At 68.8% G+C, this 57221-nt stretch carries 53 protein-coding genes and 1 tRNA gene (1 of these 54 running past the window's edge); 30 read left to right on the forward strand and 24 right to left on the reverse strand.

The window, feature by feature from the left end; translation table 11 throughout:
* Window positions 1–114: 114 nt before the first annotated feature.
* On the forward strand, window positions 115–1470 hold the full coding sequence (gene iscB / locus ACIN94_RS23725) for an RNA-guided endonuclease IscB (protein WP_400709745.1): 1356 nt from the start codon (window positions 115–117) through the stop codon (window positions 1468–1470).
* Window positions 1470–2069, forward strand: a complete 600-nt coding sequence (locus ACIN94_RS23730) for a DUF1349 domain-containing protein (protein ID WP_400709748.1) — start codon at window positions 1470–1472, stop codon at window positions 2067–2069. Before iscB ends, ACIN94_RS23730 begins: the two co-directional genes overlap by 1 nt.
* A gap of 284 nt (window positions 2070–2353) precedes the next feature.
* Here ACIN94_RS23730 and ACIN94_RS23735 read toward each other — a convergent pair whose 3' ends face one another.
* From ACIN94_RS23735 to ACIN94_RS23745, 3 genes are all read right to left on the reverse strand, one after another.
* Window positions 2354–2803, reverse strand: a complete 450-nt coding sequence (locus ACIN94_RS23735; RefSeq protein WP_400709751.1) for a type II toxin-antitoxin system VapC family toxin — start codon at window positions 2801–2803, stop codon at window positions 2354–2356.
* Window positions 2769–2972: a hypothetical protein gene (locus tag ACIN94_RS23740; protein ID WP_400709754.1), complete on the reverse strand. Its 204-nt coding sequence runs from the start codon at window positions 2970–2972 to the stop codon at window positions 2769–2771. Before ACIN94_RS23740 ends, ACIN94_RS23735 begins: the two co-directional genes overlap by 35 nt.
* A 983-nt stretch (window positions 2973–3955) precedes the next feature.
* Window positions 3956–4555, reverse strand: a complete 600-nt coding sequence (locus tag ACIN94_RS23745) for a hypothetical protein (RefSeq protein WP_400709757.1) — start codon at window positions 4553–4555, stop codon at window positions 3956–3958.
* Between the two features lie 388 nt (window positions 4556–4943).
* Between ACIN94_RS23745 and ACIN94_RS23750 the strand changes: the two genes are divergently transcribed.
* Window positions 4944–5861, forward strand: coding sequence for a DUF6461 domain-containing protein (locus ACIN94_RS23750; RefSeq protein WP_400709760.1), 918 nt, complete (start codon window positions 4944–4946; stop codon window positions 5859–5861).
* 25 nt (window positions 5862–5886) lie between these two features.
* On the opposite strand, the gene ACIN94_RS23755 is transcribed toward ACIN94_RS23750, so the two are convergent.
* The gene (locus tag ACIN94_RS23755; RefSeq protein WP_400709763.1) at window positions 5887–6114 is read right to left on the reverse strand and encodes a hypothetical protein; all 228 of its coding nucleotides are present in this window, start codon (window positions 6112–6114) and stop codon (window positions 5887–5889) included.
* 19 nt (window positions 6115–6133) lie between these two features.
* Here ACIN94_RS23755 and ACIN94_RS23760 point away from each other — a divergent pair, with 19 nt between their 5' ends.
* Complete coding sequence (locus tag ACIN94_RS23760; protein ID WP_400709766.1) at window positions 6134–6304, forward strand: hypothetical protein; 171 nt, start codon at window positions 6134–6136, stop codon at window positions 6302–6304.
* Between the two features lie 44 nt (window positions 6305–6348).
* Here the strand turns inward: ACIN94_RS23760 and ACIN94_RS23765 are convergent.
* The 6 genes from ACIN94_RS23765 to ACIN94_RS23790 all read right to left on the reverse strand — a co-directional run bounded on the left by ACIN94_RS23765 (window position 6349) and on the right by ACIN94_RS23790 (window position 9387).
* A tRNA-Val gene (locus tag ACIN94_RS23765) sits at window positions 6349–6423 on the reverse strand.
* A 31-nt stretch (window positions 6424–6454) separates the two neighbouring features.
* Window positions 6455–7402, reverse strand: a complete 948-nt coding sequence (locus tag ACIN94_RS23770) for an ROK family protein (protein ID WP_400709769.1) — start codon at window positions 7400–7402, stop codon at window positions 6455–6457.
* A 111-nt stretch (window positions 7403–7513) separates the two neighbouring features.
* Window positions 7514–7825, reverse strand: a complete 312-nt coding sequence (locus ACIN94_RS23775; RefSeq protein WP_400709772.1) for a hypothetical protein — start codon at window positions 7823–7825, stop codon at window positions 7514–7516.
* A gap of 60 nt (window positions 7826–7885) precedes the next feature.
* Window positions 7886–8344, reverse strand: coding sequence for a peroxiredoxin (locus ACIN94_RS23780; protein WP_400709775.1), 459 nt, complete (start codon window positions 8342–8344; stop codon window positions 7886–7888).
* A gap of 83 nt (window positions 8345–8427) precedes the next feature.
* A complete protein-coding gene (locus ACIN94_RS23785; protein WP_400709778.1) occupies window positions 8428–8856 on the reverse strand; it encodes a DUF3052 domain-containing protein in 429 nt (142 codons plus the stop codon).
* A 123-nt stretch (window positions 8857–8979) separates the two neighbouring features.
* Window positions 8980–9387, reverse strand: coding sequence for a secondary thiamine-phosphate synthase enzyme YjbQ (locus ACIN94_RS23790; RefSeq protein WP_400709781.1), 408 nt, complete (start codon window positions 9385–9387; stop codon window positions 8980–8982).
* Between the two features lie 493 nt (window positions 9388–9880).
* Between ACIN94_RS23790 and aceE the strand changes: the two genes are divergently transcribed.
* Both aceE and ACIN94_RS23800 read left to right on the forward strand, forming a co-directional pair.
* Window positions 9881–12628 (forward strand): pyruvate dehydrogenase (acetyl-transferring), homodimeric type, encoded by a 2748-nt coding sequence (aceE, locus tag ACIN94_RS23795; RefSeq protein ID WP_400709784.1) that lies wholly within the window; start codon window positions 9881–9883, stop codon window positions 12626–12628.
* An 89-nt stretch (window positions 12629–12717) separates the two neighbouring features.
* Window positions 12718–14277: an alpha/beta hydrolase gene (locus ACIN94_RS23800; RefSeq protein WP_400709787.1), complete on the forward strand. Its 1560-nt coding sequence runs from the start codon at window positions 12718–12720 to the stop codon at window positions 14275–14277.
* 89 nt (window positions 14278–14366) lie between these two features.
* Here the strand turns inward: ACIN94_RS23800 and ACIN94_RS23805 are convergent, their stop codons facing one another.
* Window positions 14367–15065, reverse strand: coding sequence for a helix-turn-helix transcriptional regulator (locus tag ACIN94_RS23805; RefSeq protein WP_400709790.1), 699 nt, complete (start codon window positions 15063–15065; stop codon window positions 14367–14369).
* Between the two features lie 115 nt (window positions 15066–15180).
* On the opposite strand from ACIN94_RS23805, the gene ACIN94_RS23810 reads away from it, so the two are divergent.
* The 9 genes from ACIN94_RS23810 to ACIN94_RS23850 all read left to right on the forward strand — a co-directional run bounded on the left by ACIN94_RS23810 (window position 15181) and on the right by ACIN94_RS23850 (window position 23730).
* Window positions 15181–15609, forward strand: coding sequence for a hypothetical protein (locus tag ACIN94_RS23810; protein ID WP_400709793.1), 429 nt, complete (start codon window positions 15181–15183; stop codon window positions 15607–15609).
* Window positions 15610–15619: 10 nt separating this feature from the next.
* Complete coding sequence (locus tag ACIN94_RS23815; protein WP_400709796.1) at window positions 15620–16780, forward strand: glutathionylspermidine synthase family protein; 1161 nt, start codon at window positions 15620–15622, stop codon at window positions 16778–16780.
* A 17-nt stretch (window positions 16781–16797) separates the two neighbouring features.
* Window positions 16798–17277: a DUF350 domain-containing protein gene (locus ACIN94_RS23820; protein ID WP_400709799.1), complete on the forward strand. Its 480-nt coding sequence runs from the start codon at window positions 16798–16800 to the stop codon at window positions 17275–17277.
* Window positions 17278–17548: 271 nt separating this feature from the next.
* Window positions 17549–18658, forward strand: a complete 1110-nt coding sequence (locus ACIN94_RS23825) for a PucR family transcriptional regulator (protein ID WP_400710147.1) — start codon at window positions 17549–17551, stop codon at window positions 18656–18658.
* Window positions 18659–18774: 116 nt separating this feature from the next.
* The gene (locus ACIN94_RS23830) at window positions 18775–19680 is read left to right on the forward strand and encodes an ACP S-malonyltransferase (protein WP_400709802.1); all 906 of its coding nucleotides are present in this window, start codon (window positions 18775–18777) and stop codon (window positions 19678–19680) included.
* 74 nt (window positions 19681–19754) lie between these two features.
* Window positions 19755–20711, forward strand: coding sequence for a beta-ketoacyl-ACP synthase III (locus tag ACIN94_RS23835; protein ID WP_400709805.1), 957 nt, complete (start codon window positions 19755–19757; stop codon window positions 20709–20711).
* A 59-nt stretch (window positions 20712–20770) separates the two neighbouring features.
* A complete protein-coding gene (locus tag ACIN94_RS23840) occupies window positions 20771–21010 on the forward strand; it encodes an acyl carrier protein (RefSeq protein WP_184752598.1) in 240 nt (79 codons plus the stop codon).
* A gap of 52 nt (window positions 21011–21062) precedes the next feature.
* Window positions 21063–22295, forward strand: a complete 1233-nt coding sequence (gene fabF, locus ACIN94_RS23845) for a beta-ketoacyl-ACP synthase II (protein ID WP_400709809.1) — start codon at window positions 21063–21065, stop codon at window positions 22293–22295.
* A 13-nt stretch (window positions 22296–22308) separates the two neighbouring features.
* The gene (locus tag ACIN94_RS23850; RefSeq protein WP_400709812.1) at window positions 22309–23730 is read left to right on the forward strand and encodes an acyl-CoA carboxylase subunit beta; all 1422 of its coding nucleotides are present in this window, start codon (window positions 22309–22311) and stop codon (window positions 23728–23730) included.
* 186 nt (window positions 23731–23916) lie between these two features.
* Here ACIN94_RS23850 and ACIN94_RS23855 read toward each other — a convergent pair whose 3' ends face one another.
* Window positions 23917–24411 carry a DUF3145 domain-containing protein gene (locus ACIN94_RS23855; RefSeq protein ID WP_400709815.1) on the reverse strand — a complete coding sequence of 165 codons (495 nt, stop codon included), beginning with the start codon at window positions 24409–24411 and terminating at the stop codon, window positions 23917–23919.
* A gap of 203 nt (window positions 24412–24614) precedes the next feature.
* Here ACIN94_RS23855 and ACIN94_RS23860 point away from each other — a divergent pair, with 203 nt between their 5' ends.
* The 4 genes from ACIN94_RS23860 (at window position 24615) to ACIN94_RS23875 (ending at window position 29192) form a co-directional block, all read left to right on the forward strand.
* Window positions 24615–25667, forward strand: a complete 1053-nt coding sequence (locus ACIN94_RS23860; protein ID WP_400709818.1) for a S8 family peptidase — start codon at window positions 24615–24617, stop codon at window positions 25665–25667.
* A gap of 61 nt (window positions 25668–25728) precedes the next feature.
* Window positions 25729–26298: an RNA polymerase sigma factor gene (locus ACIN94_RS23865; RefSeq protein ID WP_400709820.1), complete on the forward strand. Its 570-nt coding sequence runs from the start codon at window positions 25729–25731 to the stop codon at window positions 26296–26298.
* Window positions 26295–26759, forward strand: a complete 465-nt coding sequence (locus tag ACIN94_RS23870; RefSeq protein WP_400709822.1) for a hypothetical protein — start codon at window positions 26295–26297, stop codon at window positions 26757–26759. The genes ACIN94_RS23865 and ACIN94_RS23870 overlap by 4 nt, the downstream gene beginning before the upstream one ends.
* Window positions 26760–29192 carry a CHAT domain-containing protein gene (locus ACIN94_RS23875; protein ID WP_400709824.1) on the forward strand — a complete coding sequence of 811 codons (2433 nt, stop codon included), beginning with the start codon at window positions 26760–26762 and terminating at the stop codon, window positions 29190–29192.
* On the opposite strand, the gene ACIN94_RS23880 is transcribed toward ACIN94_RS23875, so the two are convergent.
* From ACIN94_RS23880 to ACIN94_RS23890, 3 genes are all read right to left on the reverse strand, one after another.
* Window positions 29132–29944 carry a sulfurtransferase gene (locus ACIN94_RS23880; protein WP_400709826.1) on the reverse strand — a complete coding sequence of 271 codons (813 nt, stop codon included), beginning with the start codon at window positions 29942–29944 and terminating at the stop codon, window positions 29132–29134. The genes ACIN94_RS23875 and ACIN94_RS23880 overlap by 61 nt on opposite strands.
* Window positions 29941–30531 (reverse strand): DUF5998 family protein, encoded by a 591-nt coding sequence (locus tag ACIN94_RS23885; protein WP_326824401.1) that lies wholly within the window; start codon window positions 30529–30531, stop codon window positions 29941–29943. The genes ACIN94_RS23880 and ACIN94_RS23885 overlap by 4 nt, the downstream gene beginning before the upstream one ends.
* Before the next feature lie 283 nt (window positions 30532–30814).
* Window positions 30815–33436 (reverse strand): GNAT family N-acetyltransferase, encoded by a 2622-nt coding sequence (locus tag ACIN94_RS23890; RefSeq protein ID WP_400709828.1) that lies wholly within the window; start codon window positions 33434–33436, stop codon window positions 30815–30817.
* Window positions 33437–33610: 174 nt separating this feature from the next.
* On the opposite strand from ACIN94_RS23890, the gene ACIN94_RS23895 reads away from it, so the two are divergent.
* Window positions 33611–34504: a carbohydrate kinase family protein gene (locus ACIN94_RS23895; protein WP_400709830.1), complete on the forward strand. Its 894-nt coding sequence runs from the start codon at window positions 33611–33613 to the stop codon at window positions 34502–34504.
* 79 nt (window positions 34505–34583) lie between these two features.
* Here ACIN94_RS23895 and ACIN94_RS23900 read toward each other — a convergent pair whose 3' ends face one another.
* A complete protein-coding gene (locus ACIN94_RS23900) occupies window positions 34584–36680 on the reverse strand; it encodes a RecQ family ATP-dependent DNA helicase (protein ID WP_400710150.1) in 2097 nt (698 codons plus the stop codon).
* A gap of 198 nt (window positions 36681–36878) precedes the next feature.
* On the opposite strand from ACIN94_RS23900, the gene ACIN94_RS23905 reads away from it, so the two are divergent.
* Window positions 36879–37484, forward strand: coding sequence for a GNAT family N-acetyltransferase (locus ACIN94_RS23905; protein ID WP_400709832.1), 606 nt, complete (start codon window positions 36879–36881; stop codon window positions 37482–37484).
* 317 nt (window positions 37485–37801) lie between these two features.
* Entirely contained in the window at window positions 37802–40282 is a 2481-nt protein-coding gene (locus tag ACIN94_RS23910; RefSeq protein ID WP_400709834.1) for a DNA topoisomerase (ATP-hydrolyzing) subunit A, read from the forward strand.
* Window positions 40283–40380: 98 nt separating this feature from the next.
* Here the strand turns inward: ACIN94_RS23910 and ACIN94_RS23915 are convergent, their stop codons facing one another.
* Together ACIN94_RS23915 and ACIN94_RS23920 are read right to left on the reverse strand one after the other, a co-directional pair.
* Window positions 40381–40746: a VOC family protein gene (locus ACIN94_RS23915; RefSeq protein WP_400709836.1), complete on the reverse strand. Its 366-nt coding sequence runs from the start codon at window positions 40744–40746 to the stop codon at window positions 40381–40383.
* Between the two features lie 163 nt (window positions 40747–40909).
* Complete coding sequence (locus ACIN94_RS23920; RefSeq protein ID WP_400709838.1) at window positions 40910–41227, reverse strand: hypothetical protein; 318 nt, start codon at window positions 41225–41227, stop codon at window positions 40910–40912.
* Between the two features lie 164 nt (window positions 41228–41391).
* Between ACIN94_RS23920 and ACIN94_RS23925 the strand changes: the two genes are divergently transcribed.
* Window positions 41392–41937, forward strand: coding sequence for a beta-class carbonic anhydrase (locus ACIN94_RS23925; RefSeq protein WP_400709840.1), 546 nt, complete (start codon window positions 41392–41394; stop codon window positions 41935–41937).
* A gap of 78 nt (window positions 41938–42015) precedes the next feature.
* Here ACIN94_RS23925 and ACIN94_RS23930 read toward each other — a convergent pair whose 3' ends face one another.
* The gene (locus ACIN94_RS23930) at window positions 42016–44088 is read right to left on the reverse strand and encodes a type IIA DNA topoisomerase subunit B (protein ID WP_400709843.1); all 2073 of its coding nucleotides are present in this window, start codon (window positions 44086–44088) and stop codon (window positions 42016–42018) included.
* 239 nt (window positions 44089–44327) lie between these two features.
* Here ACIN94_RS23930 and ACIN94_RS23935 point away from each other — a divergent pair, with 239 nt between their 5' ends.
* Complete coding sequence (locus ACIN94_RS23935) at window positions 44328–44558, forward strand: hypothetical protein (RefSeq protein ID WP_400709846.1); 231 nt, start codon at window positions 44328–44330, stop codon at window positions 44556–44558.
* On the opposite strand, the gene ACIN94_RS23940 is transcribed toward ACIN94_RS23935, so the two are convergent.
* On the reverse strand, window positions 44532–44783 hold the full coding sequence (locus tag ACIN94_RS23940) for a GNAT family N-acetyltransferase (RefSeq protein WP_400709849.1): 252 nt from the start codon (window positions 44781–44783) through the stop codon (window positions 44532–44534). The two genes, ACIN94_RS23935 and ACIN94_RS23940, sit on opposite strands and share 27 nt — an antisense overlap.
* A 52-nt stretch (window positions 44784–44835) precedes the next feature.
* On the opposite strand from ACIN94_RS23940, the gene ACIN94_RS23945 reads away from it, so the two are divergent.
* Window positions 44836–45576, forward strand: coding sequence for a YaaA family protein (locus ACIN94_RS23945; protein WP_400709851.1), 741 nt, complete (start codon window positions 44836–44838; stop codon window positions 45574–45576).
* Window positions 45577–45712: 136 nt separating this feature from the next.
* On the opposite strand, the gene ACIN94_RS23950 is transcribed toward ACIN94_RS23945, so the two are convergent.
* Both ACIN94_RS23950 and ACIN94_RS23955 read right to left on the reverse strand, forming a co-directional pair.
* Complete coding sequence (locus ACIN94_RS23950) at window positions 45713–47335, reverse strand: RNA polymerase sigma factor (RefSeq protein WP_400709854.1); 1623 nt, start codon at window positions 47333–47335, stop codon at window positions 45713–45715.
* A gap of 243 nt (window positions 47336–47578) precedes the next feature.
* Entirely contained in the window at window positions 47579–49672 is a 2094-nt protein-coding gene (locus tag ACIN94_RS23955; protein WP_400709857.1) for a SpoIIE family protein phosphatase, read from the reverse strand.
* A gap of 739 nt (window positions 49673–50411) precedes the next feature.
* On the opposite strand from ACIN94_RS23955, the gene ACIN94_RS23960 reads away from it, so the two are divergent.
* The 5 genes from ACIN94_RS23960 (at window position 50412) to ACIN94_RS23980 (ending at window position 54603) form a co-directional block, all read left to right on the forward strand.
* Entirely contained in the window at window positions 50412–50651 is a 240-nt protein-coding gene (locus ACIN94_RS23960) for a hypothetical protein (protein ID WP_400709860.1), read from the forward strand.
* Between the two features lie 197 nt (window positions 50652–50848).
* Window positions 50849–52360: a hypothetical protein gene (locus ACIN94_RS23965; protein WP_400710153.1), complete on the forward strand. Its 1512-nt coding sequence runs from the start codon at window positions 50849–50851 to the stop codon at window positions 52358–52360.
* A gap of 7 nt (window positions 52361–52367) precedes the next feature.
* A complete protein-coding gene (locus ACIN94_RS23970; RefSeq protein ID WP_400710156.1) occupies window positions 52368–53123 on the forward strand; it encodes a LamB/YcsF family protein in 756 nt (251 codons plus the stop codon).
* Window positions 53120–53743 (forward strand): allophanate hydrolase subunit 1, encoded by a 624-nt coding sequence (locus tag ACIN94_RS23975; protein ID WP_400709863.1) that lies wholly within the window; start codon window positions 53120–53122, stop codon window positions 53741–53743. The genes ACIN94_RS23970 and ACIN94_RS23975 overlap by 4 nt, the downstream gene beginning before the upstream one ends.
* Window positions 53740–54603, forward strand: coding sequence for a biotin-dependent carboxyltransferase family protein (locus tag ACIN94_RS23980; protein WP_400709866.1), 864 nt, complete (start codon window positions 53740–53742; stop codon window positions 54601–54603). The genes ACIN94_RS23975 and ACIN94_RS23980 overlap by 4 nt, the downstream gene beginning before the upstream one ends.
* A 70-nt stretch (window positions 54604–54673) precedes the next feature.
* On the opposite strand, the gene ACIN94_RS23985 is transcribed toward ACIN94_RS23980, so the two are convergent.
* Window positions 54674–56407: an ABC transporter family substrate-binding protein gene (locus ACIN94_RS23985; RefSeq protein WP_400709869.1), complete on the reverse strand. Its 1734-nt coding sequence runs from the start codon at window positions 56405–56407 to the stop codon at window positions 54674–54676.
* Window positions 56408–56420: 13 nt separating this feature from the next.
* Window positions 56421–57221, reverse strand: partial view of a dipeptide ABC transporter ATP-binding protein gene (locus tag ACIN94_RS23990; RefSeq protein ID WP_400709872.1) — the end only. The gene runs 1350 nt beyond the window's last position; 801 of the gene's 2151 nt are visible here — the last part of the coding sequence; the start codon falls outside the window, past its right edge; it ends in the stop codon at window positions 56421–56423.

Raw genomic sequence — 57221 nt, forward strand, 5'->3', positions numbered from 1 at the left:
CAAGAACGACGACACGAACGAGCAGAAGGACACGCCAGAACAGCCGACACAGAATTAGCCCAGCTCAACTGCCTTGATCAAATTGACAGGTTCCGCCTTACGGTTCACCCTGTCGTGTTCGTCCTGGACAAGCACGGCCACCCGCTCGACCCGTGCCATCCTGCTCGTGCCCGCCGCCTGCTGGCAGCCGGGCGGGCTGTGGTTCACCGCCATACCCCGTTCGTCATCCGGTTGCGTGACCGCGCCGCCGCCGACTCCACCGTCCAGGGTGTCGCGGTCGGTATCGACCCTGGCTCCAAGCACACTGGCCTCGCGGTGTTCACCGAACACAACGGGGGCCGGACCGGGAAGTATGCGATCCAGCTCGACCACCGTGGCGGAGCGATCCGCGACAAGCTCACCTCGCGGGCCGCGCTGCGCCGGGGGCGTCGTTCCCGGAACCTGCGCTACCGCGCGCCCCGGTTCAACAACCGGACCAAGCCGAAGGGGTGGCTGGCGCCGTCGCTACGGCACCGCGTCGACACCACCCTGTCGTGGATGTCACGGCTGACCCGTTGGGCACCCGTCACCGCCGTGCATGTGGAGCGGGTCGCGTTCGACACTCACGCCATGTCGGCTGGCAGGCCCCTCGTAGGAGTGGAGTACCAGCAGGGCACTCTCGCCGGGTACGAGGTCCGCGAATACCTACTCGCCAAGTGGGGGCGCACCTGCGCCTACTGCGGCGTCCAGGACGTGCCGCTGAACATTGATCACATTCACCCGCGTTCCCGGGGTGGCTCCGACCGGATCAGCAACCTCGCCCTGGCCTGCATCCCGTGCAACCAGGCGAAGAACGCCACCCCGGTGCAGAAGTTCCTGAAAGGCAAACCCGCCCTGCTGGCGAAGATCCTCAAGCAGGCAAAGACTCCGCTGCGGGACGCTGCCGCCGTCAACGCCACCCGGTGGGCGCTGTGGCGGGCACTGGAGGCGACCGGCCTGCCCGTTGCTACGGCGTCGGGCGGTCGTACGAAGTGGAACCGCTCCCGCACCCAAGCGCCGAAGTCGCACACCCTTGACGCGTTGCACGTCGGCCCCCTGGAGAACGTCACCGCCTGGCCGTCGACGGTCTTGGTGGTCAAGGCGACCGGGCGCGGTACCTACGCCCGTACCTGCACCGACCGCTACGGTTTTCCCCGGCTGCGGCTGCCCCGGACCAGGCAGGTCAAGGGGTTCGCCACCGGCGACCTGGTCCGCGCCGTCGTCCCGAGCGGCAAGAAGACCGGTGTCCACTGCGGCCGCGTCGCGGTCCGCAGCACCGGCAGTTTCAACATCACCACCCGGCACGGCACGGTGCAGGGCATCCACCACCGCCACGTCCGGCTGCTCCAACGAGCAGACGGCTACGGCTACACCACCCACCCAGAAGTGCGGCACCGTGCCGCGTTTCCTCCCCCGCCTGGGGGCGGGGGTCTCCACGCTGGAGGTACCTGATGAACGAGCCGATCGCTCTGGCAGCCTTTCCCGCACCTCTTCGCTGGCTGAATCGGCCCACGGGATGGAGCGTCGACGGAGACGACGCCCTCACCATCGCCGCGGGCCCCGGCACAGATCTGTTCACCGACCCGGGCGGCCCCGGCCGCTTCGCCAATGCTCCCGCCCTGATCGGCCGCCTCGACGGGGATTTCACGCTGAGCGCACGCATCAGACTCGATCTGCTGTCGACCTATGACGCCGGGGTCCTGCTGCTGTATGCCGACGAGCGCACCTGGGCGAAATTCTGCCTGGAGCTCTCCCCGCAGGGTAAGCCCACGGTCGTCTCGGTGGTGACCCGCGAGGTGTCCGACGACTGCAACTCCTTCACCGTCGAAGGCGACGACATCCGGCTGCGGATCTCACGGGTGGGCACCGCCTTCAGCTTCCACATCTCCAACGGTGAAGACTTCTGGCACCTCATCAGGTACTTCACACTCGACGGCAATCCGGAGATCGGCTTCCTGGCGCAGTCGCCCATGGGCGACGGTTGCACCGTCCGTTTCGAAGACGTGCGGTATTCAGCGAAAAGCCTGTCCGATCTGCGCAACGGCGAATGACTCATCGGCGCCCTCCCTCTGGACCCGGGTGGCCGCCAAGTGCTGAAGCAGGACGTGACACCGTGACCAGCCCCGTGACCCGTCTTAACAGGTCACGGGCTTGTGGTGGGCACTACTGGGTTCGAACCAGCGGCATCTTGCCTGTAAGGCGATCCGAGCGAGGACCCGACCAGGGCCGATACCGGCTCCGACCTGGGCGCACGGTCCACGGCCGTCCACCGTTGTCCGGCTCTGCCCATAGTCGTTGTCACCCAGATAGTCACTCAGGTGCAGCATGCCACCGCTCAATCCGGCAGCAACCTGAATGCCGATATGTGGCGAGGTCGGACCACTCTGAAGTGTCGATGATCCACCGTGGCGATCTCTTTCAGTCCAAGGCGTTCAGCGATGGTGATCACTGCCGAGTCGACGAGCCCCAACGGCAGATCAAGGTAGGTCTCGACGAGCTGCGCCATGCGCGGCAAGTCCTCGTCCTCCAGTTCGGCCACGTGAAAACCGTTACCGCCGAACGACTTGAGGAACGTCACCTCGGCCTGTGGACCTACGCGAGAGTCAAGGAGATAGCCGACCTCGCCCATCACCGGAGACGGCACGAGCAGTGGACCTTCAGCCTGCCGGAGGAGTTTCAGACACGCCCGGTGATGTTGGTCCTTCACGTTGCCTGCGGCGAGAAGGACACCCGTGTCACACAGGAGCACGTCAGCGGCCCCACTCCGAGCGGAGGATCTCTTCATGCCGCTCAGCAAGATCTGGGGCGGCCTCGAACGACGCGAAGAACGGAAGGTCGCGCTCGCCCGGCTCATCCTCACCCAAACGACCGCGGATGAGCTCCAAGGCCGGGCGCAACTCCGCCTCCGGCAGCTGATCCACCAGGTGATGCAGTTCCTCACGCATGACGCTCATACCAACGAGTGTAGGTCGCCTACTTTCGGTGAAGTGGGTCGATCTCTTGATCCCTGATTACGGGATGGCCGGATCCGGTCACAGGTGATCCGAACGCACGTCTCAGGCGTCACATACAAACCGCCATAAAACCGGAGACGTTGTGCATCACCCACCCCAAGGTCAACAACCATACGGCCAGCAGCCACAGCAGCAAGGCTACGATCATCCTCAGCAACCGGCACCGGGATACGGCTACGCAGCGCAGTCTTATCCACCACAATATGGTCAGCCCGGTTACGGCTACCCGCCCCCGTCTCCGCCGCCCCGGGGTAACGGCCCAGTGTTCTGGCTCCTCGTAGCCAGCGCTCCGCTCCTGTTGCTGTTCGGGTGTGTCGCTGTGGTCGGATCCGTCGCCAGAAACGAACCGGCCTCAGGACATACGACTCTTGTCCAGCCGTCCAAGCAGAACCCAGCCAAGGCACGCGCCGCAGAGAAACCGTCCGAGACGGAGAATCCGTCAGAGCCCGTCCCGGAGACGACAGCGCCAGCCGTACAGCGACTACTTGAGACGATTGAGGATGGCACATGGGTCGTTGGCGAGGACATCGCCGCCGGCAACTACAAGGTGACCGCGCCCGTGTCGAGCAGTTGCTATTGGAAGATTACAAAGTCCGGGACCAATGGGAACGACATCGTCGAGAACGATCTTCCTGGCGGAGGCCTGCCTCGTGTCACCCTATCCGAGGGGCAAGATTTCCAGTCGAGACGCTGCGGAACTTGGGCAATGCGATGACCTGCAGACTCCCACGCGATCTGACCCAGATGAAGCAGACTCCGTCAGGGGGGAGCCGAGCCCCGTTTGAGGTAACTCGCTGACCTGGCGATCCGCACAGCGAACCGACCAGGGCTGATATCGGCCCTGGCCTGGGCGTACGGTCCACAGCGATCCACCGTTGTCCGGCCCGTCCGGGGTCGTTGTCACCCAGTTGGTCACCCACGACTCAGAAGTTCTCGCTCCACAGGTACCAGGGGCCGTAGTAGTGCTCGACGTCGGATTTGTATTCCTCTTCTTTCGGCAGTGAAGGTTCCCCGTGCGGGCTCCAGATGAAGCCATGAGCGTGAATGCCATTTCCCCCGCCTGCCAATGCGAAGCGCACCGTGCCCTCATGCCGTTCGGCCCAGGAGATCTCGAACAGCCCGAGCGTCGCGGCATCCATCCTCCAGTCGGCGCTTCCCGCTACCGCTGACCGTGCGACCTTCTCGAAGCTCTCCTCGGACAGGGAGAATCTGAATCTTCCAGGCCCCACGGCAGTCAGCGCGAACACCAGAATTCCGACGATCGCCGGTGCTGCCCAGCGCAACAGGTTTCGTTTGACACCAGGCCGACCTTCCGAATTGAAAACCTCCACGGCGAGGCGCACGAACCAGATCACACCTAGTACGAAGAACGCCAGGAGAACAGGCAACACCCACAGAGGAGGGCCGCCACTGGGAAAGCTTGCCCCGTACAACAGCAGCAGTCCAATGACCACCAGTGAGCCGATCAACGGAAAACCCGGTGCGCCGATCGAACTCCTCGGGGTCCGCTCTTTCGAAATCACGGCAACTCCAACCAGGGTCGATCAAGGCATCTCATGATCCACGCGAATCCTATCCATGGATCCCGATAAGCACAGAGTGCCGGAAACCCGGAGTTCTGCTCAGGGTTCAGAAAGCGGAGAAAAGGCCCCGGAAATCGTTCTCATTCACGACCCCGCCGCCATGCGATCTACCGCTGCTCAGGGTGATTGCCGTCCGGCTCGTCACCTAGAATTCGCGCGCTCTCGCGGGTCATCCGCCCAGACATCCCGACCGGTGCTTCACAGCTCGGAGACGTGGTAGCCGAATCGGTCGACAGGCCGTCGTCCTCGTAGCGGCGCAAGTGCATCATCGGCGAGTCGTGGCCGACTCCGACTACATCGCTCTACTCGAACGGGAAGTGAGGGCATCATGACCGCACGACGCAGCCGGGGAAACGGTGGCCTGTACCGGGACGAGCAGCGAGAGTGCTGGATCGCCTCGGCGACGGTCGGCTACACCCCCGCCGGGAAGCACATCGTCGAGAAGGCCGGCAGCAGGACCAAGACCGAAGCCAAAGACAGGCTCAAGGAGATCATCCGCGGCTATGACGACGGCCCGGCCATCGCACCGACCCACTACACGGTGGCCGACGCCGTGAAGTACTGGTTGCAGCACGGCCTGGGCAGGCGATCCGCGACCACTTGGCATCATGCCACCTACCTGATCAAGGGAGTTGAAGTGACCGACCCTTACGCGGAGTTCCGCTGGCTCGACGAGGACTTGGGAGAGATCTACTGTGTGTCCTTCGTGCGGGGTATCCCCCCCTTTGAGGCGCTCACCCGGTTCGGGACCGTTTCGGGCACAATCGAGGAAGTGACCTTCGACGAGGTGTGCGGACGCGCGTTCGCAGAAGCGGAAGCCTCCACCCGGGCCCTGCCCGGTTACATAGGTGCCGTACAAATCGACGGCTGGTCCCTGATCGTTGAACCTTTGGGATGGTTGGCCGCTGATCCCGACGTACGGGCCAGACTGTCCCACGGAACAGAGATGGTCGTGATCACCCGGCACGAATACTCCACGGAAGAGTTCATCCACGAGATCGACGGAGAGACGGCCACATACTTCCATCTCATCGCCCCGCAGCATCGCTGGGGCAGCAACCCGGACCGCTGGTTGGACGCCATGCGCGAGGCGGGGCTGGACACCGACCATGACGAATCCGGGAACTCGCACCCGGATTTCACGTTCGCGAACGCGTTCGCCCTCGCCAGCAAGGTCACCGGAGTCCGCTTTTCAAAAGACGTCCTGAACCTACAGTTCCTTGGCGCGGAAACCCACGAGAGCTGACCCGGCAATCCACTGTTCAGAGAATTCAGGCGCGCATGGGATAGCGGGTCAGCAGTCCTCGCACCTGGGGTTCGTCGGCGCTGACCCAGTGCATGTACGCAGGTTCGTCGGCTCCGGCCATGCTCGCCAAGGCCGTGCTCGCCTGGCCCAGCGCTCTGAGGCGGGCTGGGCTTCTCCGGCGCGGGCGTGTGCCCAGGCGGTAGGTCTGGGTGGCCTGCTCGTGCTGTATCGAGAAGGCGGGACTCCGTGGCACCGACTGGACTCCTCGCGAGATGCGGCACAGCTCCGTCTCGCTGCTGTCGGACTCCGGCGTCCCCATCGAGGACATCTCACGGCTCGTCGGCCATCGGAACACGGTGGTCACGGAGACGGTCTACAGGAAGCAGATCCGGCCGGTGCTCATGCAGGGCGTGGAGGCGATGGGCGACATCTTCGGGAGTTAGTCACTCACGCCCCGTTCCGAAGATCAGGAACGGGGGGTTCTGGCTGGTGGGCACTACTGGGTTCGAACCAGTGACATCTCGCTTGTAAGGCGAGCGCTCTACCGCTGAGCTAAGCGCCCGGGAATCCCGTACGACAGACGGGACAACACTTTACGCCACCCGGCGGGACTTCAGCACATCCACCGGCCAGGTGGCGCCGGCGTCGGGGGCTCCGGCCGCCCGCCAGCCGAGAAGAGCCGCGCCGAGCATGCCCGCGTTGACGCCCAGGGCGGCCGTGCGGAGCGGAGGGGCGTCGCGGAAGGTGAGGCGCTCGCGGAGGCGGACGGCCAGCGGGTCGCACAGGACGGGGCCCGCTCCGGCCAGACCGCCGCCCAGGACGATCGCGGAGGGATCCAGGAGCAGCGTGTACGTGGCCAGAGCGAGGGAGAGGGCCTCCACGGCGTCGTCCCACACCTCCGTGGCCAGGGGGTCGCCGGAGAGGGTCAGCGCGGCGACCTGTTCGGCCGTGGCGGGCGAGGCGGCACGGGCGGAGTATCGGCGGCTCACAGCGGAGGCCGAGGCGTAGGTCTCCAGGCAGCCGAGCTGCCCGCAGGCACACGTCTCACCGTCGGGGAAGACCGGGGTGTGACCGATCTCACCACTCCATCCGGCGGTCCCGCCGTACGGCTCGCCACCGAGGATCACGGCACCCGCGATGCCCGTCCCGATGGGCAGGAAAAGGAAGTCGGATACCTCGCGGCCGGCACCGAGCACACTTTCGGCGAGGCCGCCGGTGCGTACGTCGTGGCCGAGCATGACGGGCACGTCGAGCGGGACGAAGTCACCTGCCGGGACGTCGCGCCAGCCGATGTTGGCCGAGTAGAGGGCCGCGTCGGCGGTGACCAGCCCCGGCACGGCCAGACCGACTCCTGCGGGGGTGCCGTCGCCTGCGGCGGCGAGGTCGGCGATGAAGGACCGAATCACCTCGACGACAGCGGCGGGCCCTTCACCGCGTGGGGTCTCGCGACGGTCGGTGAGAACGATCTCACCCGAACGGGTGACGAGACCGCCCTTCATGGACGTGCCGCCGACGTCAAGGGCCACAACGGAGGAGCTCATGCACGCATCCAGCGGGTCGAAGGGGCGAGATCGAGCCCGACCCTAGCGCATGGAAAGATCGGCGGGTCGCTCCACGTGCCCATATACGCACATAAAGCTAATTCACCAGCGTCAATGGACGCGGCCGAGGACTCGGTTCAGCGCCGCTTCGACCTCATCCGCCAGGCCGGGAGCGTAGGACACGGCCAGTTGCTCACCGGTCCGCGTCGGCCGTACCGATCCGCAGGACCGGCACTCCACCTCACCGAGTCGGCAGATGAGCGCGACGGAGCCGCAGGAGGAGCAGGTGTCGAGATCGAGATCGTGGGTGCGCTGGCAGTCCGGGCAGATGAGCACCTGAGCCTCCCGGCGCACTCCTCGCTTCCACGGGCTGGCACCACGGATCGGGTCGGTCTGCCTGGCCCCGCAGGAGAAGCAGGGCATGGTCGCCTCCGGAAAGTCCGAGACCGGCGGACGCTCCGTGAGCGTCCGCCGGATCACCGCTTAGGGAAGTTCGGCGAGCACCTTGCGGTACTCGGCGATGTCACGCGCCTCTGGAATCGGGTTCACGACGTTCCAGCGGACCACGCCCTCGCCGTCGATGATGAAAGTGCCCCGTGTTGCGAGGCCCTTCTCCTCATCGAACACACCGTACGCCTGGGCGACCTGTCCGTGTGGCCAAAAATCGGAGAGCAGAGGGAAGGTGTATCCCTCCTGGTCGGCCCAGGCACGGTGGGTGAACATCGAGTCGACCGAGACGGTCAGCACCTGGACGTCCTCGGGCACGGTGGCGATGAACTCGTCGCGGATGACGCAGAGCTCACCCTGACAGACGCCGCTGAACGCGAGAGGGTAGAAGATCAGGACGACCTTCCTGCCTCGGTAGTCCGAAAGCTTGATCGGAGTGCCGTGCTGATCCTTCAGCTCGAAGTCCGGAGCCGGAGATCCCACCTCGACTGCCATGTAAAGGTCCTTTCATCGGATGACCTGCAAAGTCATCATCATGCCGTACGGCTCGCGAGAGCCGTACGGCAAGGCGAGGACCCTTAGCGACGCGCCCGGGGCGTGGCCAGTCTCGTTCCTGACCAGTCAGGGGCGGCACTGATGCTGCTGGTCTGCGAAAGACCCGCCGTCGTGGCATCTTCCCCGATGTCGCTTGGCTCCACGTGCCCGTCCCGCCCCGCCTTGGGGGTCAGCAGCCAGATCTGGCCCCCCTCGCTCAGGTTGGTCAACACGCCGCTCAGGGCGTCGAACAGATCGCCGTCACCATCGCGCCACCACAGCAGCACGACGTCGACGACGTCCTCGAAGTCCTCATCGACAAGCTCGTTGCCGGTCAGTTCCTCGATGGAGTCGCGCAGATCGTCATCGGCGTCCTCATCCCATCCGATCTCCTGCACCACCTGACCCGGCTTGAGACCGAGTCGTTCGGCCAGGCCGCGTTCGCCCTGCGCCTGACCCGCGGTCGCGCTCACGTTTGTCCCTCCTGCTTGGATGGCCCCGCAATTACACGGTGCTCAAAGTGCTTCGGCACAGTCCACACGCTGTGACCCTCGGTCGTCAACGGTCGCCACGGCAACGACTGGGCTACGTATGAATTAGCCCGACAAAAATGACAAACGGACCTGGCGTTCCCGATTGTCGATGTTGAGATCCACAACGGCGATGGACTGCCAGGTGCCCAGCGCGAGCCGCCCGGACAGAACCGGGACGGTGGCGTACGGAGGTATGAGAGCAGGCATGACATGCGACCGGCCATGCCCTCTGGATCCGTGCGCATGCCTCCATCGCTCGTCGGCCGGAAGGAGATCCTTCAAGGCCGCGATCAGGTCGTCGTCGCTGCCCGAGCCGAGCTCGATCAGCGCGACCCCCGCGGTCGCGTGCGGCACGAAGACGTTCAGCAGACCGTCTCCCCCGCATGACCGGACGAAGCTCTCGCACTCGGAGGTAATATCGTGCACCCGCTCGCGGGAACCCGTAACCACCTCGACTGTCTGAGATCTCACATACCCGATCCTACGATCCATCCTGAGCTGGGACGACGACCGCGCGCTGTCTGGGCGACACGAGATGCGCACATCCGCCGCCGAACCGCACCGTATAAGGGGGAACGTACTTTATATCGCTCGGCTGAATGATCTTTCTTTACCGGCCCGGAGAGTCGGCCGGATCCTTCTCCACGGTCTTCAGGCGCCGGCCGCGGCGCCGTACGTCGCAGGTGCCACCACCGCCGCCACATGGGCCCCCGGCGTCTCCCCCGGAACGGACCGGCGCCGGGGAACCTCGGATTCGCACGCCCCGGGCCTCCAGAAAAGAGGACCGTCCATGTACGCTTTGGTGACAATTCGTCCTACCATCGGTGGTCTAGGCCACTTATATGCCCCTGCCAGCAGGGACTTCCTGGTTACCGGTCAGTAAAGATGCACTTTCCGGGGTAAGAGACCAGGATGGAAGACGACCTACACCAGACAAAAGTCCATCCTCGGAAGGCGAGACCCAGTGGCTTCCGGACGCCAGCGTTTCTCGGTCATCAGCGACGGCCTACCCAGCCAGCTCCCTGATGTCGACCCCAGTGAGACCCAGGAGTGGCTCGAGTCGCTCGACAACGTCATCAAGACGGAAGGTCGCACTCGGGCCCGTTATTTGATGCTCCGCCTGTTGGAGCGGGCCCGCGAACACCAGGTCGGTGTGCCCGGCCTGCGGAGCACCGACTACATCAATACCATTCCTCCGGAACGTGAGCCCTGGTTCCCCGGCGACGAATACGTCGAGCGCCGGATCCGCGCCTACATCCGGTGGAACGCGGCCGTCATGGTGACCCGGGCCAACGCCCGCACCAACGTCGGCGGCCACATCGCCACCTACGCCTCGGCCGCGTCACTCTACGAGGTGGGCTTCAACCACTTCTTCCGCGGTAAGGACCACGGCGAGTCCGGTGACCAGGTCTTCATCCAGGGCCACGCCGCACCGGGCATCTACGCCCGGGCGTTCCTGGAGGGCCGCCTCAACGAGGCCCAGCTGGACGCCTTCCGGCAGGAGCTGTCGCACGGCTTCAAGGGCCTGCCCTCCTACCCGCATCCGCGCCTGATGCCGGACTTCTGGGAGTTCCCCACGGTCTCCATGGGCCTCGGCCCGATCGGCGCGATCTACCAGGCCCGGTTCAACCGCTACCTGCTGAACCGGAAGATCAAGGACACCAGCCGCAGCCACGTCTGGTGCTACCTGGGCGACGGCGAGATGGACGAGCCGGAGTCGCTCGGCGCGATCGGCCTGGCCGCCCGCGAGGAGCTCGACAACCTCACCTTCGTCATCAACTGCAACCTGCAGCGTCTCGACGGCCCGGTGCGCGGCAACGGCAAGATCATCCAGGAGCTGGAGTCCTACTTCCGCGGCGCCGGCTGGAACGTCATCAAGGTCGTCTGGGGCCGCGACTGGGACCCGCTGCTGGCGGCCGACGTCGACGGCGTGCTGGTCAACAAGATGAACACCGTCCCCGACGGCCAGTTCCAGACCTACTCCGTCGAGAGCGGCGACTACATCCGCGAGGACTTCTTCGGCGGCGACCCCCGCCTCCGCAAGATGGTCGAGCACCTGTCGGACGAGGAAATCCGCAAGCTCTCGCGTGGCGGCCACGACTACCGCAAGGTCTACGCGGCCTACAAGGCGGCCCGTGAGCACGTCGGCCAGCCGACGGTCATCCTCGCCCAGACCATCAAGGGCTGGACGCTCGGCAAGGACTTCGAGGCGCGCAACGCGACGCACCAGATGAAGAAGATGTCCAAGGCCGATCTCAAGGAGTTCCGCGACCGGCTCTACCTGCCGATCCCCGACTCCGCGCTCGAGGGTGACCTGCCGCCCTACTTCCACCCGGGCGAGAACGATCCCGAGATCGAATACATGAAGGAGCGCCGCGCGGCCCTGGGCGGCTTCCTGCCCAAGCGCGTGGTCCGCGCCAAGCCGGTCAAGCTCCCCGGTGACGCTGCCTACGCGCAGCTCAAGAAGGGTTCCGGCAAGCAGAACGTCGCCACCACCATGGCGTTCGTCCGGCTGCTGAAGGACCTGATGCGCGACAAGGAGATCGGTCACCGGTTCGTGCCGATCATCCCCGACGAGGCGCGCACCTTCGGTCTTGACGCGATCTTCCCGACCGCCAAGATCTACTCGCCGCACGGCCAGACCTACGAAGCCGTGGACCGCGAGCTGCTGCTGTCCTACAAGGAGTCGACCGAGGGTCAGATCCTGCACGAGGGCATCAGCGAGTCGGGCTCGATGGCCTCGACGATCGCCGTGGGCTCGGCGTACGCCACGCACGGCGAGCACATGATCCCCATCTACATCTTCTACTCGATGTTCGGCTGGCAACGCACGGCCGACCAGATGTGGCAGCTCGCCGACCAGATGGGCCGGGGCTTCCTGCTCGGCGCCACCGCCGGCCGCACCACGCTGAACGGTGAGGGTCTGCAGCACGAGGACGGGCACACCCCGCTGATCGCCTCGACGAACCCGGCGGCGGTGTCCTACGACCCCTCGTGGGGCTTCGAGGTCGCCCACATCGTCAGGGACGGCCTGCGGAGGATGTACGGCGAGCAGCCGGAGAACGTCTTCTACTACCTGACCGTCTACAACGAGCCCTACCCCCAGCCGGCCGAGCCCGCCGACCTGGACGTGGAGGGCCTGCTCAAGGGCCTGTACCGGTTCGCCGCGGCTCCGGCCGCACCGGGCCCGAAGGCCAACATCCTGGTGTCCGGCGTGGCCGGCCCGTGGGCCATCGAGGCCCAGCGGATGCTGGCCGAGGAGTGGGGCGTGGCGGCCGAGGTCTGGTCGGCCACCTCCTGGGCCGAGCTGCGCCGCGAGGCGCTGGCGGCCGAGGAGCACAACCTGCTCAACCCCGACTCCGAGCAGCGCGTGCCGTACGTGACCCAGGCACTGTCGGCGGCCCAGGGTCCGTTCGTGGGCGTCAGCGACTACATGCGCGCGGTGCAGGACCAGATCGCCCAGTGGGTTCCGGGTGACTGGACCTCGCTCGGCACCGACGGCTTCGGCCTGTCGGACACCCGGTCGGCGCTGCGCCGCCACTTCCACGTGGACGCGGCGTCCATCACGCTCGCCGTGCTCACCCAGCTCGTCCGGCGCGGCGAACTCGACGCGACGGTGCTGAACGAGGCGATCGCCAAGTATCACCTGAAGAACGGCGTTACCGAGGCGGGCGGCGCGGAAAGCAACGACACTCAGTCCATGGGGCTGTGATCCTCGCCGGGCGGGTCCTTCTGTGGAAGGGCCCGCCCGGTTAGTGTTGAATCGCTTCCCCCGGCGAACGATTCGAGGGGGAGCATTCCGTGCGAACAATCCTGGCGGCCGCCGGCGTGACGGCGATCCTGTCCACCACGCTGGCCGCCTGCGGCAACGGCGACGCCGCAACCGACGGGTACGGCGCCGCAGGCGGTCCTTCCACGCCGGGTTCCGTCCAGAGCCCGGCCGAGCCGTCGAACCTGATCGCCTGGAGCACGTGCACCGACATCGAACGTCCGGACGGGCAGGCTCCCGCCAAGCCCGACCCCAGCCTGCAGTGCGGAAAGCTGCAGGTCCCACTCGACTACGCCAAACCCACCGGCGAGACCCTGGACATCGCGGTGATCAGGATCAGGGCCACCGGTCCCGGCCGGCGGCTCGGCTCCCTGGTCTTCAATTTCGGCGGCCCCGGCGCGTCCGGGGTCGACACCCTGGCCAGGGCCTACAAGGTCTTCGGCACCCTGCGCGCCCGCTACGACCTGGTCAGCTTCGACCCGCGCGGAGTGGAGCGCAGCTCCGGCGTCAGGTGCGGCGACAACCAGATCATGGACAGGTTCACCTCGATGGACAGCCTGGCCACCACACCGGCGCAGCAGGCCGAGATGGACAGGACCATCAAGGAGTTCGCCGACGCCTGTGAGCGGACCTCCGGTAAGGTCCTCCCCTACGTCGGCACGGTGAACGCCGCCCGGGACATGGACCGGCTCCGTGAGGCGGTGGGCGACAGGCGGCTCAACTACTTCGGTATCTCGTACGGCACGCAGCTCGGCGCGGTCTACGCGACCCAGTTCCCCAAGAACGTGGGCCGTTTCGTGCTGGACGCCCCACTCGACCCCAGCGTCGGCCTGGACAAGCGCACGCTGGTTCAGACCGCCGGGTTCCAGCACGCCTACGAGGCCTTCCTGAAGGACTGTGTCAAGGGACCGGGCCAGTGCGAGCTCGGCTCCGACGTGACCATCGCCAACAAGAACGTCGACAGCTTCCTCGCCGACCTGCAGAAGAATCCGCTGCCGGTCCGCGATCGCAAGCTCACCCAGGGACTGGCGAACACCGGTGTCGTCGCCGCGCTGTACTCCAAGCTGACGTGGCCGCTACTGGAGCACGCGCTGGGCCAGGGGCTCAAGGGCGACGGCCGGATCCTGCTGGCCCTGTCCGACAGCTACAACGGCCGCAAGCCCGACGGGTCCTACTCGAGTCTCATGAGCAGCTTCCCTGCCATCAGCTGCGTCGACACCGCCGAACGGCCGACTCCCCAGGAGCTTGCCACGACCCAGGCCGACGCGGTGAAGATCTCCCCGCTGTTCGCCAGCCAGGGCATGGGCAGCATCTGCGCGGCGTGGCCGGTCCCGGGCAGCGACGAGGCCAGGAAGGTTAACGCCGCCGGCTCCGCGCCGATCGTGGTGATCGGCGGCACCGGCGACCCCGCCACGCCGTACCAGTGGGCGCCGAAGCTGGCCGAGGAACTCGGGACAGGTGTGCTGGTCACCTACAAGGGCGAGGGCCACGGCGCGTACCTGTCCGGCGACACCTGTGTGAAGAAGGTCATCGACACCTACCTGATCGACGGGAAGACTCCCTCGAAGGGCATCACCTGCTCCGCGTCCTGACCGGCGAGGGACGCCTCCCGTCATCGCGATCCGGCCGGCCCCTCCCGCCGGCACTGATTCGGCGGCCTCCGGCGGGGGAATTCACGATCTCATCCGAGGTCCAGATTCCCCGTGAGCACCCGGGGAATCTGCGGGGAGAAACGCTCCGGTGGATGCTCGGGGGAGACCTCCTCGGTCTCCTCCGCCCAGCGGATCCGGTCGAGCCGGAAGACTCGCGCATCCTGCCGGAGCCTGCACATGCCCACGAGATACCAGTGGCCGCCGCGTCCGCCCACGAAGATCGCCGGCTCCACCTCGCGCGTGGTGGTCCGGCCCTTCCTGTCCTCGTATTCGATCCGCAGCACCCTGCGGTGCAGAAGCGCCTGCTCGATCACTCGCGACACCCGGGGGTAGGGCTCCGGTTCGACGGCCGTGCGCGCCCGGGCCGGTTTCCCCGCCCCGGCGTCCCCGGAGGGCGACAGCGCGGCGGTCAGCTTGCGCAGGGCACTGCGGGCATGGAGGGCGAGAGGGTCGTTCCCGGCCCGTTCGAGCGCCACCGCCACCGCCACCGCCTCGGCCGAGGTGAAGTTGAGCGGGGGCAGGGACATCCTCTTGTCGAGGACGTAACAGCCGCGTCTGCCGGGTTCGGCGCAGATCGGCACCCCCGACCGCTGAAGCGCCGAGATGTCGCGCTCGACCGTGCGGACGCTCACCTCGAACCTGGCGGCGAGCTCACGCGCCGACCGGAACCGGGGCGAGATCGCGCGGAGTTCCTCGGCCAGAGCGTAAAGCCGATCGGTACGGTCCACACCTGTGACGTTACGCCGCGACACCGACAGTCTCGATGGGTGCCGATCCATTTACCATGGTTGAACAGACAAAACCACATCGATAGCCTACGACGACACATCTCATTGGAGTTCGATGGCCGTAGGACCAGACCAACCACTGGCGGCAGAGCCGGACCCTCCCAGCGAATCCACGTCCAAGCCTCCGGGCACCAAGGCGTCCACGGTTATCACGGTCACCGGGCTGGGCGTCGTCTCGCTGCTCCTCATCAGCTACTGCGCGGCTCAGAACGACTACGAGGAGGTCGGCGCCGACTGCGTGGACCTCGGCAGCGGCCAGGCGGACGGGTCCTACACGGTCGTCGACGACGACTACTGCGATGACTCCTCCTACCACGGATCCCACGGCGCCTACAGGTGGTACTACGGGGGCATGAGATCCGGGGTACGGATGGGAGGCGGCACCCTCATCCGTCCCTCGGATGTCAACATCACAAGCCACCGGGGCACGGTGATCCAGCGCGGCGGCTTCGGTGGCCACGGCGGCTGGCACGGCGGGAGCTGAGCCCGAACCGATGAGACGCGAGACCTCACTCCCCCGGGACGGCTGGGAGAGCATCATCGAGAGTCACGGGCTGGCCTACCACCGCTCCGCGCACCCCGGCGGCCTTGACCGCCCCTACTGGGACGAGGGCGTGCAGTACGTCTTCTCCATGGACGAGATCCTCGACCTGGAGAACCAGGTCGAGGAACTGCACCGGATGTGCCTGCACGCGGTGGAGCACGTCATCGAACACGGCCGCTACGCCGACTTCGCCATCCCCGAATGGGTGGCACCGGAGATCGCCCGCTCCTGGGAGCGGAACGATCCTCACCTGCTGGGCCGGTTCGACCTGCGCTACGACGGGACCGGCCCCGCCAAGCTGCTGGAATACAATGCCGACACCCCGACCAGCCTGCTGGAGAGCTCGGTCGTGCAGTGGTTCTGGCTGCGGGACCGCTACCCGGACGACGACCAGTGGAATTCCATCCATGAGCGGCTGATCGCCCGATGGCAGCAGATAGCGGCCTGCCTGCCCACCGGGCCGGCGCACTTCGCCTGGACCAGCATGGACCAGACCGGCGAGGAGGCGATGACCCTCGCCTATCTCCAGGAGACCGCCGACCAGGCCGGGCTGAAGACGCTCGCCGTGGCCATGGAGGACATCGGCTGGGACGGTCTCAATCTGCGGTTCGTGGACATGGAACGCCGGGTGATCCGCTCGCTCTGCAAGCTGTACCCGTGGGAGTGGGCGGTCACCGACCCGTTCGGCGCTCATGCGGTGCGCCAGCAGGTCTCAATGAGCTGGATCGAGCCGCTGTGGAAGATGTTGCTGTCCAACAAGGCGCTGCTCGCAGTGCTCTGGGAGCTGTATCCCGGCCATCGGAACCTGCTCCCGGCCTACCTTGACGGCCCTCGCGACATGTCCTCCTACATCGTGAAGCCCCTACTCGGCAGGGAGGGCGCGAGCATGCGGATCGTCACCCCCGACGGCCGCGTCGAGACTCCCGGCGGCTACGGCGCCGAGGGCCATGTCTACCAGGAGTTCCAGGCACTGCCCGTCTTCGACGGCTGGCGTCCCGTGCTGGGCGCCTGGGTCATTCACGACGAGGCGGCCGGAGCCGGCATCCGTGAGACCTCAGGGTTCATCACCGACGACACGTCGTCCTTCGTCCCGCACCGCATCGAACTCTGACCTGTGGAGAGAGTTACATGAGTCCCATCCCCCCGCCCGTCCCGCTCCCGGCCGGCGCCGAGATGGTATCGCTGACCGAGAACCTCGGGCGCGGCGCGCTCGCCATCGCCTCCTACGCCGCGCTCGGCGTGATCCTGCTGATCGCCGGTTTCTACGTGATCGACATGGCTGTCCCCGGCAAGCTCAGCCGGCTGATCAGGTCCGACCGTAACTCCAACGCCACCCTGCTCACCGGATCGGGCCTGGCGGCCGTCGGGCTGATCGTCGCGGCCTCCATCTGGTCCTCGGGCGGAGTCCTGTACGAGGGCCTGCTCGCGACCGCGGTGTTCGGCCTGGTGGGCATCGCCGTACAGACGGTGGCGAGGATCGTGTTCGACAAGGTCGCGGGATTCTCGGTACGCGAGCTGGTCAGGGAGCCAGAACTCCAGCCCGGCGCCTGCCTCCTGGCCGTCATCTACCTGGCCATCGGCCTGATCACCGCCGTCGCCGTCATCTGATGATCCGGGACCGGCGAGGCGCCGCACCGCGCCCCGCCGTACGGGCCGGAGACCCGCGCGGGCCATCCTCTCCGGACGGCCCGCGGACCGGACACCCGCCCGACGTTCCGGACAACGGCTGGCGCATCCCGCGCGACCTGGCACTCTTAGTGACGTGAGGGAGCGGAACGAACGAGCCAGCAAACACAGCGACGTCGTGGTCCAGCTCGGCGGAGAAGAGCTCGACCAGGATCGGATACGGGAAGACACCACGTTCAGGCTCGAACGGGCCATGGGCACCCTGGGTACGGCCGCCATGTCGAGGATGGACGACCGGCTGATGTGGTTCCGCGCCCTGTCGGCCGAGGACAGATCCTGGGTCGGCCTGGTGGCCCAGGCGGGGATCGCTGCGTTCGTGGAGTGGTTCCAGCACGCCGGAGAGGGCCGCCCGACGCCCAGCATCGAATTCTTCGGCACCGCGCCCCGGGAGCTGAAACGCTCCATCTCGCTGCAGCAGACCGTGGACATCGTCCGAGTCGTGGTCGAGGTGGTCGAGGCGCAGACCGGGGATCTGGCCGCGCCCGGCGGGGAGGACCAGCTCCAGCAGGCGATGCTCCGCTACACCCGCGACGTGGCGTTCGCCGCCGCCCAGGTCTACGCGCGTGAGGCGGAGGCGCGCGGCGCCTGGGACGCGCGGCTGGAGGCGCTGATCGTGGACGCGCTGGTCCGGGGCGAGGTCGACGACGGTCTGCACTCCTGGGCGGCCGCGCTCGGCTGGACCTCCTCCCCCATCGTGGTGCTGGCCGGACAGGCGCCTGACGACGACCCCCAGGCGGTGGTCGACGGGCTGCGCGACCGGGGCCGCAGGTCCGGGCTGGACCTGCTGGCCGGGGTCCAGAACGACCGGCTGATCGTGATCGTGGGCGGGGCGGACAGTGTCAGCACCGCGGCCAAGCACGTGCTGCCGCGCTTCGGTCCCGGCCCGATCGTGATCGGGCCGGAGGTGAACGATCTGCAGGCGGCCGCGAGTTCGGCACGGGCGGCGATCGCCGGCCTGCGGGCGGCCTCCGGGTGGCCGGACGCACCCCGGCCGGTCCACGCCGAGGATCTGCTCGCCGAGCGGGCGATCGACGGCGACGCCGACGCCAGGGAACAGCTGATCGAGAACGTCTATCTGCCGCTGATGGGCACACCGCTCCTCGACACGCTCGCGACCTACCTCGAACAGGGCACGTCCCTGGAGGCCACGGCCCGGTTGCTCTTCGTGCACCCGAACACGGTGCGCTACCGTCTACGTAAGATCACCGAGCTGACCGGATACCAGCCCACGGAGGGCCGTTCCGCTTTCACTCTGCAGGTCGGCCTCATTCTCGGCCGCCTGGGTGGAGCAACCACGATCTAGTCTCCCTACTGAACGTCCACGGAACTCCCGCTGTAGGTTCCCTACAAGAAGATGTAGATAAAGTTCGTTCATATCCTTATCCGGGTAGCGGACTCCTACAGGGCAGGCTTGATTTCGTGCTCGTCATCGTCGCTCCGGGCCAAGGCGCCCAGACCCCAGGCTTCCTCTCTCCATGGCTCGAGATACCGGGCCTGGCAGACCGCCTGTCCGCCTGGTCCGACCTGGTCGGCCTCGATCTGATCGCCTATGGGACCACCGCCGACGCGGACGAGATCCGTGACACCGCGGTCGCTCAGCCACTGCTCGTAGCCGCCGGACTGGCCGTCGCCGAAGTTCTCGGGGCCTCCCCCGCCGTCGTCGCCGGACACAGCGTCGGGGAGCTGACCGCCGCCGCCCTTGCCGGAGTGCTCACTCCCGAGCAGGCCCTGACCCTCGTCCGCGAACGCGGCCAGGCCATGGCCAAAGCCGCCGCGGTCACCGAGACGGGCATGGTCGCCGTCCTCGGCGGTGTCGAGGAGGACGTGCTGGCGGCCATCGGCAAACACGGCCTCACTCCGGCCAACGTCAACGGCGCCGGGCAGATCGTGGCCGGTGGCACGCTGGCCCAGCTTGAGGCCTTCAAGGCCGAGCCGCCCGCGCGGGCCCGGCTGATCCCGCTCTCGGTCGCCGGCGCGTTCCACACCGTGCACATGGCCCCGGCGGTCGATCACCTGCGTGAGGTCGCCGCCGGAATCACCCCGGGCGACCCGTCCGTCACCCTGCTGTCCAACGCGGACGGCGCGGTGGTCAGCAGCGGCGCCGAGTTCATGGAGCGCCTGGTCAACCAGGTCGCCAACCCGGTCCGCTGGGACGCCTGCATGGCCACGATGTCCGGCCGGGGCGTCACAGCGATGATCGAACTTGCCCCCGGAGGCACGCTCGCCGGACTGGCCAAGCGCGCACTGCGCGGGGTGACCACCGTCGCGCTGAAGACCCCTGACGACCTGGACGCCGCCCGCGGGATCCTCGATGAAACGGCGTGAACCCGGCGCGGTGAGCATGGTGGTCCGCGAGGCACAAGTGGCTTACGCAGCGAACGAGGAGTGGTGAGCGACAGATGAAGATCATGCAGGGCGCTCCTGGCGCGGCGATTCTGGCCTTCGGCCACTACCAGCCGTCCAGAGTGGTCACCAACGACGATCTGTCGGCCACCATGGAGACCAACGACGAGTGGATCCAGAGCCGCGTCGGCATCAAGGAGCGCCGGATCGCCTCCGACAACGAGTCGGAGATCGATCTGGCCGTGCAGGCGGGCGGCAAGGCTCTTGCCGCGAGCGGGCTGTCGGCCGCCGACATCGACCTGGTGATCGTCGCCACCTGCACGCTGGAGACGCAGATCCCCAACGCGGCCGGCCGGGTGGCCACCCGCCTGGGAATCGAGGCCCCCGGCGCGTTCGACGTGAACACCGCCTGCTCCGGCTTCTGTTACGCGCTGGCCGTCGCCAACGACGCGATCCGCGCGGGCTCGGCCACCCACGTGCTGGTCATCGGCACCGAGAAGCTCTCCCAGTGGCTCGACTGGACCGACCGGACCACCGCGGTGATCTTCGCCGACGGCGCGGGCGCCGCGGTCGTCGGCCCGTCCGACACCCCCGGCATCGGCCCGGTGGTGTGGGGCAGCGCCGGCGACAAGTCCGACGCGATCATCATCAAGGACCGCGACTCCTTCCTGCACCAGGAGGGCCAGACCGTGTTCCGCTGGGCCACCACCGCTCTTCACCCGGTGGCCAGGGAGATCTGCGAACGTGCCGGGGTGGCCCCCGCCGATCTCGCGGCCTTCGTGCCCCACCAGGCCAACCTGCGCATCATCGAGGCCATCGCACGCAAGCTCGGCGCCGACAACGCCGTCATCGCCAAGGACATCGTCCTCGCGGGCAACACCTCCGCGGCCTCGATCCCGCTGGCGATGTCCCGGATGATCGAGCGCGGCGAAGTCCAGTCGGGCGACCTCGCCCTGCTGCTGGGCTTCGGCGCCGGCCTGACCTATGCCGGTCAGGTCATCGAGATCCCCTGAAACCTGTACGGCTCCGCCGTACGGAACAAAAGAAACCGAATCCAAGGAGAACACGCGACATGGCCCTGACCGAGCAGGAGATCCTCGCTGGTATCGGCAAGATCATCAACGAGATCACCGGTATCCCGGCCTCCGAGGTCAGCCCGGAGAAGAACTTCGTGGACGACCTCGACATCGACTCTCTGTCCATGGTCGAGATCGCCGTCGCCGCTCAGGACGAGTTCGGCGTCGAGATCCCGGACGAGCAGCTCAAGCACCTCAAGACCGTCAAGGACGTCATCAACTTCATCCAGAGCTAAGACGTCTGAAAACCTCCCGGCTTTGACCCGCGATTCACAAGGAGCGCAGAACGTGAACACAGACCAGGTACGTGTCGTCGTCACCGGGCTCGGCGCGACAACGCCTCTCGGTGGAGACGTCGCCTCGACCTGGTCGGCGCTTCTCGCCGGTCAGTCGGGGGTCCGCGACCTCACCACGGACTGGGTCGACTCGGTCCCGGTGAAGTTCGCCGCCGTAGCCGCCGTGGACCCGACCGAGGTGCTGCCCCGGCCGGAGGCACGGCGGCTTGACCGGGCCGAGCAGTTCGCGCTGGTCGCGGCCCGCGAGGCCTGGGCCCACGCCGCGATCGACAAGGTCGATCCGGAGCGTCTGGGCGTGGTCGTGGGCAGCGGCATCGGCGGCATCACCACGATCCTCGCCGCCTACGACACCTTCAAGGAAAAGGGCTGGCAGCGGCTCTCGCCGTACACCGTGCCGATGCTGATGCCGAACGGCGCGGCGGGCTGGATCGGTATCGAGGTCGGCGCCCGCGCCGGCGTGCACGCCACCGTGAGCGCCTGCGCCACCGGCGCCGAGTCGATCGGCTACGCCATCGAGATGATCCGCTCCGGACGCGCCGACGTGGTCGTGGCCGGTGGCACCGAGGCGGCCATCCACCCGCTGAACATCGGCTCCTTCGCCGCCATGCGCGCCATGTCCACCCGTAACGACGAGCCCCAGCTGGCCTCCCGCCCCTGGGACAGGGGCCGTGACGGATTCGTCCTCGGCGAGGGCGCCGGCATCGTCGTCCTGGAATCCGAGGAGCACGCTCTCGCGCGCGGCGCCAAGATCTACGCGGTGGCCGCCGGCGTCGGCTACTCGGCAGACGCCCACCACATCGCCCAGCCGGAACCGACCGGCGCCGGGGTCATGCTGGCCATGCGCCGCGCCCTGGAGAACTCCGGCCTCACCGGCCAGGACATCAAGCACGTGAACGCGCACGCCACCTCCACCCCCGCGGGTGACGTGGTGGAGACCATCGCGGTCAAGGAAGTCATCGGCGACCACCCACTGGTCAGCGGCACCAAGTCGATGACCGGCCACCTGCTCGGCGGCGCCGGCGGCATCGAGTCCGTCTTCACCGTCCTCGCGCTGCACGAGCGGATCGCGCCCGGCACGATCAACGTGGACGACCTGGACGACGGCATCGAGGTGGACATCGTGCGCGGCGCGCCGCGCAAGCTTCCCGACGGCCAGATCGCCGCGATCAACAACTCTTTCGGGTTCGGCGGACACGACGTCGCCGTGGCCTTCACCAGCATCTGACGGGGAGCTAGCGATGACTGTGCTCGACAACAGGGTGGTGACCGATGCCTCCGAAAAGGAGGCTGTCGATCCTCGCGACCCTCAGGTACGCCTCGCAGCCCTGCTCGACGAGGGCTCCGTCCGGCTCATCACTCCCGTGGACCGCAGCGGTGTGCTCTCCGCCATGGGCCGCGTCGAGGGAGTGCCGGTCGTGGCGTTCGTCAGCGACGCCCGCGTCCAGGGCGGCGCGATGGGGAGCGAGGGCTGCGAGCACATCGTGCACGCCTACGACGTCGCGGTCCGCGAGCGGGTCCCGATCATCGGCGTGTGGCACTCGGGGGGTGCCCGCCTCGCCGAGGGCGTCGAGTCGCTGCACGCGGTCGGCCGCGTCTTCACCGCGATGACCCGTGCCTCGGGTGTGGTCCCGCAGCTCTCCGTGGTGGTCGGCCCCGCGGCCGGAGGTGCCGCGTACGGCCCGGCGCTGACCGACATCGTGATCCTGGCCAAGGAGGGCCGTATCTTCGTCACCGGCCCCGACGTGGTCCGCAGCGTCACCGGTGAGCAGATCGACATGGCCGCCCTCGGTGGCCCCGAGCCGCACAGCAAGCGCAGCGGCGTCGTCCACGTGGTGACCAAGACCGAGACCGAGGCCTACGTCCAGGCACGGCGCCTGGCCGTGCTCCTCGGCCACCAGGGCCGGGTCCGCGCCGAGATCGAAGAGGTCGACTTCTCCGACCTGCTGCCCGAGAATCCACGTCGTGCCTATGACGTGAAGCCTCTGGTCAGGGGCCTCCTTGACGAGCAGGGCGTCGAACTGCACCCCAAGTGGGCGCCGAACATCGTCACCACGCTGGGCCGCCTCGGGGGACGGACCGTCGGAGTGATCGCCAACAACCCGATGCGTCTGGGCGGCTGTCTCGATTCCACCTCCGCTGAGAAGGCCGCACGGTTCGTCCGCATGTGCGATGCCCTGGGAGTTCCGCTGGTCGTCCTGGTGGACGTCCCCGGCTACCTGCCCGGTGTCGGCCAGGAGCACGACGGCGTGGTCCGCCGCGGCGCCAAGCTCCTGCACGCCTTCGCCGAGGCCTCCGTGCCGCGGATCACGCTGGTGACCCGCAAGGCGTACGGCGGCGCGTACATCGCGATGAACTCCCGCTCGCTGGGTGCCACCAAGGTCTTCGGCTGGCCGACCACCCAGATCGCGGTCATGGGCGCGGTCGCCGCGGTCCGCGTCCTCAAGCGCCGCGAGCTCGCGGCGGCGCCCGAAGAGGAGCGTGCGGACCTGGAGGCCAGGCTCGCCGAGGAACACGAGATCCTCGCCGGCGGCCTCAACCGGGCCATCGAGCTCGGCGTGGTGGACGAGGTCATCAAGCCCGAGGAGACCCGCGGCGCCATCGCCAAGGTTCTGACCCAGGCCACCCCCGCCCGCGGCGCCCACGGGAACATCCCGCTCTGACCCGCTTCGACGATGCCCCGCCGGTCTGTGCCGGCGGGGCATCGTGCTTTCTCCCCGCGGCGACGCGTGCGGAGGCACCCCAGGCAGGAGCCGGGGCACTTCCGGAGACTTCACCCGATCGCCGGCGGACGCGGCAGGGTCACGGTCGAACGCGCGATCCCCTTTCCTCACAGGAGGATCACCTGATCAGACAGCGGCGTGCAGCCAGCGGACCGGGGCGCCCTCGCCCGCGTAGCGGAACGACTCAAGCTCCGCGTCCCACTGCTTGCCAAGCAGACGGTCCAGCTCCTCCTCCAGCACCACGCGGCCCTGGCGCGCCATCAGCATGACGGCGCGCAACCGGTCTTCGGGCACCAGGATGTCGCCCGTGGCACCGATCACCGCCGTGAAGGCGCCGAGGGACGGGGTATAGGCATGGCGGGATCCGTCGGCACCCGGCGAGGCGTCCTCGGTGATCTCAAAGCGGATCCGCTGCCAGCCCATCAACGACGAGGTGATGGCCGCCGCCGTCCCCTGCCGTGCCTCCCATTCGGCCTGTGCGCGCACATGGCCGGGCGCGGCGGGCTGCGGAGTCCAGGTCAGGTCTACGGGCACGCCAAGGACACCTGCGACCGCCCATTCGATATGAGGGCACAGCGCAGGCTGAGCCGAGTGGACGTAAAGCACGCCACGAGCAGACACCGGACCTCCCGTTTCGTACGAGGTGCGCCTTCCCCAACGGCCTCGTCCCAGGATGATCACAAGTGACTGAAGGAGAGACTACCGTCGGTTGTGACGCGGCACCAGAGGGGGGTCATACCGAGATGTTGCGCGAGGGACACTCCGCTCGGGGCATGCTCGGGGGAAAGGACCCAACGACCTGGTGATCACCCCCGGAGGACCGGATGGACGCCGATATCAAGCGGGTAGAGCCTGTTTCCGGAACACCTGCTCTGATCAGACCGGGCCAGCTTCTGACCGACGCCCCGGGAGCGGCCGCCGTCACCCGGTGGACCGCCGCCGTGGCCGAGGCCGACGGGATCTTCCGCGTACGGCTCTCGCCCGGCGTGGACGTCTGCGACCTGGTGGCCACGGTACGTGAGCAAGGTAACCTCGCCTCTCCCAACCACGTCCTGGTGGGCCAGCCGCTCTTCTTCGGCGGCCCCGCCTCCCGCCCTTTTCCCGCCGATCCCCCTTCTTTCCCCCGGGCGCCCGAGAGCACCGTGACCGTGGCGGTGCCCGACACCGGCCTGACCGCGCACTCCTGGTGGCGGGATCTCCCCTGGTTCCAGGAACAGCGGCGCGAGGCCGTCGAACCGCCCGACTCGGACGGCGACGGCGGACCGAACGCCCAGGCCGGGCACGGCACGTTCGTGGCCGGGCTCATCCTGCGGTCGGCTCCCGGTGTGCGGATGCGCCCGCTGCGGGTGCTGGACGACCGCGGCGTCGGGGACGAGGCGGGAGTGCTGCGAGCCCTGGCCAGGCTCAGGAACGACCCACCGCAGGTGCTCAACCTCTCCTTCGGCGGACACACCTTCGACGATCGCCCGTCCCCGCTGCTGGAGGCCGCGCTGGCCGGGTTCGCGGACACCGCCGTGGTCGCCTGCGCGGGCAACACGGCATCGGACCGTCCGTTCTGGCCCGCGGCGCTGCCCGAGGTGATCGCCGTCGGCGCGCTGGACATGTCCGAGGAGACGAAGGCCCCCTTCTCGGCACACGGCCCGTGGGTGAACGCCTGCGCCCGGGGTGAGTGGCTGGCCAGCTCCTTTCTGGAGCGCGGAGCGTTCCGGGGCTACGCGCGCTGGAGCGGGACCTCCTTCGCCGCGGCCGTGGTCAGCGGGGCGATCGCGGCGGCTGCCGGGGACCGGACACCGAAGGAGGCCGCGGCGTACGTCCTCGACCCCAGACGGACCCGGCAAATTCCCGATCTGGGGGTTGTCGTGGCCGCACCAAGGTAAAGTCTCACCCAAAGTCTTCATATGAACACTCAGAGTGTTCAACGTGGCCTCGGGGGTGCCGGTGAGTGACCAGCACGCGATCGACGCCGCACTGGCAGGTGACCAGGCGGCATGGGACATGCTGGTCAGACGTTTCTCGGGGCTGCTGTGGTCGGCGGTGCGCGCCTACGACCTGAGCGCGGCCGACGCGGCCGACGCGGTGCAGGGGACGTGGTTGCGGCTGGTCGAGAGCCTGCACACCATCCGTGACCCGGACCGGATCGGCCCCTGGCTGTTCACCACGGCCAAGCGTGAGGCATCCCTGCTGAGCAGGCGGAGCCGGGGCGAACGGCTGGTCGCCGACCCCGCCGCCGAGCACGCTCACCCCGGCCCGATGCCGGCCGGGCATGTCCACCCCGATCCGGCAGTGGCCGTGCTCATCGCCGACGAGGGCCGCCGGCTGTGGCGGGCCGTCGAGGAGATGCACGAGCCCTGCCGCTCACTGTTCCGGCTGATGGCCACCGCGCCCGACGCGGGCGTCCACCAGCTCGCCGGCCGCCTGGGCATGCCCAGCGGCAGCTACGGCCCCACCCGGGGCCGTTGCCTGAACCGGCTACGCGCCATGCTCACCGCCCAGGAGGCGACACCGTGAACGGACATCCGCCCTCGATCGACGACGAGTCCCTCATAGCCGCGCTCCGCCTGGCGGCGGGTAACGACCCGGTGCCCGCCCACGTCTCCACCGCCGCGCGGGCGGTCTTCGGACTGCGGCTGCCCGGCGCCGCCACGGCGGGGCTGGTGGCCACGCCTGCCCCGACGGGCGTCCGGTCCGCCGACGGTGCGCGGCTGCTCCGGTTCGCCGCCGCCGAGCTCACCGTGGACCTGGAGGTCACCTCCATGGACGGTCTGGTGGATCTGGCAGGACAGGTGTCCCCCTGTCCGGAAGCGGGCACGCGGGTGGAGGTGCGCACCCTGCATCTCACCGAGTCGCGTGAGCTCTCCCCGACGGGCCAGTTCGCCGTCACGGGTCTGCCTCCGGGCTGGTTCAGCGTGGTGTGCCACCGGCCGGAGCGCTCCTCGGTCGCCACCAGCTGGACCCGGATCCGCCCGTAGGTGATCACCAACGCGGTCGCCGCCGCCGAGCACGCGGTGGACCTCTCCAGCAGGGCCCCGGCACGGGCACGGACACTGGCGCGTAGCGTGCTCCGCCGCGTGTCCGTGACCGATCCCCGCGGTGAGGCCGCCGCAGTCGCCCACCGGGCGCTGGCGGTGGCCGCCCGCGAGCTGGGCGACCTGCCGCTGGCCGAGGAGCACCTGCACCAGGCCGTGAGCATCGCGGTCTCCGCGGGCCTGCCACACCGGGCCGCCCAGGCGCGCCTGTCGCTGGTCCACATCCGCACCGAGCTCGGCCATCCCGGGCAGGCACTGACCATCGCCGACGCCGCCGAACCCCACCTCACCCCGGTCGAGGTGGCCAAACTCGGCGTCCACCGGGCGGTGGCGCTGACCCGCCTCGGCCGATACACCGAAGCCATCGGCCACTGTGACCGCGCCGTGGACGCCCTCAGCGACGACGTCAGGTTCCTGGCAGGGGCGATGCTCAACCGGGGACTGGCCCGGGTGTTCCTGGGCGAGTTCGAGGCGGCGGAGGCCGATCTCACCCGGTGTGCGGGACTGGCGAAGGCGGCGGGTCTGGACCATGTGCTCACGCTCGCCGAAGGCAACCTGCCGTTTCTGGCCGCGCGGCGCGGCGATCTGCCTGCGGCGTTCACGGCCTATCGTCGCGCGGAGAGCAGCCTGTTCGCCTACCCGGAACGGCTGGCCACGATGCGCTGCGACCTGGCCGAGGCGCTGATCGCCGCTCATCTGCCCGGAGAGGCTCGGGTGCTGCTGGACCTGGCGGTGCCGGAGCTGGTCGCGGCGGGGGCGAACGTCGCTCTGGCCGAGGCCCGCCTCCTGCTGGCCCAGGCCGAGCTGCGCACCGGTGATCCGCACCTCGCCCGGCAGAGCGCGGAGCGAGCCGCCGCCGATCTGGCCGCGCAGGGCCGGACGGTCCTGGCGCCGCTCGCCACCGAGATCCTCCTACGCGCCCGGCTCATGCTCGACCCGCCCGCCGAGGAACTGCTCACCGAGTTGCTCTCGTGTGTGGACGCCCTCGACGCCGCAGGCCACCGGCATGTCTCCGGGGCGCTCAGGTTCGCCGCCGCCGAGGTAGCGCTCCGGCTCGATGACCGCTCTACCGCCGACGGACAGCTCACCCTCCTGGCGTCCTCCGGTCCGGACGTGGTGTCCCGCCAGGCGACGGCGCTGCGACGGGCACTGGCGGGAGATCGGCGCGGGGCCTTCGCGGCGATCCGAGCCGGGCTGGTGGAGGTGGGGGCCGGAGCGATGGCTTTCGACGATCCGATGTTGCGCGCCCATGCCGTCCGGACCGGTGAGCCGCTGGCGCGGTTCGGGCTGACCCTGGCCCTGCAGACTGGACGGGGCCGTACGCTCCTGGCCTGGGCGGAGCGGTGGCGGGCGGTTGCCGGAGGCGCCGGCCGGCCCGTCGCGCCCGATGTGGACGAGCTGCGTACGGCGCTGGGGGACGCGGCGCTGGTGGAGTTCGTCCGTCACGCCGATGAGCTGGTGGCTGTCGTGGTCACCCAGGACCGTGTCGGGCTGCGCCGTCTCGGCCCCTTCGCGGCTGCCGCCGAGGCCACGGTCAGGCTCCGATACGGCCTGCGCCGCGCGCATCTGCTCGATGGGAAGGCGCCTGGGCTGGCCGGGGAGGCGGCGCTGCTGGAGCGGCTGCTCTTCGGCCCGATGCGTGGCAGGCTGGGTGACCGGCCTCTGGTGATCGTGCCGACCGGGGCGCTGCACACGCTGCCCTGGCCGATCCTGCCGATGAACGCCGGCCGCCCGGTGACCGTGGCCGCCTGCGCCGCCGCCTGGCTGGCCGGACACCGGATGCGAGCCGTACGGGATGGAGGGATCGTGGCGGTCGCCGGCCCCGGGCTCCGGTGCGCGGAGGCGGAGGCGGGCATGGTCAGCGGCTGCCATCCGGGGGCGGGACGGGTCGCGGCGCTGCGGACGGAGGTCATGACGGCGCTGGACCGGGCTCGGGTGGCACACCTGGCCGCGCACGGGATGTTCTCCCCGCGCAGCCCGCTGCTGTCCGGCATCGATCTCGACGACGGCCCGCTGATGGCCTACGACCTGCTACGACTGCGCACGCCGCCACCTCTGGTGGTGCTGTCGGCGTGTGACACCGGTATGGCGCACGCTCCTGCCGACGGGGCGCCCCTGGGGCTGGCGGGCACCTTCCTGTCACTGGGGTCGCAGTGCGTGGTGGCCAGCCTGGTCCCGGTGCGTGACGAGGAGACCCTGACGCTGATGACGGTCTTCCACGAGCTGCTGGCCACCGGTCACCCACCCGCCCGGGCACTGGCCATGGCGAGCGGGAAGACCGATGTAGCCGGGTTCGTCTGTTTCGGGTACGGAGGTCAGCCGGTGGCGACCGGCCGCGAGGGGTCGGCGATCCAGTTGGACCAGGACCCGACGTAGAGGGCTGCCGGGATGCCGGCCACCTCCAGAGCCAGCACCTCGTGGGCCGCCGTCACGCCGGAGCCGCAGTAGGCGCCGACCCGCACACCGGGGACGGCGCCGAGGGTGTTGAACCGCTCACGGAGGAAGTCAGGCAGATGAAAGCGCCCTGCCGGGTCCGTGTTGTCGCTCGTGGGGGCGCTGACCGCGCCGGGGATGTGCCCGGCGACGGGGTCGATCGGCTCGACCTCGCCCCGATACCGTTCGGCGGCGCGGGCGTCCAGGAGCACCCCGTCGGAGGCGAGCTCCAGGACCTGCGTGGCGTCGAGCACGGGCATCCCACCCGGGCACGCCACGAAGTCGCCGGGCGAGGCGGTCTGCTCTCCCCGGGCGACCGGCAGTCCTCCGGAGGTCCAGGCGCGGAAACCGCCGTCGAGCACCCGGACAGCCGGGTGACCGAAGTGGCGCAGCGTCCACCAGGCCCGGGCCGCGGCGGTGGAGTCGGCCTCGTCGTAGACGACGACGGGCCGGGAGCCGGACACCCCCAGGCGGCGCATGGACTCCTGGAACAGCTCCGCGGAGGGCAGCGGGTGACGGCCCGCCGCCCCGGCCGGAGCGGCGAGGTCGGCGTTGAGATCGCAGAACACGGCGCCGGGGATGTGCCCCTCGCGGTAGGAGTCGATCCCGGGCGGCCCGCCGAGCTTCCAGCGCACGTCCAGGACGGTCACGCCGGCCAGGCCGGCCAGTTCCGAAGGGGTGATCAGCGGGTTCATGAGGCGGCGCGCGCGGTGGCTTCCGACAGCGCCTTGGCGAAGGCCAGCACGTGGGAGACGGCCTCAGGGCCGTCGGCCGCCTCGCTCACTCGCAGGGAGAGGTCGTCGGCCGTGACGGCACCGGTGTATCCGTGGTCGGCTTCGCAGTTCTCGTCGCCGCAGGTGGCCGGCTCCAGATCGACGTGGGAGATGGCTCCCCAGCCGATGGTGAGCGTGACCTCCGTGGGAGGCACCCCCGGCACGTAGGAGGCGGGGTCGGGGACGACCCTGGTGACGGCGACCGACTGGATCCGGCTGAGGCGCACGGCCTCGGTGGTCGTGGAGGCGTGGGAGGCCGAGACCCCCTCCACCGGCGGGTGCTCGTCTGTGTGACAGACCAGCAGTCGGGTGGGGGAGAGCACGAGCACGGTGACGTGCCTGCGCACCTCCATGGCCGGGTCGAAGGTGGCCTCGTGGTGCACCACGTAGGCCCCCACCTGCTCCTTGCCCAAGGCGGAGTCGACCGCGTCGGCAACCAGGTCGGGGTAGTAGCCACTGCGGTCGATAGCGTCACGCAGGCCGGCGGCCGAGAGTCGGGTTTCCCTCATGGGTCCATCCTGCCCTGTCCGAGGCAGCGCTTTCACCGTGCACGCGTGCGGTTCGGCCGTCGGCGCAAATCGTGACCCTGGCCGACCGCGCCCCTTTTACGCACCACAGGCATTTAATTTAATATTTTATAAAAAGCGGTAACTGTTCAGCCGGTCGTGCGCCTTCCCCCGGCGGACCGGTTGACCGGGCTCTTCCGGGCAGGCTCCGCGCACCCGGGGGTGTCCCTCCTGAACATCCCCGCCCAGGACATCTCCGATCAAGACACACCCGGCAGGGGCCGCTTCAGTCGAGGCGGCGCGGACCGCCGTCGAGCCGGGGCCCCTCCGGGCTGCTCAGTACGGCACGCGCCCCCAGCACGATCACCTCGGACTCCCCCACCAGCACCGGGTCGAGGGCGAGCCTGGCCACCTCGGGAAGATCGTCCGCCAGCTGCCCGACCCGGATCAGCAGGTCCTCCAACGCCTCGACGGCAACCGGCGGGTAGCCGTACTCACCGAAGAGCAGGGGTGCCGCGCGCGGTGACCTGACCAGATCCGCCGCGTCCTCGCGCGTCAGCGGAGCGAGCCGGTAGACCTCATCGCGCAGCAACCGCGCGGTGACCTCGCCAAGGCCGAATGAGACGACCGCGCCGAACGCGGAGTCCTCGATGACGCCGACCACGGTCGGCACCGCAGGCTGCGGAGCCATCCGCTGCACCGCGAGCACCGCGTCGGTGCCGAGCTGCTCCTTCAGACCGGCGAAGGCCTCACGGACCCCGTCGGGACCGGAGAGTCCGAGACGGACCGTGCCCGCGCGTTTGGCCGCCTCAGGGTCGGCTGCCTTCAGCACCACGGGCCAGCCCAGCCGCTCGGCCGCCCTGACGGCCTCCTCCGGCGTGCCCACCACCTCCGCGGGCCACACGGTCAGCCCGTAACAGGCGAGCAGCTCCGCGGCATCGATCTCGGCCGGAGCCTCCCCCTCCAGTCCGGCCAGCACGAGCCTCCGTGCCGCAGCGGGGTCGATGCCCTCGATCTCCTCCTGAACGCCGACGGGCTGCTTGAGCCAGCGTGCGTGCCGTACGACACGGGCCAGCGCGCGGACCGCCTCCTCGGGCGCCGCGTAGGACGGGATCGAACCGTGCTCGGGAGCGGTGCCGACCCGCAGCTCCGGCAGCATGCCCATTCTGCCTTCGAAGGTGGCCAGCACCGGTTTGCCGTATTCGCGGGAGACCCGCAGCAGTTCAGTGGCGACCTCGTCGGCCCTGCCGGGAATCGGCGGCATGTAGATCGCAACCACCGCGTCCACGTCCGGGAGCAACGAGACCATGGCCGTGCCGAACTCGGCCGCCCCCGCCCTCGCGCCGAGGTTGACCGGCGTCCGGGGCTCCAGCCCGGCGCTGACGCAGGCATCGACCGCGAGCAGCGCCAGCGCGTCGGAGTTGCTCACCAGTCCGACCCTGGGCCCGGCGGGCAGCGGCTGGTAGGCCAGGAGCTGCGCCACGTCGAACTGCTGGATCAGGTCGTCGACCCGGATCACCCCGGCCTGCTCGAACAGCGAGCTCAGCGCGGTGTCGGGCAGGCCGAGCACGGGCGCGGCGTGACCGATGGGCACGCCCTGGGTGGTACCACCGCTCTTGACCACCACGATCGGCTTGTGCCGGGAGATCCGCCTGGCCAGCCGGGCGAACTTGCGGGGGTTTCCCAGCGACTCCAGGTAGAGCAGGATCACGTCGGTCTGCGGATCCTCCTCCCAGTACTGGAGCAGGTCGTTGCCGGAGACATCGGCGCGGTTGCCCGCCGACACGAACGAGGAGATGCCCATGCCGCGCTCGGCCACCCGCTGCAGCAGCGCAGTTCCCAGGGCGCCGGACTGGCTGAAGAAGCCGACCCGGCCCCGTCCGGGAATGGTCGCGGCGAGCGTGGCGTTCAGCCGGACCGCCGGGTCGGTGTTGGCGACACCGAGACAGTTGGGACCGACGACACGCAGGCCGTACGCGTGGGCGATGCGGACCAGCTCGTCCTGCCTGGCCCGCCCCTCGGCGCCGGTCTCACCGAACCCGGAGGAGACCACGATCAGCCCGCGCACACCTTTCTCCGCGCACTCCTTCACCACCTCGATCACCCCGTCGGCGGGTACGGCCAGCACGGCGAGGTCCACCTCACCGTCGATGGCCGTCACACTCGGGTAGGCCCGTACCCCGGCGACGGCCCGCGCCTCGCGGTGAACCGGATAGACCGGGCCGGTGAAGTCCGCGCCGAGCAGGTTGCGGAGAACGGTCTGACCGACGCCACCAGGCTCCCGGCCGGCGCCGACGACCGCCACCGATCCCGGGGAGAGCAGCCGCTCGATCGAGCGGGACTCGGCCCGGTGCTCCCGGGAGGCGGTCACCTCCTGGGCGGTCTCGGTCGGGGTGAGGTCGAGTGTCATCCGGACCACGCCGTCGGCGAAACGGCTCTGCGCGGTGTAGCCCACCTGCTTGAGCACCGCCATCATCTTCTGGTTGGCGGGCAGCACGTCGGCAACGAACCGGGCGATCCCCCGCTCCCTGGCGGTCGCGGCCAGGTGCTCCAGCAGCACGGAGGCGACCCCACGCCCCTGGTGGGCGTCCTCTACGAGGAAGGCCACCTCCGCCTCTCCGGGCTCGATCCGGTCGTAGCGGATCACCGCCACCATCTCCGTGCCGATCGTCGCGATCAGCGCGACACGGCCGACGTAGTCGACGTTGGTGAACCAGGCGATCTCACGATCCGAGAGCTGGGGCCGGGGGCCGAAGAAACGGAAGTAGATCGACTCCTCAGACAGCCTGGAGTAGAAGGAACGCAACCGGTCGGCGTCGGCGGGCCGGATCGGGCGCACATGGGCGGTGCCGCCGTCCGACAGGACAACGTCCGCCTCCCAGTGCGCTGGATACTGAGAAACCTCCACGGTCCCGAGAGTAAACGCGAATCTCACATGACGGACCAGCCGGGCATGCTCACGCAACGCTTGTGCATCGACTATGGCCCGGTGTCCGTCCCGGCCCCACACGCTTGTCGGAAGCTGTTAAGTTTTTGGCGGCTAGAGGTACGTCAGCATCGAAGGCAGCAAGGTGGTGACATCATGGCGCGGGTGGTCGTGGTGGGCGATCTCATGACCGACGCGGTCGCGCGGGCTCGCTACCCGCTGGCCAGAGCCAGCGACACACCGGCGATCGTCACCATGCACGGCGGGGGCTCCGGCGCCAACATCGCCTCCTGGCTTGCCGTCGAGGGCGCAGAGGTGGGTTTCATCGGACGTCGCGGCGCCGACATCACCGGGCGTAACCGCGACATGGAGCTGATGGGCTACGGCGTCGACGCCCGCCTTGTCATGGACCCCGAACGGCCGACCGGCACCTGCGTGGTGCTCGTGACCCACAAGGGCGAGCGCACCATGCTCTCCGACCCCGGGGCGAACGCCGCCCTGGCCCCCGAAGACCTGCCTCGCGACCTGTTCTCTTCGGGCGGTCACCTGCACCTGTCGGGATACACCTTGATCAACGAGGGCTCCCGTGAGGCCGGCCTGGCCGCACTGGAGATGGCCCGGCGCGCCGGTATGTCCATCTCGGTCGACTGTTCCTCCTCCGCTCCTCTGGAACGCACCGGGGCCGAGCCCTTCCTCGAGTGGACCCAGAACGCCAAGCTGCTGTTCGCCAACGCCGACCAGGCCAAGGTCCTGACCGGCCGCGACGACCCCGCCGCGGCCGCGAAGGTGCTCACCGCCTGGTTCCCTCAGGTCGTCGTCAAGCTCAACAGCGAGGGCGCTCTGTGGTACGCCAACAACCGGCCCGAACCGGTCCAGGTCCCCGCGGAGACCGTGGAACGTGTGGTCGACGGCACCGGGGCCGGTGACGCGTTCACCGCCGGGTTCCTCCCGGTCTGGCTGGCGAACAAGCCTCCCGCCGAAGCGCTGGCCTCCGGCTGCCACCTGGCATCCAGGGCCATCTCCCACCTGGGCGCCCGCCCCCGCCTCTGATCCCCCGTACGGACCGCCGGCCGGCTCACCCGTTCGGAGCCGGACCGGCGGCCCTGCCACGGCTGCGGGCCGAGTACGGTCAGCTCGTCACAGCGAGGGCAAGCGGCAGTACGGCGGGGGCCCCGGCGTGGCGGATCATGGCGGCGGCGAGAGTCATGCTCCAGCCGGTGTCGACGCGGTCGTCGACCAGCAGGATCGGGCCGTCCGCCTCGGCGACGGCCACATCGAGCGCCGAGGGCATGGCGAGTGTGCCACGGACGGCCTGGACCCGCTGCGCGCTGTTGAACTGACGCCCGGGCGGGCCCGACCGGTATCCGAGCTCCCCCAGATAGGACAGGCGTCCAACCTGGGCCAGCCGCTCGGCCAGACTGCGCACCAGCTGGGGACGGCCGGCGGAGGGCATCGCAACCACGGCGACCGGTCGCCGGGACCACTCCCAGGACGACAGCACCGTGATCATCGCGGCGAAGACGTCGTCGGGGACCGGGCCGTCGGGGGCGCCTTCGGCCAGGAGGCCGCGCAGCCGGTTACCCCAGCCGATGTCGGTCAGCCGCCCCAGGACACGGCCGGGCTCTGCGCCCAGCTCGGGCTTGATCCGGCCCTTGAGATCGGCCAGCCCGGTCGGCCACTGCCTACGCGCCTCGATCTCCACCCCGGGCCGCCGCAGGCTTTCGGCGGCACGCTCCACCGCCCGCGCCTCGACCTCGGGTGAGCGGTGCACGCCCGTGCAGTTGTCACAGCGCCCGCACGGCTTGGCGGTGTCGTCGTCGAGGCGGTGGCGGAGGAACATCTCCCGGCATTCAGTGGTGTCGAGATAGTCGAGCATGGCCCGCTGCTCGGCTTCACGCTCCGCGGCGACCCGGGCATAGCGGTCGGCGTCGTAGGTCCAGGCCTCTCCGGTGGCCTCCCAGCCGCCCTTGACCCGGCGCACCGCGCCGTCCACGTCGAGCACCTTGAGCATGCTGTCCAACCGGGTGCGGCTGAGGTCCACCCTGTTCTCCAGGGCAGCTGTGGACAGTGTGCCCCTCTCCTCCAGGGCGGCGAGCACGGCCCGCACGACCGGCTCGGGCGGGAAGGCCAACGAGGCGAAGTAAGCCCAGATCTCCCGGTCCTCGGCGCCGGGCAGCAGGATCACCTCGGCCCGTTCGACTCCGCGTCCCGCGCGACCGACCTGCTGGTAGTAGGCGACCGGCGACGGCGGCGCGCCGACGTGGACGACGAATCCGAGGTCGGGCTTGTCGTATCCCATGCCGAGCGCGGAGGTGGCGACCAGCGCCTTGATCTTGTTATCGAGCAGGGCCTGCTCGGCGGCGAGCCGCTCGGCCTGCTCGGTCTGACCGGAGTAGGCCACCACCTCGTGCCCCTGCTCGCGCAGGTAGGCGGCGATCTCCTGGGCGGCGGCCACGGTGAGCGTGTAGACGATCCCGGAACCGGGCAGCTCGTGCAGGGCCTGGGCGAGCCAGGCCAGACGCTGCTCGGCGCCGCGCAGCCGCACGACCCCCAGATGGAGACTCTCGCGCTCCAGCGCCCCTCGCAGGACAAGCGTCTCACCGTCGTGCTGGAGTCCTGCGGAATCAACACTGAGCTGCTCGGCGACGTCGTGGGTGACCCGGGCGTTGGCCGTGGCGGTGGTGGCCAGGACCGGCACACCCTCGGGCAGCTCGCCGAACAGCGTGCGCAGCCGGCGGTAGTCGGGACGGAAGTCGTGGCCCCAGTCGGAGATGCAGTGGGCCTCGTCCACCACGACGAGGCCCGCGCTCTCGGCCAGCTCGGGCAGGACCTGGTCGCGGAAGTCAGGGTTGTTGAGCCGCTCGGGGCTGACCAGCAGCACGTCGACCGTTCCCTCGGCGACCTGGCCGTAGATCTGCTCCCACTCCTCGGGGTTGGCCGAGTTGATCGTGACCGCGTTGATCCCGGCCCTTTCGGCGGCGGCGATCTGGTTGCGCATCAGCGCCAGCAGCGGCGACACGATGACGGTCGGTCCTTCGCCCAGCTCGCGCAGGAGCGCGGTGGCGATGAAGTAGACCGCCGACTTGCCCCAGCCGGTCCGCTGCACCACGAGCACCCGGCGGCGGTCCATGACCAGTGCCCTGATGGCCGCCCACTGGTCCTCACGCAGCCGGGCGTGCTCACCGGCCAGCGCCCGCAGCCGCCCCTCGGCCTCTTCTCGCAGCATCTGCTCTTCGCTCACCGGTCATTGGTACCAGGTCTCGGCGACTGTTTCCTGCCGGGACGGCCCGCCGGCCGTATCCGCGTGACCGCAGCCGACCGGCCCCGCGCGTCGGCGGCAGGCCCTCCCGCACTGCGGCCAACCGGCCCGGACGTGAAAGGACGGACCGGTCAAGCTCCGCGCCGTGGTTTGATGCATCTCTATATGGACGTCACAACGTGGTACCTGGAACAGACCTCACGCTCCGACCTACTCGCCGCGAAGCCACCGGAGCTCGAGGTCGACATCGTGCGTGCCGAAGTCGTCTCGCCCGAGTTCAGCAGGTTCCTGAACACGGCCGTAGGCGGTGACTGGCACTGGACCGAGAGGTTGCCGTGGACCTGGCAGCAGTGGGAGGACTGGCTGGACGGCGGCGTGGAGACCTGGGTGGCCTACCACCGAGGCACCCCGGCAGGCTACGTCGAACTCCTGCCCGACGACGACGGGGCGGTCGAGATCGCCTACTTCGGTCTCCTGCCCTGGGCCGTCGGCAAGGGCGTCGGCGGCAAGCTACTCGAGGTCGGTACGGCCCGCGCCTGGGACCTGGCCGAACGGCAGCCGGACCGGAAGCCCACCCGGCGTGTGTGGCTGCACACCTGCTCTCTGGACAGCCCGGCCGCACTGGCGAACTACAGGTCGCGGGGGTTCAGGGTCTTCGACAGCAGGCTCAACGTTCCCGAAGACACGTATGAGGGCCCCACCCCCGGTCCGTGGCCGGGAGCCGGCCCTCGCCGCCGTTCCGTGTCCGATGCTTCACCGGCCTGCGGATAGGTGGTCTGGAAGTGTCGGACGGCGTGAGTATGGTATCCATTCGCGGCATAGCGTCCGGTCACGTTGATCGGGGTTGAGCATGTGGATCAGCCCCGTCATCCTCGAGGAGGTGTTCGATGACTCCGTTCTCCGCACGTGAACGCAGAGAATGTGCCGCCGTACGCTATCGCATCGCCACCGGCACGGGATATACCGATACCCACGCCCCGGCCTGACGCTCCTCCAGCGAGCCGACGACCACCGTTACACCACGCAGACAGAAGGAGGATGCGCTTCCCTCTCGGCCTGAAAGCCGAGGTGCCCGCGCAGGAAATCAGATGGCCCGACGGACGACCACACCCCCGACTGACGAGGATTTCGAAGAGCGGATCGTCGACATCGACGTCTCCGTCGAGATGCGCACCAGCTTCCTCGAATACGCATACTCGGTCATCTACCAGCGCGCGCTGCCCGACGCCAGGGACGGCCTCAAGCCGGTCCAGCGGCGCATCCTCTACTCCATGAGCGAGATGGGCCTGCGGCCCGACCGGGGGCACGTCAAATCATCGCGAGTCGTCGGCGACGTGATGGGCAAGCTGCATCCGCACGGTGACACCGCCATCTACGACGCGCTGGTCCGCATGGCCCAGCCGTTCTCGATGCGACTGCCGCTGATCGACGGGCACGGCAACTTCGGCTCCCCCGACGACCTGCCCGCCGCGATGCGTTACACCGAGGCCCGCCTGGCCGCCGCGGCCATGGCCATGGTGCAGTCGATCGATGAGGACACCGTCGACTTCAAGCCCAACTACGACGGCCAGGAGACCGAGCCCACGGTCATGCCGTCGGCATTCCCGAACCTGCTGGTCAACGGCGCCACCGGTATCGCGGTGGGCATGGCGACCAACATGGCGCCGCACAACCTCGTCGAGGTCATCTCCGCGGCCCGCCACCTGATCAAGAAGCCGGACGCCACGCTCGATGACCTGATGCGGTTCGTCCCGGGTCCCGACCTGCCCACCGGCGGCACGATCATCGGTCTGGACGGCGTGCGCGACGCCTACGCCAAGGGGCGCGGGACCTTCCGGATGCGGGCCAAGTGCTCGGTGGAACAGGTCAGCCCCCGCCGCAAGGGCATCGTCGTCACCGAACTGCCGTTCAACGTGGGCCCCGAGCGGGTGGTCACCAAGATCAGAGAGCTGGTCACCGCCAAGAAGCTCCAGGGCATCTCCGACCTGAAGGACCTCAGCGACCGGCACAAGGGCCTGAACCTGGTCATCGAGATCAAGAACGGTTTCATCCCCGAGGCCGTGCTGGAGGAGCTCTACCGGCTGACGCCGATGGAGGAGACCTTCGGCATCAACAACGTGGCACTGGTCGACGGCCAGCCGCGCACGCTGGGCCTGCGCGAACTGCTCCAGGTCTATGTGGACCACCGCCTCGACGTGGTCCGCCGCCGTTCCGCCTACCGCCGCCGCAGGCGTGAGGAGCGCCTGCACCTCGTCGAGGGCCTCATCGTCGCCCTGCTCAACATCGACGAGGTCATCCAGGTCATCCGTTCCTCGGACGACTCGGCGCAGGCCCGCGAGCGGCTGATGGAGGTCTTCGAGCTGTCGGAGATCCAGGCCGGCTACATCCTGGACACCCCGCTGCGCCGCCTGACTCGCTTCGACAAGCTGGAGCTGGAGAAGGAGAAGGAGACCCTGGAGAACGAGATCGCCGAGCTGACCGCGATCCTGTCCTCCGAGGACAAGCTCCGCAAGGTCGTCTCCGACGAACTCGCCCAGATCTCCAAGACCTTCGGCACGCCCCGCCGTACGGTGCTGCTGGAGTCCTCCGGCGTCACCAGGAACGTCTCGGCTCCCCTGGAGGTGGCCGACGACCCGTGCCTGGTGCTGTTCTCCTCGACCGGTCTGCTGGCCCGGACGACCGATGCCTCCCCACTGGCGGGTGAGGGCGATCGATCGGCCCACGACGTGCTGGTCTCCGTGGTGAACAGCACGGTCAGGGGCGAGGTGGGCGTGGTGACCAACCAGGGCCGGATGATCCGTGTCCAGGTGGTCGACCTGCCGACGCTTCCCCCCTCGGCCAACCCGCCGTCGCTGTCCGGTGGACACCCCGTGTCCGAGTACGTCAATCTGAATACGGACGAGACCGTCGTGGGCATCGGCTCGCTCGACCCCGACGGCCCCGGCCTGGCTCTGGGCACCGCACAGGGCGTGGTCAAGCGCGTCGTCCCCGACTATCCGGCAAACCGCGACGACTTCGAGGTCATCGGGCTCAAAGACGGCGACACCGTGATCGGGGCGGCGGAGCTGACCGCCGAGGATCATGACCTGGTCTTCATCACCTCCGACGCCCAGCTGCTGCGCTATCCCGCCGCCAACGTCCGCCCGCAGGGCCGCCCGGCGGGTGGCATGGCCGGCGTCCGGCTGGACGGTACGGCCACCGCGATCTGGTTCGGCGTGGTCGATCCGGCGCGAGAGTCGCGGGTCGTGACGATCGCGGGATCCTCCACCGCGCTACCCGGCACCCAGGTCGGCGGCGCGAAGATCTCCGACTACGCCGAGTACCCACCCAAGGGCCGCGCCACCGGTGGCGTCCGGGTCCAGCGCTTCCTCAAGGGCGAGGACGTGCTGTTGCTCGCCTGGGCCGGTCCGGCTCCGGCCCGGGCGGCCTCCGCCGTGGGCAAGCCGGTCCCTCTCCCGGAGGAGCTGGGCCGCCGCGACGGCTCGGGGGTCCGGCTCACCCATACGGTGGCGGCCGTGGGCGGCGCCCTCGGTGCGTCCAGCGAGGAGCCGGTCCTCTCCGAGCAATGACCCTCCCGGCCTCGCGGAGTCCTCAGCCTGCGTGGCACGCACGTATCCCGTGCAGGCCCTCACCGCTTACATGGACGCCCTGGCCCACGCGGAGGACCTCAGTCCACGCAGAGACAGAACGGATGCCCAGCCGGGTCGAGAAAAACGCGGAAACCGTCGTTCTCGCCCGGCTGGTGCGCGTGTTTGACCGCGCCCAGTGCAAGCACCTCGGCCTCGGCCACGTCGAGATCGTCCACCGTCAGGTCAAGGTGGAACTGCTGGGGCCGGTCGGGGTTGGGCCAGTCGGGCGGCTGGTGGTCCTCGGCGAGCTGAAAGCAGAGCCGCCCCGGCTGCCCGTTGGTGACGACCACCCAGTCGTCCTCAACATAGGTGATCTCCCAGTCCAGGAGCGCACGGTAGAAGTCAGCGAGGCGCTTGGGGTCCGGGCAGTCGAGGACGATCGACCGCATGAGCGCGATTGCCATGATCAGTTTACCTCCCAGGTGTCACCGTCAATGAATCTAGGGTGGTGTTGCCTGGAGTTTCAACGTATTTTGGCGCCGGACATGCCCCGCCCGCACAGGGCGCCCAAGACCGACACAACCGCTGCGACCGCACCCTCGAGGACCGGACGGCGAGCCGTTCTGGTCAGGTCAGCGAGCCCTGGAGGGCGAAACGGATCGCCATCAGCAACTGCCAGGGCTCACCGGACTCCCAGGAACGGATGAGCCCCGCGACCTGCGGGTCCGGCTGGAACCCATCGAGGCCGCCCGGGCCGAAACACCCGGCCTCGGCGAGGACGGCCACCAGCGGGTCGTCGTCACCGAGCGATCGGGTGTAGGCGGCCGCGTCGAGCAGGGCGAGCGCCGAACGCGCGTTGCGCCCTCCGTCGCGGACCTCCACCCGGTCCAGCTTCCGCCTGCCCTCGGCACGCAGATATTCGGCCAGGGATTCGATCCGGCTCATAACCCTCTCCAGTTTTCGACACTTTCCGTTACAGTATCATCACTCAAAGTGAAGATTGGTTGCGAGATCTTCCTGAGTCGGGCCGGAGAGGGCACCCAAAAGCTCTCATGAAATGGGTATGCGGGATTATTAGCCAGTTGATCCGCTGACCGAAGAGGGTGCCCGTGAGTTCCTTTGACGACCTGGTGGCCGCGAACGAAGAGTTCTCCGCCACGTTCACAGACGCCGCGCTGACCGGCAGGGCAGCACGCGGCCTGGCGGTGGTCACCTGTATGGACTCCCGCATCGATCCGCTGGGGGTGTTCGGCCTGAAAGCCGGCGACGCCAAGATCCTGCGCAACGCCGGAGCTCGGGTGACCGACGACGTGCTACGGACGCTCGTACTGGCGGTCTATCTTCTGGATGTGAATCGGGTGCTGGTCATGCCGCACACCGACTGCGGCATGTCGAAAGCCACCGATGACGACGTGCACGAGCTCGCAGCCCAGCACGGCGTCGACACCCGGAGCCTGGAGTTTCACACCGTCCCCGACCAGGACGCCGCCCTGCGCCACGACCTGACACGCATCAGGACCAGCCCGTTCCTCCCGCCGGACCTGGCCGTCGGCGGCGCCATCTACGACGTCCGCACCGGGAAGATCATGCCGGTTGACATGCAGCGCCGTCCTACGGACGATCGGAGCCTGGTGGGACACCGGCCGGCCCGGTAGCCGGACTCATCGACGGCGACCTGTCCCGCCCGGGAAGTGGCGGGCCGGCAGCCGTGCCCGACCTCGCGGGAAGCGTGGTCAGGCGTCGATGTGGTCGCGGTCGATCTCGGCCGCGCTGCCCACGATGAACTCCCTGCGCGGGGCCACGTCGCTGCCCATCAGAAGAGCGAAGATGCGCTCGGCATCCTCGATGTCCTCGATCCTGACCCGGCGCAGAGTCCTGTGGCGAGGCTCCATGGTCGTCTCGGCCAGTTGGTCGGCGTCCATCTCTCCCAGGCCCTTGTAGCGCTGCACAGGGTCCTTCCAGCGCTTGCCACGGCGTTCCAGGTCGCGCAGGATCCGGTGCAGTTCGGCGTCGGAGTAGCAGTAGACGTATTTGCTCTGGCCGCGACCGGGGTTGGTGACCTCGATCCGGTGCAGCGGGGGGACCGCGGCGAAGACGCGACCGGCCTCGACCATCGGTTTCATGTAACGGTGGAAGAGAGTGAGCAGGAGGCAGCGGATGTGCGCGCCGTCGACATCGGCGTCGGCCATCAGGATGACCTTGCCGTAGCGTGCGGCCTCGATGTCGAACGAGCGGCCCGAGCCCGCCCCGATGACCTGGATGATCGCGGCACATTCGGCGTTCTTGAGCATGTCGGCGACGGACGCCTTCTGCACGTTCAGGATCTTGCCGCGGATCGGCAGGAGGGCCTGGAACTCCGAGTCGCGGGCCGCGCGGGCGGTGCCGAGCGCCGAGTCACCCTCGACGATGAACAGCTCGCTGCGGTCAACGTCGTCGCTGCGGCAGTCGACCAGCTTGGCCGGTAGCGCCGAGTTCTCCAGGGCGGTCTTGCGCCGCTGGTTGTCACGGTGCTCGCGGGCGGCGATGCGGGCCTTGGCCGCCGCGACGATCTTCTCCAGGGCCGCACGCAGCTGCGGTTTGAGCGCGCGCGACGGGTTGGCGAACAGCTCCTTGAGCTCACGGGAGACAACGTGGGAGACGATCCGGGACGCAGCCGAGGTGCCCAGGACCTCCTTGGTCTGTCCTTCGAACTGCGGCTCGGGCACCCGGACGGTCACCACGCCGGTGAGGCCCTCCAGGATGTCCTCCCGGGTGACCGGGGCGTCGTTGCTCTTCAGCAGGCGGGTCTCACGCAGCTGCTCGTTGAGTGTGCGGACCAGGGCGCGCTCGAAGCCGTTGACGTGGGTGCCGCCCTTGGGGGTGGCGATCACGTTGACGAAGGAGCGGACAGTGGTGTCGTAACCCTTGCCCCAGCGCAGCGCGACGTCCACGGTGAGCTCGCGCTGGACCTCGGTGGGGGTCATGTGCCCCAGGTTGTCGAGGACCGGCACGGTCTCGTGGAAGTGGCCCACGCCCTGCAGCCGCAGCACCTGGCAGACGGCCTCGTCGCGGGCGAGGAACTCGGTGAACTCCGAGATGCCGCCCCCGAAGTGGAACTCCTCCTCGACCGTCTCCTCACCGCGGCTGTCGCGCACGGCCAGGGTGAGGCCGGGGACCAAGAAGGCGGTCTGGCGGAGCCGGACGTGGATCTCGTCGAGGGAGACCTCGGCCTCGGGCAGGAAGATCTGGTGGTCCACCCAGAAGCGGACGCGGGTGCCGGTGACCTTGCGGGCGAGCGGGCCGCCATCGCGCAGGCCGGACTTCTTCTTGAACTTGGCGGTGGGCCCAGCGCCGTCGAAGACCCCCGGAACACCCCTGCGGAAGCTGATCTCGTGGATCCGGCCGTCGCGGTCGACCTCGACGTCCAGCCGGGAGGACAGGGCGTTGACCACGGAGGCGCCGACGCCGTGCAGACCACCCGAGGCGCCGTAGGAGCCACCGCCGAACTTACCGCCCGCGTGCAGTTTGGTGTAGACGAGCTCGACCCCGGCCAGGCCGCTCTTCGGCTCGATGTCGACAGGGATGCCACGGCCGTTGTCGCGCACCTCGATCGACCCGTCGGCGTACAGCTCGACCTCGATGCGGGTGCAGTAGCCGGCCAGGGCCTCGTCGACGCCGTTGTCCACGATCTCCCAGAGGCAGTGCATGAGACCGCGACTGTCGGTTGACCCGATATACATGCCCGGGCGCTTGCGGACGGCTTCGAGACCCTCCAGCACCGACAGATGACGGGCTGTATAACCCGCCTCCACACTAACTGCGGTCACACCCACTCCCACTCTGCTCGAACACGTGTGCGCAGCCTACCGTTCTTCCCGCCGCACCGCGTACAAGCTTGCCATCGGGGAGCCAACAGCGTTACTTCCGGCATGGCCGCCGTTACTTTCGGATATTTTCCGCTCTCGGCGTAGCGGGGGGTCGGTTGGGAAGGTTCGCATGAGGTTAGATGTTCTTTCAAGTGACTGACGCCAGATCCTCCGCAAGGGGATGACCTGAAAGGCGATACGTGACTGGAACCCTCGCCCCCGCCAAGCAGCTGAAGGCCACGGACCGCTGTGACCGGTGTGGCGCCCAGGCCTACATCCGCGCGACCCTGCCCGTAGGTGGGGAGCTGCTTTTCTGCGCCCACCACGGGCGACAGCACGTAGCTGTGCTGAGAGCCAAGGGCGCCGACATCCAGGACGAGTCGGCACGCCTCAGCGACACCTCTTCAACCGCAGGAAACGACGGACGGTAGGGGTCGTCGGACCCGATAGTGATATCGGCCCGACACCGTGAGGCCCTGCTGCTCGTAGAGCGACCGGGCTGCGGTGTTCGACTCCGCCGCAACCAAATATGCCTTCTGCGCGCCCTGCTCTCGCCCATGTGAGAGCAGGGCGCGCAGTATTTCCCGCCCGTCCCCCCGCCTCCACCCGATGGACGGCCGGCCAGGCCTGATCGACAGGACGGTCGGAGGTTCCATCGGTCGCGTCCGAGGATCCCAGGCTCCGGACGTCGCACTACGCTCGGCGACTGTGCTGATTCTGCTTCCGCCCTCGGAGGGAAAGGCCGGGCTGGGCAACGGCCCGGCCCTCGACCTGTCCCGACTGAGTTTCCCGTCTCTGAAAGCACCCAGGGAGGCCGTCGTGAACGCGCTCGTCGCGCTCTGCGAGGGGCCCGAGGCGCAGGCCGTGCTGGGGCTGTCCCCGGGGCAGCTCGGTGAGATCGGCAAGAACCGGGAGCTGCGGGCCGCGCCCACACTGACAGCCGCCGAGCTCTACACCGGGGTGCTCTACGACAATCTCGGCCTGGCATCCCTGTCCCCCGCGGCAACCGGACGGGCGGCGGAGAGCCTCGTGATCTTCTCCGGGCTCTGGGGTCTGCTGCGGATCGGCGACCGAGTGCCGCCATACCGTCTGTCCATGGGCGCGAAGCTGCCACCGATGGGCGGCCTGGGAGCCTACTGGCGCCGGACGGTCACCCCGGCACTCGACGCTCAGAGTGGCCTGGTGGTTGACCTGCGTTCCAGCACCTACGCGGCGGCCTGGCAGCCCGGTCGCCGGGCGGTGGCGGTACGGGTGCTCAGGGACGGCAAGGTCGTCAGCCACATGGCCAAGGCCACCCGAGGGGTGATCGCCCGCTCCCTCCTGGAAGGAGACGGCGACCCGCAGACGCCGGAGGAACTGGTCAAGGTCCTCGACAGCCTCGGCCACGCCGTCAGCCTCAGCCAGACCCCCACCGGCAGGCGGCCGTGGACCCTGGACGTCATGGTCTGACCCGGAACGGCAGGACGGCGTCGATCCGGCCCCACCGTCCGATACCTCAGCCCGACGGCCCGTGAGACGCCGGGTACCACATCATCTCGGGATCGGAGGGTCCACACCGTACGGCGTGGACCCTCCGCCCGAGGGCTCAGTCCAGGTAGTCGCGCAGCACCTGGGAGCGGGACGGGTGACGGAGCTTGGACATGGTCTTGGACTCGATCTGCCGGATGCGCTCGCGCGTCACCCCGTAGACCTTGCCGATCTCGTCCAGCGTCTTCGGCTGACCGTCGGTGAGGCCGAACCGCATCGAGACCACACCGGCCTCGCGCTCGGACAGGGTGTCGAGAACGGAGTGGAGCTGCTCCTGCAGGAGCGTGAAGCTGACCGCGTCGGCCGGGACGATCGCCTCGGAGTCCTCGATGAGGTCACCGAACTCGCTGTCCCCCTCCTCACCCAGCGGGGTGTGCAGAGAGATCGGTTCACGACCGTACTTCTGGACCTCGACAACCTTCTCAGGGGTCATGTCGAGCTCGCGGGCCAGCTCCTCGGGAGTGGGCTCACGGCCGAGGTCCTGAAGCATCTGCCGCTGCACGCGGGCCAGCTTGTTGATCACTTCGACCATGTGGACCGGGATGCGGATGGTCCGCGCCTGGTCGGCCATGGCGCGGGTGATCGCCTGCCGGATCCACCACGTGGCGTAGGTGGAGAACTTGTAACCCTTGGTGTAGTCGAACTTCTCCACCGCGCGGATCAAGCCCAGGTTGCCCTCCTGGATCAGGTCCAGGAAGAGCATGCCACGGCCGGTGTAGCGCTTGGCCAGCGAGACCACCAGGCGGAGGTTGGCCTCCAGCAGATGGTTCTTGGCGCGGCGACCGTCCTCGGCGATCCATTCGAGCTCGGCGCGGACATCCACCGGAAGCCGGTCTCCATCGGTGCCGAGCTGTTCTTCGGCGAACAGGCCCGCCTCGATGCGCTTGGCGAGCTCGACCTCCTGCTCGGCGTTGAGCAGGGGGACCTTGCCGATCTGCTTCAGGTAGTCCTTGACCGGGTCGGCCGTGGCACCGGCGGCGGCGACCTGCGGCACGGGAGCGTCATCGTCGTCGTCGGAGAGGATGAGGACCTCGTCCTCGTTCTGCGAGACGTTCTCGACCTTCGGCTCCTCTTCGGTCTCGGCCTCGACTTCGGCCTCGACCTCCACCTCGACCTCCACCTCAAGGTCGAAGTCCTCGATTTCGACATCGTCCTCAAGGTCGATGACCTCGTCGTCCTCGCCACCGGCCGACTTCGGCTTGGGAGCGGACGCGGCCGTGGGCGCGGACGTCTCGGGGCCGGTCTTCTTCGCCGGGCCTGAGACGGGCTTCTTGGCTGCCGGGGCGGCCTTCTTGGCCGGAGCCGCCGGCTTCTTGGCCGCGGGCGCGGGCTCGGAGCCGCCGACGACCGCGGTGACGGTCTCCGGCTGCTCCTTGGCCGCCGCGGCGGTCTTGGTCTTCTTAACTGCGGCGGGAGCGGCAGGGGTACGGCGTTTGTTCGAAGTCCGGGACTTCTTGGGAGCCGCGGAATCCTCAGCGGTCAGCCGTACGGTGATGCCCTCTTTGCTGAGGCTGCGCAGGATTCCAGCGACCTGCGCCATCGGAATGTCCGCTTCCTCGACGGCCTTGCGGACATCCTCGGACTCGAGGAACCCCTGCGAGCGCCCCCGCTCCATCAGCTGCTGAATGACGGGCTCGTTCAGCTCGGATGGCTTCGAGCGAGTCGAACTTGCAGGCGACACGGACACCTCTCGAAGGAAAGCGTGACGAGAATGGACCAAGATGCCCACTAGGGGCGGATAGCTCTAGTTGTGATGATGAACAGGGCCGCGGAACCGCGACGCACCTGTCCAGCATTGTGACACGACACCGTGATCCATACGGCCGCCTCCTGGCGGTTGTCCTCCACCCTAGGCCGACCAAGAGAGTAGTGCGTACGGAAGCGAGGCACCGATACCCGAAAGCAACCCTTATGACTGTTTCATTCAGTCACTCTTCGTGGCCAGAGGAACGTGAATCGCGAGCACCGTAACGTCATCATCCTGCTCATATCCAGACAGCATCCGGTCCACAAGGAAATCCAGCAACATGTGCGGGCTTCCCACGACTTCGGGTGGCGCTTCGGTCACAACAGAGCAAAGTTCAGCGAGTCCGGCATCCAGCCCACGCTTCCGGTTCTCCACCAGACCATCCGAATACAGGACGGCAGTGTGCCCCGGTGGGACGCAGAACCGGAACTGCCTGCGGCTGGTCGGCCAGCCGAGCGGTGTGCCGGGCTCACCTTCGCACAGCAGCGGCACACCCTGCGGTGAGACCAGCAGGGGAGGTGGGTGACCGGCCAGCGCCAGCGTCCCCTCTCCCGTGCCGGGTTCCACGACCATGTAGGCGAGGGTCGTTACCTGCTCTTCCTCCTCCGTGGCCTCGAAGACCCTGTCCAGGCCGGTGAGAACCGCGGCGGGCGGCGGGTTGGTCAGCGCCAGGGCCCGCATGGCGTTGCGGATACGGCCCATGCCGGCCGCTGCCTTGACACCCTTGCCCATGACGTCGCCGACGACCGCCGCGACCCGGCCGTCCTGCAACACGAACGCGTCGTACCAGTCGCCGCCGACCTGCACGTGACGGCTTCCCGAGCGGAAGCGCTGGGCCAGCACGAGGCCGCGCACCACCGGCAGGCGATCGGGCAGGAGGCTGCGCTGGAGCGTCTCGGCGGTGCGGTGTTCCCGTTCGAACAAGGTGGCCCGTTCGACGGCCAGGGCGCACTGGCCGGCGAGTGCCTCCAGAAACACGCCGTCTTCCTGGGAGATCTTCTGCGGGCGGGTGAAGGAGAACCGCAACGCGCCGAGCGCGCGTCCCGCGGCCAGGAGTGGCAGGCCCACCCAGGCCCGCTCGTCGCTGTGGGTGACGAAGTCGTTGACGGTCCCCTCGTCGCCTCCGGCGGCCACGAGCTGGGAGCGCAGGCTGTCAGGTGATTCGGCGAAAACCGGACGGCGGCTGTTCACCGCCATGGTCATCACGCTGGAGTGCGACAGCGGGATCTCCTCGCCGGGCGCTCCGGGAACATCCGGGATGCCACCGCTGTTGACCAGCTTCAGTGCGGCCCGGTCGACATCGAGCAAGGCCACGGCCGAGCGGTCGGCCGCCAGTGCCGTACGGCCCACGTCGATGATGACCTGGACGACCTGCTCGACGGTCAACGCCTCGGCGAGCAGCGCCGTGGCACCCTGTAGCCGCGCCGTCCGCAGAGCGGCGGCACCGAGTTGGTCGGTGAGCCGGCCGCGCATCTCCTCGGCCTCGCGCTGCGGGGTGACGTCGGTGTTGGCGCCCACCCACTCGACCACCCGGCCATGGCGGATGATCGGGACCGCGCGCACCTCGAAGTGGCGGTAGCCGCTGGCACGGGTGCGGACCCGGTAGTTCCACTCGAACATGATCCGGCCGCGTAGCGCCTCTTTCCAGGCCTCCTCCGCGTGCGGGCGGTCGTCGGGGTGGACGGCCTCCAGCCAGCCATGGTCGAGGTATTCCTCCAGGCCCTGGCCGGTGATGGCGCGCCACTGCGGCGCGTCCTCCACCACGGCCCCGCTCGGGGCTGTGATCCACACGAGCTGGGACTGGGCCTCGACCAGCGAGCGGTAGCGCTCCTCGCTGCGCCGCAGGTCCTCCTCGACCTGCCTGCTCTCGGTGATGTCCACACCGACCAGGCAGACCGCGCGGAGCGTGCCCTTGTCGTCATGGATCGGGGAGAACGTCAGCGACCAGTGATGGGTCTGCCCGTCGGCGGTGCGCACCCGGATCCGCTGGTCCGTCTCGACCTGGATTCCCTCGACGACGCCGCGGACCGAACCCTCCACGAGCGCGGTGAGGTCGGCGGAGAGCAACTCGCCCGGCGCCCGGCCGACCAGACGCTCGATCGGAAGGCCGACCACGTCGGCGAAGACCTCGTCGACCCGCTGGAAGCGGCCCTCGGGGTCGAAGAACGCGAAGGCGAACGGCGACTGCGACAACAGGCCCTGCAACAGGCCAGGGTCTGAGATGTCCACACCCGACTCCCGGGGACGGGGCACGGAGGTTTCGGCGCTCATGGTCGGCACCTCCGTCGCGTGCCAGGGTCTCCCACGAGGCACATCTCCAAACTTGCGAATTGGCGTAGCGCGGCTCCGGGGGACCGGATCCTGCAGTACATCATCGGCGATGGGTGCGTGCGGACGGAAGTCCCGCCGATGATGTGGTCGGCGCATACTACGGACCCTCCCGGTCCGGAGACCAGGGGTTCCGCGTTGACGTGCCGTGTTCCCGGCATGGGCGTCACCCGGCCCCCGTTCCGCCGGAGCCGGACGATGGCGCTGTTCCCCACCGTGCCCGCCCCCTCTCGAGGGTCGCGGCAACAACCGCACCGCGGTGCGAGCGGTCCGGTTCCGGACCCTCCCGCCTGCTTCACGCCCTCGCCCCCGCCGACCTGAGCCGGCCTGAGCTTGACGTCGCTCCCACTACCCCTTCGAAAGGCCGGCGTGATCATCGCTGACGCCTTCGAACGTATGCGGCCAGGACCCTAGCAGGATCAAGCCGGACCGTCCCGACAACTGCCCACCTCATCTCCGTCGGCACCCCAGCAAGATCAGGCTACTGACTGATTGGCGATTTGGCTCCCCCTTCGGGGACACTCGTTTACTTCGGAGTCGACAGATCGAGTCAGGATTGGAGTCAGCTTCGCATGTTGCGCATGGAAGGCTTGACACTCGCTCGATAAGTTGTGGAATGAGAACGCACGTCCCCGTCGTCCATCCGGGGGATGCTCCCCGGGCAAACCGGAGAATGCGACACATGCCCGCTCTCGCCATCAGCTTCGCCGGCGGCACGACGTTCCGCGACCCGGTGAGCAGCACTCTGACCGCTGAGTTCGTCACCGTTCCGCTCGACACCGTGGCACGGTGTGTGGCCGACGTACGGGCCTGTGCCGAGCACCTCGGGGTCGACGCGACACCCGAGATGGTCGAACGTGTCGCCCGCGAGCATCTGCTCGCCCTCGTGAACTCCGCGCCGCCACCGCGGAGTCCCCGGTAACATCGGGGTTACCGGGCCGTGTTCCACGCACCGTCTGGCCCGGGAATGCGAGAAGGTTGGGGCGTGAGCGAGCAGAGCGAGCGAGCCGACCAGCGCAACGGCACCGGGCTCATACGGCCGACGGAGGAGGCCGCTTGAGCCGGCGACACCGTCGAGATCCCAGAGAGAGCCAGTCGCCGGACGAGGTGTTCTCCGAGATGTTGGTCGCCGCTCGCGAACTGCTGGCCGTGCGCAGCCCGCTGGACGCCGAACTCATGGTCTCCGACATGGTCGGGGCCTGGTGGGGGCGGCGCCTCCGGCGCGGGGACGCCGAGCAGGTTCTCGGCGAGGGGCTGGTGGACTACGCGGCCAAGGCCGGATCACCCGCCGCTCTGACCCTGTTGATCGCACTGGCCTATCTCGGCACCGCCCGTCAGGCCGCCAAGGCCGAGGGGGCGGCACTGGCACTCATCGAGCGTGACGTGGCCAGGCCCCGCTGGGCCCACCGGCTGGGTGCGGTCAAGCCGACCGGGTGCTTCGTCTCCCGCGACGCCTACGGCGACCAGGACACCGTGGTGTGCACCTTCGCCTACCGGGGCACGGACAGCGGCGAGGACCGACACGCGCTGGTCGTGATCGTCGACCACAACATGCGCGGGATCGCCCGCGACGCCTGGGTCTCCTCACACGTGGAGAAGCTGCTGGAGCAGGCCGAGGCCGAGGCCGAGGCCAACCCGATGCTGAGGTTCGAGGAGATAGAGCCGCAGCAGGCCAGGGCGCTGCTCGAATCGGCGATGAAGGCCACCCTGGAGTACGGCGACCGCAGGACGACCGCACCGGTCAGCGACAGCTACAGCGCCTACCACGCCTTCGCCCGGTCCCGGATCAAGGCGTTGCCGCCTGGCCGCAAACGCCCGGCCCCTCTCCACATCGAGGCGCCCTACAGCCGCGACCGCCGGGCGATGCTGGCGGCGGAGTTCCTCTCCTCGGACGCGGCCGAGCACCTCTCGGACCCCTCGGCGGCCTCACGCTGTGCCGACCACATCATCGACTACGGCTGCGACCAGGATTTCGGCCGCCCGCTGCGGGTGAGCCCGACCAAGTGCCAGACGTTCCTGCTGGACTGGCTGCCGCGCAAGGTCCTGCTCAGCCCGGCCGAGCAGGAGGCGGTGCCGTACGTGCTGGGGGCCTGGGCGCGCTTCGCCGCGTGCCGGACCGGGCTGGCCGACGAGGGCCTACGTGCCACACTCGACGCGATCTGGGAGGCGACGGCCAAGTTCGCCGAGGCCTACCGCGACCCGACCGCCTTCGGCCTCGATCGCGACCTGCTGGAGCGGCTGCTGCCGGACGGCGACCTGTCGGCGCTGGCCCGGCGGGTGTTCGCCTTCCCGTTCCTGTTGGGTACACATGGAGAGGTGAAGCTCGACCTGCTCAACCCCGCAGACGAGACCGACCGACGGATCCTGCTGGGCATCGACCACGGCGGCGAACTCGGCAGGCCGGACTACGACGAGCATCTCGCCTGGCACGAGGAGATCGCCGGCCGGCTCTGGGAGGGGGACCCGCCGCAGCTCTGGGAGGCCGCCCAGCGGCTGCTGGATCTCGGCCACGACCGGCATGACGTGCTGCACGTGCTGATCGAGATCGCCGAGCGGATAGGGGACGACCCCGAGGAGCTGGCCGTGGCCCTTGACGACATCTCTGACATTCCCGACGAGCCCCCGATGTAGGTGAGCCCTGATGATCGATCTGAACGCCGACCTCGGCGAGGGTTTCGGTAACTGGCTGCTGGGTGACGACGCGGCCTTGCTCGACGTGGTGACCAGTGCGAACATCGCCTGCGGCTTCCATGCCGGCGACCCGCTGATCATCCGCCGCACCTGCGCGGCCGCGGTGGACCGGGGCGTGATGATCGGCGCCCAGGTGTCCTACCGGGACCTGGCCGGATTCGGGCGGCGCGAGATGGAGGTGGACCCGGAGGAGCTCTGCGCCGAGGTGCTGTACCAGCTGGCTGCGCTGGACGGGATCGCCAGGGCGATGGGCGGCCGGGTCTCCTACGTCAAACCGCACGGCGCGCTCTACCACCGGATCTGCCGCGACCCCGAGCAGGCAGAGGCGGTGGTGGCGGCCATAGTCGACTACGACCGCAGCCTGCCGATGCTCACCCTGCCCGTTTCGGCCGTCCACGAGGTCGCCGCCCGCGAGGGCCTCACCACCGTCACCGAGGCCTTCGCCGACCGCGCCTACACCCCCGCCGGAACCCTGGTCCCCCGCCGCTCCCCCGGCGCGATCGTGTACGACCCCGTCACCGTCGCAGCCCGCGCCGTGCGCATGGCGACCGCCCGTACCGTGACCGCGGTGGACGGCTCGCAGATCCCGGTGGACGCGCGCTCCATCTGCGTGCACGGCGACACCCCGGATGCCGTGCTGCTGGCGCGGGCCGTCCGCGACGGCCTGATCGCGGCCGGCGTGACGCTGAAGGCGTTCACGTGATCCGCCGGGCCGGTGAGGACGCCCTGCTGGTGGAGACCGGTTCGCTGGAGGCCTCCCACCGGCTGGACGCCCTCCTGCGGGCCGATCGTCCGGACGGGGTGGTCGAGATCGTGCCCGGCCCGGCGACCGTCCTCGTCACCGCGCCGGGCACCGACCTGTCCCGGCTCCGCTCCCGGCTCTCCCGCCTCCTGGATACGGCCTGCGACGCCGGCGATGGCACCCTCCAGGCAGGGAGACCCGTGACGGTCCCGGTGGTCTACGACGGCGCCGATCTCGACGACGTGGCCGCCCTGAGCGGGCTGTCCGCGCGGGAGGTGGTCGAGCGGCACACCGGGCGGGAGCTCGTGGTGGGCTGGCTCGGCTTTACCCCGGGGTTCGCCTACCTCACCGGGCTGGACCCGGCACTGCACGTGCCCCGGCTGTCCACCCCCAGGACCGCGGTGCCCGCCGGCGCCGTGGCGATCGCCGGCCCCTATTCGGCGGTCTACCCCTCGGCCTCGCCCGGAGGCTGGCGGCTGCTCGGGCGCTCTCTGCTGGCGGTGTGGGATGTGGCCGCCGATCCGCCCACTGTCCTGACTCCGGGCACACGGGTGCGTTTCCAGGCGGTCACCGACCCATGATCGAGGTGATCGTGCCGGGCCCGTACGCCACCGTGCAGGATCTCGGCCGTCCCGGCTACGGCCACCTCGGCGTGCCCCGCTCCGGTGCCGCCGACGCTCCGAGCCTGCGGCTGGCCAACCGCCTGGTCGGCAATCCGGAGAGCGCCGCCGGGATCGAGCTGACCTTCGGCGGTGCCTGGTTGCGCTTCGACGCCGGAGCCTGGGTCGCCGTCTCCGGGGCTCCCTGCGCTCTGGAACTGCTGTGGTCCGGCCGGACGGTCACGCAGGGGATGGGGGCGCCGTTCTGGGTCCGGGCAGGCGGCGAACTCCGTACGGCGGCCCCCACCGCCGGCCTGCGGACCTATGTCGCGATCCGGGGCGGTGTCGACACGCCCGTCGTCATGGGGAGCCGATCGACCGACTCGCTCTCTGGCCTCGGCCCTCCCCCGCTCCGCCCCGGCATGGTGTTGCCCGTGGGGCCGACCGACGGCCTTCCCCTCATCACCGTGGACGCGGCACCGCTATCCACGCCTCCGCCGGATGTGCTGCGGGTCCTGCCGGGCCCCCGCGACGACTGGTTCGTCCCCGGCGCGCTGGCCGCTCTGTGCGCGGAGCCGTACCGGGTGAGCCAGGACAGCAACCGGGTCGGCGTGCGGCTGGAGGGCGTCCGCCTGGAACGCGCCCGCGACGCGGAGCTGCCCAGCGAGGGCATGGTCACCGGAGCTCTGCAGGTGCCCCCCGATGGGAGGCCGATCGTCTTCCTTGCCGATCATCCACCGACCGGCGGCTACCCGGTCATCGCCGTCCTCGTCTCGGCCGACCTCGCCGGAGCCGCCCAGCTGTGCCCTGGCGACCGGGTCGGCTTCCGCCTTCTCCGGTGAACCGGCGGACCACCGCCGCCCCGGCAGAAGGGGGCTCTTCTGGCTGGAGGCCCCCTCTGCCGGGCGGGGGCTACTTCACGAAGCCGATGTCCTGGTACCTCAGGTCGTAGAAGCCGCGGGCGCCGTAGTTGGCGATGGTGTTCTTGACGGCGACGGTCTGCGGGCGCTGGTAGAGGGTCACCACGTTCACCGCCTCCCAGATCAGCTTGTCCGCGGCGTTGGTGTCGGCGATGGCCTGCGCACTGTCAAGTTCCGCGGTCGCCTTGCTCATGGCGGCGTCGATCTGCGGGGAGCCGATGCGGGCGAGGTTGGCGTTCCAGTGCAGCTGGCCCTTGGAGTCCCTGGTGGCGTTGGCGTACTGGCCATAACCGCTGGAGACGGGGAAGGGCGTGCCCACGTAGGCGAAGGCGGTGATGTCGTAGTTACCGGGGATGATGTATTTGGTGAAGTAGTCGTCGCTGGGCACCGCGTGAAGGGTGACCTTGACGCCGATCTGGGACAGCATGCTCTGGGTGATCTCGGCCTCGGACTTGGTGAGCTGCAGGCCGGACGGCATGACGAAGCGCAGGGCAAGCTCCTTGCCGTTCTTCTTGCGGGTCTGGCCCTCCAGCTTCCAGCCGGCGGCGTCGAGCATCTGCTTGGCCTTCTCGACGTTGTAGACGCCGATGGCGCCGGCGTTGTCCTGGTATCCCCCCTGGGTGTTCATGAAGAAGTGGTTGTTCAGCAGGACGATGGGCCAGTCCAGACCCTGCAGGTCGGACTGGGCGATGGCCTGGCGGTTGATGCCCGTCGCGATGGCCCGGCGGACGTTGACGTCGGAGAGCACCGCGCTTTCGCCGTTCATCGTGATATGCCGGAAGTCAGGTCCGGCCGCCTGCCGTACGATCGCGTTCCGGCTGCTCTTCGCCCGCGCGTAGTCCGGTGCGGAGGGGCCGACATCGAAGGTGTCGATCTCGCCGTTGCTGAAGGCGCCGACCAGCGCGTCGCTCTCCAGTGCCCGGTAGATGATCCGGTCCAGCTTGGCCTTATCCCCCCACCAGGCGTTGTCCCTGACGATGGTGATGGTCTTGGCCGTCTGGTCGAAGGACGCGAACTTGAACGGGCCCGCGGTCACCGGGATCTTGTTCAGCCAGTCGTTGTTGAACCCGGCGGGGGTGGCGTTGGTGGACTTGGGGTAGAGCGGTCCGAACAGCGACTGCCAGTCGCCGAAGCGCTTGGCGAAGGTGATGACGACCTCGTAGGCGTCCTTGCCCTTTTTCACGCTCTCGATGTCCTGGTAGCCGGTGGTGCCGGCGACGCGGTAGTCGCTGTTCTTACCGTTCATCGCCTGCCACTGGGCGTTGTAGTCCTCCCAGGTGATCGGCTTGCCGTCGGACCACTTGGCGCGCCGGTTGAGCGTCAGCCTGACGACCTGCTTGGGCTTGTCGGCCGTGATCTTCCCTTCCGACACGTAGTCGGTGTTCGGCGAGATCTCTCCCTTCTCGTTGGAGCGGAAAGCCGAGGGCATGAGCGCGTCGATGACTTTCTTGACCATCGCCAGGTTGCCGTCGACGTGGTTGAGGTTCCAGTTCGTCGGATACTCGTTGATTCCCCAGCGGAGCAGTCCCCCGTCCCGGACCCCGTCCCGGGCGACCGGATTGATGTCGTAGGCCTTGACGGCCGAGGCTGGACCGGCTGACGACTCTCCTCCGCCGCTCGGACCGCCTCCACCGCTCCGGCCCTGACTGCCGCAGCCGGCCAGGGCCAACGAGCCGGCCACGCTCAGGGCGGCGGCGAACGCACCCACGCGCCGGATTGATATCACGGTTCCTCCTGGTTTATATGACTTTGAGCTTCTCGGCGAAATGACATGCGGCGCCGTGGTCCTCTCCGAGCGGGCGGACCTGCGGCTCCTCGTTCACGCACCGCCTCTGGCCGGTCTCGTCGAGGGTCTTGAACTTGGGACAGCGGGTACGGAAGCGGCAACCGGAGGGAGGGTCGGCCGGGCTGGGCAGGTCGCCTTCGAGCAGGATGCGTCTCCTGGAACGTTCCCTTTCGGGGTCGGGCAGCGGGACCGCCGACAGCAGGGCCTGCGTGTAGGGGTGCATCGGGGTGTCGTAGACCGGGCCGACCCGGCCGATCTCGGCAATCCTGCCGAGGTACATGACCGCGACGCGATCGGCGATGTGCCGGACCACTGCCAGGTCGTGCGCCACGAACAGATACGACAGGCCCAGGCGGCGCTTCAGACCCTGCAGCAGGTTGATCACGCCGGCCTGGATGGACACGTCGAGCGCCGAGACCGGCTCGTCCAGCACGAGCAGACGGGGTTCGAGCGCGAGCGCCCGGGCGATGCCGATGCGCTGGCGCTGGCCACCGGAGAAGTCCTGCGGATAGCGGGCGGCGTGGCTGGGGTCGAGGCCGACCAGACGGAGAAGCTCCCGCACCCTCGGGCCGGGATCCCGGGTCCCGTGCGTGCGCAGCGGCTCGGCGAGGATGTCGTAGACGGTCATCCTCGGGTCCAGCGACGCCAGCGGGTCCTGGAAGACGACCTGCATGTCCCTCCGGATCGCCATCCGGTCACGGGCGCTCAACGTCGCCGTGTCGTGTCCCAGCACCGCGATCGTGCCGCCCTGCGG

Source organism: Streptosporangium sp. NPDC087985 (assembly GCF_044741965.1).
In the GTDB taxonomy this organism is placed as follows: Bacteria; Actinomycetota; Actinomycetes; order Streptosporangiales; family Streptosporangiaceae; genus Streptosporangium.

Excerpts from the sequence above, each read along its gene's own strand:
- ACIN94_RS23730 (WP_400709748.1), top strand. The coding sequence starts at position 1,470 with ATGAACGAGCCGATCGCTCTGGCAGCCTTTCCCGCACCTCTTCGCTGG.
- ACIN94_RS23735 (WP_400709751.1), bottom strand. The coding sequence starts at position 2,803 with ATGAAGAGATCCTCCGCTCGGAGTGGGGCCGCTGACGTGCTCCTGTGT.
- ACIN94_RS23740 (WP_400709754.1), bottom strand. The coding sequence starts at position 2,972 with ATGAGCGTCATGCGTGAGGAACTGCATCACCTGGTGGATCAGCTGCCG.
- ACIN94_RS23750 (WP_400709760.1), top strand. The coding sequence starts at position 4,944 with ATGACCGCACGACGCAGCCGGGGAAACGGTGGCCTGTACCGGGACGAG.
- ACIN94_RS23760 (WP_400709766.1), top strand. The coding sequence starts at position 6,134 with ATGCGGCACAGCTCCGTCTCGCTGCTGTCGGACTCCGGCGTCCCCATC.
- ACIN94_RS23770 (WP_400709769.1), bottom strand. The coding sequence starts at position 7,402 with ATGAGCTCCTCCGTTGTGGCCCTTGACGTCGGCGGCACGTCCATGAAG.
- ACIN94_RS23775 (WP_400709772.1), bottom strand. The coding sequence starts at position 7,825 with ATGCCCTGCTTCTCCTGCGGGGCCAGGCAGACCGACCCGATCCGTGGT.
- ACIN94_RS23780 (WP_400709775.1), bottom strand. The coding sequence starts at position 8,344 with ATGGCAGTCGAGGTGGGATCTCCGGCTCCGGACTTCGAGCTGAAGGAT.
- ACIN94_RS23810 (WP_400709793.1), top strand. The coding sequence starts at position 15,181 with ATGGCCGTAGGACCAGACCAACCACTGGCGGCAGAGCCGGACCCTCCC.
- ACIN94_RS23815 (WP_400709796.1), top strand. The coding sequence starts at position 15,620 with ATGAGACGCGAGACCTCACTCCCCCGGGACGGCTGGGAGAGCATCATC.
- ACIN94_RS23820 (WP_400709799.1), top strand. The coding sequence starts at position 16,798 with ATGAGTCCCATCCCCCCGCCCGTCCCGCTCCCGGCCGGCGCCGAGATG.
- ACIN94_RS23825 (WP_400710147.1), top strand. The coding sequence starts at position 17,549 with ATGGGCACCCTGGGTACGGCCGCCATGTCGAGGATGGACGACCGGCTG.
- ACIN94_RS23835 (WP_400709805.1), top strand. The coding sequence starts at position 19,755 with ATGAAGATCATGCAGGGCGCTCCTGGCGCGGCGATTCTGGCCTTCGGC.
- ACIN94_RS23840 (WP_184752598.1), top strand. The coding sequence starts at position 20,771 with ATGGCCCTGACCGAGCAGGAGATCCTCGCTGGTATCGGCAAGATCATC.
- ACIN94_RS23850 (WP_400709812.1), top strand. The coding sequence starts at position 22,309 with ATGACTGTGCTCGACAACAGGGTGGTGACCGATGCCTCCGAAAAGGAG.
- ACIN94_RS23860 (WP_400709818.1), top strand. The coding sequence starts at position 24,615 with ATGGACGCCGATATCAAGCGGGTAGAGCCTGTTTCCGGAACACCTGCT.
- ACIN94_RS23880 (WP_400709826.1), bottom strand. The coding sequence starts at position 29,944 with ATGAACCCGCTGATCACCCCTTCGGAACTGGCCGGCCTGGCCGGCGTG.
- ACIN94_RS23885 (WP_326824401.1), bottom strand. The coding sequence starts at position 30,531 with ATGAGGGAAACCCGACTCTCGGCCGCCGGCCTGCGTGACGCTATCGAC.
- ACIN94_RS23895 (WP_400709830.1), top strand. The coding sequence starts at position 33,611 with ATGGCGCGGGTGGTCGTGGTGGGCGATCTCATGACCGACGCGGTCGCG.
- ACIN94_RS23900 (WP_400710150.1), bottom strand. The coding sequence starts at position 36,680 with ATGCTGCGAGAAGAGGCCGAGGGGCGGCTGCGGGCGCTGGCCGGTGAG.
- ACIN94_RS23905 (WP_400709832.1), top strand. The coding sequence starts at position 36,879 with ATGGACGTCACAACGTGGTACCTGGAACAGACCTCACGCTCCGACCTA.
- ACIN94_RS23910 (WP_400709834.1), top strand. The coding sequence starts at position 37,802 with ATGGCCCGACGGACGACCACACCCCCGACTGACGAGGATTTCGAAGAG.
- ACIN94_RS23915 (WP_400709836.1), bottom strand. The coding sequence starts at position 40,746 with ATGGCAATCGCGCTCATGCGGTCGATCGTCCTCGACTGCCCGGACCCC.
- ACIN94_RS23920 (WP_400709838.1), bottom strand. The coding sequence starts at position 41,227 with ATGAGCCGGATCGAATCCCTGGCCGAATATCTGCGTGCCGAGGGCAGG.
- ACIN94_RS23940 (WP_400709849.1), bottom strand. The coding sequence starts at position 44,783 with ATGGAACCTCCGACCGTCCTGTCGATCAGGCCTGGCCGGCCGTCCATC.
- ACIN94_RS23955 (WP_400709857.1), bottom strand. The coding sequence starts at position 49,672 with ATGAGCGCCGAAACCTCCGTGCCCCGTCCCCGGGAGTCGGGTGTGGAC.
- ACIN94_RS23960 (WP_400709860.1), top strand. The coding sequence starts at position 50,412 with ATGCCCGCTCTCGCCATCAGCTTCGCCGGCGGCACGACGTTCCGCGAC.
- ACIN94_RS23965 (WP_400710153.1), top strand. The coding sequence starts at position 50,849 with ATGTTGGTCGCCGCTCGCGAACTGCTGGCCGTGCGCAGCCCGCTGGAC.
- ACIN94_RS23980 (WP_400709866.1), top strand. The coding sequence starts at position 53,740 with ATGATCGAGGTGATCGTGCCGGGCCCGTACGCCACCGTGCAGGATCTC.